At 68.2% G+C, this 42,894-nt stretch carries 38 protein-coding genes; 22 read left to right on the plus strand and 16 right to left on the minus strand.

The features are described 5' to 3' along the window. Positions 1 to 38 precede the first annotated feature (38 nt). The 4 genes from VI480_RS11535 to VI480_RS11550 all read right to left on the minus strand — a co-directional run bounded on the left by VI480_RS11535 (position 39) and on the right by VI480_RS11550 (position 5,722). Positions 39 to 1,403 carry an HNH endonuclease signature motif containing protein gene (locus VI480_RS11535; RefSeq protein WP_323672995.1) on the minus strand — a complete coding sequence of 455 codons (1,365 nt, stop codon included), beginning with the start codon at positions 1,401 to 1,403 and terminating at the stop codon, positions 39 to 41. A gap of 326 nt (positions 1,404 to 1,729) precedes the next feature. Then, positions 1,730 to 2,851, minus strand: a complete 1,122-nt coding sequence (locus VI480_RS11540; protein WP_323672996.1) for an acyl-CoA dehydrogenase family protein — start codon at positions 2,849 to 2,851, stop codon at positions 1,730 to 1,732. A 61-nt stretch (positions 2,852 to 2,912) separates the two neighbouring features. Next, positions 2,913 to 4,064 carry an acyl-CoA dehydrogenase family protein gene (locus VI480_RS11545; RefSeq protein ID WP_323672997.1) on the minus strand — a complete coding sequence of 384 codons (1,152 nt, stop codon included), beginning with the start codon at positions 4,062 to 4,064 and terminating at the stop codon, positions 2,913 to 2,915. Positions 4,065 to 4,099: 35 nt separating this feature from the next. Then, on the minus strand, positions 4,100 to 5,722 hold the full coding sequence (locus tag VI480_RS11550) for an NAD(P)/FAD-dependent oxidoreductase (RefSeq protein WP_323672998.1): 1,623 nt from the start codon (positions 5,720 to 5,722) through the stop codon (positions 4,100 to 4,102). 86 nt (positions 5,723 to 5,808) lie between these two features. Between VI480_RS11550 and VI480_RS11555 the strand changes: the two genes are divergently transcribed. Continuing rightward, the gene (locus tag VI480_RS11555; protein ID WP_323672999.1) at positions 5,809 to 7,365 is read left to right on the plus strand and encodes an amidase; all 1,557 of its coding nucleotides are present in this window, start codon (positions 5,809 to 5,811) and stop codon (positions 7,363 to 7,365) included. On the opposite strand, the gene VI480_RS11560 is transcribed toward VI480_RS11555, so the two are convergent. After that, positions 7,354 to 9,741, minus strand: coding sequence for a hydantoinase/oxoprolinase family protein (locus tag VI480_RS11560; RefSeq protein ID WP_323673000.1), 2,388 nt, complete (start codon positions 9,739 to 9,741; stop codon positions 7,354 to 7,356). The two genes, VI480_RS11555 and VI480_RS11560, sit on opposite strands and share 12 nt — an antisense overlap. 177 nt (positions 9,742 to 9,918) lie before the next feature. Here VI480_RS11560 and VI480_RS11565 point away from each other — a divergent pair, with 177 nt between their 5' ends. Continuing rightward, positions 9,919 to 10,326: a rhodanese-like domain-containing protein gene (locus VI480_RS11565; protein WP_323673001.1), complete on the plus strand. Its 408-nt coding sequence runs from the start codon at positions 9,919 to 9,921 to the stop codon at positions 10,324 to 10,326. A gap of 53 nt (positions 10,327 to 10,379) precedes the next feature. Next, entirely contained in the window at positions 10,380 to 12,656 is a 2,277-nt protein-coding gene (locus VI480_RS11570) for a N,N-dimethylformamidase beta subunit family domain-containing protein (RefSeq protein WP_323673002.1), read from the plus strand. A 21-nt stretch (positions 12,657 to 12,677) separates the two neighbouring features. On the opposite strand, the gene VI480_RS11575 is transcribed toward VI480_RS11570, so the two are convergent. Beyond that, the gene (locus VI480_RS11575) at positions 12,678 to 13,376 is read right to left on the minus strand and encodes a hypothetical protein (RefSeq protein WP_323673003.1); all 699 of its coding nucleotides are present in this window, start codon (positions 13,374 to 13,376) and stop codon (positions 12,678 to 12,680) included. Between the two features lie 93 nt (positions 13,377 to 13,469). Here VI480_RS11575 and VI480_RS11580 point away from each other — a divergent pair, with 93 nt between their 5' ends. Beyond that, a complete protein-coding gene (locus VI480_RS11580; protein ID WP_323673004.1) occupies positions 13,470 to 14,624 on the plus strand; it encodes a hypothetical protein in 1,155 nt (384 codons plus the stop codon). 30 nt (positions 14,625 to 14,654) lie between these two features. Here the strand turns inward: VI480_RS11580 and VI480_RS11585 are convergent, their stop codons facing one another. Genes VI480_RS11585 through modA form a run of 3 tightly spaced genes read right to left on the minus strand, consistent with a single transcriptional unit; the run spans position 14,655 to position 17,519 of the window. Further along, on the minus strand, positions 14,655 to 15,818 hold the full coding sequence (locus VI480_RS11585) for an ABC transporter ATP-binding protein (protein WP_323673005.1): 1,164 nt from the start codon (positions 15,816 to 15,818) through the stop codon (positions 14,655 to 14,657). 25 nt (positions 15,819 to 15,843) lie between these two features. Continuing rightward, positions 15,844 to 16,683, minus strand: coding sequence for an ABC transporter permease (locus VI480_RS11590; RefSeq protein WP_323673006.1), 840 nt, complete (start codon positions 16,681 to 16,683; stop codon positions 15,844 to 15,846). Next, complete coding sequence (gene modA, locus VI480_RS11595) at positions 16,680 to 17,519, minus strand: molybdate ABC transporter substrate-binding protein (RefSeq protein ID WP_323673007.1); 840 nt, start codon at positions 17,517 to 17,519, stop codon at positions 16,680 to 16,682. The genes VI480_RS11590 and modA overlap by 4 nt, the downstream gene beginning before the upstream one ends. A 58-nt stretch (positions 17,520 to 17,577) precedes the next feature. On the opposite strand from modA, the gene VI480_RS11600 reads away from it, so the two are divergent. After that, positions 17,578 to 18,489 carry an MBL fold metallo-hydrolase gene (locus VI480_RS11600; RefSeq protein WP_323673008.1) on the plus strand — a complete coding sequence of 304 codons (912 nt, stop codon included), beginning with the start codon at positions 17,578 to 17,580 and terminating at the stop codon, positions 18,487 to 18,489. A gap of 44 nt (positions 18,490 to 18,533) precedes the next feature. Here VI480_RS11600 and VI480_RS11605 read toward each other — a convergent pair whose 3' ends face one another. Beyond that, the gene (locus tag VI480_RS11605) at positions 18,534 to 19,658 is read right to left on the minus strand and encodes a DUF418 domain-containing protein (RefSeq protein WP_323673009.1); all 1,125 of its coding nucleotides are present in this window, start codon (positions 19,656 to 19,658) and stop codon (positions 18,534 to 18,536) included. A gap of 43 nt (positions 19,659 to 19,701) precedes the next feature. Then, a complete protein-coding gene (locus VI480_RS11610) occupies positions 19,702 to 20,790 on the minus strand; it encodes a Zn-dependent alcohol dehydrogenase (protein ID WP_416246682.1) in 1,089 nt (362 codons plus the stop codon). Positions 20,791 to 20,816: 26 nt separating this feature from the next. Between VI480_RS11610 and VI480_RS11615 the strand changes: the two genes are divergently transcribed. Genes VI480_RS11615 through VI480_RS11640 form a run of 6 tightly spaced genes read left to right on the plus strand, consistent with a single transcriptional unit; the run spans position 20,817 to position 24,610 of the window. Continuing rightward, the gene (locus VI480_RS11615; protein WP_323673011.1) at positions 20,817 to 21,083 is read left to right on the plus strand and encodes a hypothetical protein; all 267 of its coding nucleotides are present in this window, start codon (positions 20,817 to 20,819) and stop codon (positions 21,081 to 21,083) included. Positions 21,084 to 21,107: 24 nt separating this feature from the next. After that, positions 21,108 to 21,413: a hypothetical protein gene (locus VI480_RS11620; RefSeq protein ID WP_323673012.1), complete on the plus strand. Its 306-nt coding sequence runs from the start codon at positions 21,108 to 21,110 to the stop codon at positions 21,411 to 21,413. 30 nt (positions 21,414 to 21,443) lie between these two features. Continuing rightward, positions 21,444 to 22,295: an acyl-CoA thioesterase domain-containing protein gene (locus tag VI480_RS11625; protein WP_323673013.1), complete on the plus strand. Its 852-nt coding sequence runs from the start codon at positions 21,444 to 21,446 to the stop codon at positions 22,293 to 22,295. Between the two features lie 21 nt (positions 22,296 to 22,316). Beyond that, complete coding sequence (locus VI480_RS11630; protein WP_323673014.1) at positions 22,317 to 23,168, plus strand: thioesterase family protein; 852 nt, start codon at positions 22,317 to 22,319, stop codon at positions 23,166 to 23,168. Then, complete coding sequence (locus tag VI480_RS11635) at positions 23,165 to 24,043, plus strand: 1,4-dihydroxy-2-naphthoate polyprenyltransferase (RefSeq protein ID WP_323673015.1); 879 nt, start codon at positions 23,165 to 23,167, stop codon at positions 24,041 to 24,043. The genes VI480_RS11630 and VI480_RS11635 overlap by 4 nt, the downstream gene beginning before the upstream one ends. 60 nt (positions 24,044 to 24,103) lie before the next feature. Beyond that, complete coding sequence (locus tag VI480_RS11640; RefSeq protein WP_323673016.1) at positions 24,104 to 24,610, plus strand: YbaK/EbsC family protein; 507 nt, start codon at positions 24,104 to 24,106, stop codon at positions 24,608 to 24,610. Here the strand turns inward: VI480_RS11640 and VI480_RS11645 are convergent. Together VI480_RS11645 and VI480_RS11650 are read right to left on the minus strand one after the other, a co-directional pair. Then, complete coding sequence (locus tag VI480_RS11645) at positions 24,607 to 25,302, minus strand: ubiquinone/menaquinone biosynthesis methyltransferase (RefSeq protein WP_323673017.1); 696 nt, start codon at positions 25,300 to 25,302, stop codon at positions 24,607 to 24,609. The genes VI480_RS11640 and VI480_RS11645 overlap by 4 nt on opposite strands. Further along, on the minus strand, positions 25,299 to 25,745 hold the full coding sequence (locus VI480_RS11650) for a hypothetical protein (RefSeq protein ID WP_323673018.1): 447 nt from the start codon (positions 25,743 to 25,745) through the stop codon (positions 25,299 to 25,301). Before VI480_RS11650 ends, VI480_RS11645 begins: the two co-directional genes overlap by 4 nt. A 71-nt stretch (positions 25,746 to 25,816) precedes the next feature. Between VI480_RS11650 and mshD the strand changes: the two genes are divergently transcribed. The 4 genes from mshD to VI480_RS11670 are packed head-to-tail and all read left to right on the plus strand — an operon-like array spanning position 25,817 to position 29,304. Beyond that, positions 25,817 to 26,575, plus strand: a complete 759-nt coding sequence (gene mshD / locus VI480_RS11655; protein ID WP_323673019.1) for a mycothiol synthase — start codon at positions 25,817 to 25,819, stop codon at positions 26,573 to 26,575. A gap of 14 nt (positions 26,576 to 26,589) precedes the next feature. Further along, positions 26,590 to 27,681 (plus strand): 23S rRNA (adenine(2503)-C(2))-methyltransferase RlmN, encoded by a 1,092-nt coding sequence (gene rlmN, locus VI480_RS11660; RefSeq protein WP_323673020.1) that lies wholly within the window; start codon positions 26,590 to 26,592, stop codon positions 27,679 to 27,681. A gap of 9 nt (positions 27,682 to 27,690) precedes the next feature. Further along, positions 27,691 to 28,332, plus strand: coding sequence for an endonuclease III (gene nth / locus VI480_RS11665; RefSeq protein ID WP_323673021.1), 642 nt, complete (start codon positions 27,691 to 27,693; stop codon positions 28,330 to 28,332). 54 nt (positions 28,333 to 28,386) lie between these two features. Then, positions 28,387 to 29,304: a CoA ester lyase gene (locus VI480_RS11670; protein WP_323673022.1), complete on the plus strand. Its 918-nt coding sequence runs from the start codon at positions 28,387 to 28,389 to the stop codon at positions 29,302 to 29,304. 68 nt (positions 29,305 to 29,372) lie between these two features. On the opposite strand, the gene VI480_RS11675 is transcribed toward VI480_RS11670, so the two are convergent. Further along, positions 29,373 to 29,561 carry a hypothetical protein gene (locus VI480_RS11675; RefSeq protein WP_323673023.1) on the minus strand — a complete coding sequence of 63 codons (189 nt, stop codon included), beginning with the start codon at positions 29,559 to 29,561 and terminating at the stop codon, positions 29,373 to 29,375. 77 nt (positions 29,562 to 29,638) lie between these two features. On the opposite strand from VI480_RS11675, the gene hisD reads away from it, so the two are divergent. From hisD to VI480_RS11710, 7 genes are all read left to right on the plus strand, one after another. Next, positions 29,639 to 30,955 (plus strand): histidinol dehydrogenase, encoded by a 1,317-nt coding sequence (hisD, locus tag VI480_RS11680; protein ID WP_323673024.1) that lies wholly within the window; start codon positions 29,639 to 29,641, stop codon positions 30,953 to 30,955. Further along, positions 30,952 to 32,025 (plus strand): histidinol-phosphate transaminase, encoded by a 1,074-nt coding sequence (gene hisC, locus VI480_RS11685; RefSeq protein WP_323673025.1) that lies wholly within the window; start codon positions 30,952 to 30,954, stop codon positions 32,023 to 32,025. The genes hisD and hisC overlap by 4 nt, the downstream gene beginning before the upstream one ends. A gap of 81 nt (positions 32,026 to 32,106) precedes the next feature. Next, on the plus strand, positions 32,107 to 32,700 hold the full coding sequence (gene hisB, locus VI480_RS11690; RefSeq protein WP_323673026.1) for an imidazoleglycerol-phosphate dehydratase HisB: 594 nt from the start codon (positions 32,107 to 32,109) through the stop codon (positions 32,698 to 32,700). Between the two features lie 10 nt (positions 32,701 to 32,710). Then, the gene (hisH, locus tag VI480_RS11695) at positions 32,711 to 33,352 is read left to right on the plus strand and encodes an imidazole glycerol phosphate synthase subunit HisH (protein ID WP_323673027.1); all 642 of its coding nucleotides are present in this window, start codon (positions 32,711 to 32,713) and stop codon (positions 33,350 to 33,352) included. Continuing rightward, positions 33,349 to 34,152, plus strand: coding sequence for a 1-(5-phosphoribosyl)-5-[(5-phosphoribosylamino)methylideneamino] imidazole-4-carboxamide isomerase (locus VI480_RS11700; protein WP_323673028.1), 804 nt, complete (start codon positions 33,349 to 33,351; stop codon positions 34,150 to 34,152). Before hisH ends, VI480_RS11700 begins: the two co-directional genes overlap by 4 nt. 31 nt (positions 34,153 to 34,183) lie before the next feature. Further along, positions 34,184 to 34,966 carry an imidazole glycerol phosphate synthase subunit HisF gene (gene hisF, locus VI480_RS11705; protein WP_323673029.1) on the plus strand — a complete coding sequence of 261 codons (783 nt, stop codon included), beginning with the start codon at positions 34,184 to 34,186 and terminating at the stop codon, positions 34,964 to 34,966. A gap of 70 nt (positions 34,967 to 35,036) precedes the next feature. Beyond that, entirely contained in the window at positions 35,037 to 36,593 is a 1,557-nt protein-coding gene (locus VI480_RS11710) for an acyl-CoA synthetase (RefSeq protein WP_323673030.1), read from the plus strand. Between the two features lie 14 nt (positions 36,594 to 36,607). On the opposite strand, the gene VI480_RS11715 is transcribed toward VI480_RS11710, so the two are convergent. Both VI480_RS11715 and VI480_RS11720 read right to left on the minus strand, forming a co-directional pair. Next, positions 36,608 to 39,403: a DNA methyltransferase gene (locus tag VI480_RS11715; RefSeq protein WP_323673031.1), complete on the minus strand. Its 2,796-nt coding sequence runs from the start codon at positions 39,401 to 39,403 to the stop codon at positions 36,608 to 36,610. A 67-nt stretch (positions 39,404 to 39,470) separates the two neighbouring features. After that, entirely contained in the window at positions 39,471 to 42,611 is a 3,141-nt protein-coding gene (locus tag VI480_RS11720; protein WP_323673032.1) for a DEAD/DEAH box helicase family protein, read from the minus strand. Between the last annotated feature and the right edge of the window lie 283 nt (positions 42,612 to 42,894).

Here is a 42,894-nt window from a genome sequence, read left to right on the forward strand (position 1 = left end):
GCTCCCTGCGTGGGTCCGCAGCCCTATGTCCGGCGCTCTCAGGCTGCGGGGTCTTCCCACAGCGGTTTGGCGGTGGGCGAGGGTCTGGTGGTGGTGGGAGTCCGCGGCGTGCGACGCGTGGGCTTGCGCTGCGGGGCGGGTTGAGCGGGATGTGCCGGGTCGGGGGGCGCTAACCGGTAGCGGCCGTCCCGGACGGTTACTTGCCAGTTGTGGTCGTGGATGAGGTCATGGCAGCGCCAGCACACGAGCACGAGATTGTCGAGGCGGGTCTTGCCGCCGCGTTGGCAGGGCGTGATGTGGTGGGCTTCGCACTCGCCGGGTGGTTCCCCGCAGCCGACGCACGCCCCGTCGCGGGCGATGAGCGCGCGTCGCTGTGCTGCGGTGGGTGCTCGGCTGGCGACGGTTTCATACAGCGGCGTGAGCTCGTCGCCGAAGATCTCGACCCAGAGATCGGAGTTGCAGGCCAGCCGCCCCAGGGTGCTAGGCGGGATCGGGCCGACACCGCAGATCTCGGCGATGCCACCAGGTGAGTCGCTGAGTGCTGCGAGGTCGGCGCGCACGATGATCTCCGCAGTCTTGCTGCCAGCCGGGGGAGTCGGCCTGGGGTCGAATGCCGGCTCGGCTTCGGCGTTGGACTCGGCGCCGGTGGCGAGGAGAGCGTCGAGGGCGTCAGCCATGCGCTGGTCGCGAGTGCGGACCGCTTTGTCAGGCACAGTGCCGCTGTCGCGGCCGTCGGGGGCCGCCTCAGAGGTTTGCGATTGGGCCTGTCGGCGGCGGTCTGCTTGGCGGAGCTGTTCGGCTTGTTGGCGGAGGCGTTGCTGGATGCGGGTGCCCATCTCTGCGTCGAACGAACCGCGCATCTGCACCGAGCCGTCCTCGCCGTTCCAGAACCGCACATTGCGGTTGCGCCGGTTACGACGATGCTGCGCAGCGAGATCGTCGGCGCTCTGGTGCTGGATTGTCCAGCGTTGCGCGGCCTGGGCGAACTCGTCTTCAGGGAGCGTCTTGGCCATCTGCACCAGGTCGGCATCGCCCTGCACGGCGTCGGGGCTCGTCTTGCGAGCGGCCTGGGCCAGCTTGGCGGCATTCGCGAGGCTGATCTCGCCCTCCGCAACCGCAGTGCGAGCCTCGGGCAACTCGGCCAGCTCCGCCTCAGCACGCACATTGCGGGCCGCCTCAGAACGGGACCGCCCGCCGACCTGGTTCAGCAGCCCTGCGCCGCCGTCGCCGTGGCGCTCACGCCGTGCGACAGCCGAAGCAGCCTTGGTCTCGAGCAACTCGACACGCGAGCGCAGCGACTTCGCCAACCCAAGCGTGCGACGTAGCTCACCGGTAGGCGCCTCTTCGACGCCGCCGAGCGCTGCGGTGAGACATTCAAGCGCCTGCTGCACCTGTGAGAACATACGTTCACTCTACCGGGTCGGTGTGATACGAAAGCACTCACATGCTTATTGAATCATTGCAAATATATGACACATACTTTTAGATAGTTTCAACTACAAGCAAATGGATGCTGAACGACCTCGATGGCAGCCTCGTCCGCCGACGAGAACTCCACCTCAGTTCGATCATGTGGGATGGGTTGGCCTGACGGCAGCGTCGTCTGCTGGCACGGAATTGTGCTCGCCCCGCACAATGTGCTGTGGCGCGAGATTCCCGGAACTACACGAGGATCGAGGTAAGCGCCTGCCGTTAGACAGCCGTTGGCTGCTGGGCGGCAAGTAGCGGCTCAGCGCAGGGCGGCGGTGCCGGAGGTGATGAGGGGGTAGAGGCCGTCGGCGCCGACAGCGGTGGCCATGGTGCCGAGCACGGCCGACCAGTGGGCGTCGGAGCCGTATTCCTTGCGCCAGCTCCACAGCCGGCGGCTGAAGTGGTGCAGTGGGTACTCCTGGGTCATGCCCATGGCGCCGTGGGCCTGGTGGCAGGCCTTGGTGGCTCGGGCGGCTGCCTGGTTGGCGATGAGCTTGGCTGCCGCGATCTCGAAGGGAGCCTCGCCACGGGTGGCTTCGCGTGCCGCCACCTCGGCGGCCATGCGCACGAGCGCTGCATCCTGCGCAGCCCAGACCAGGTGTTGCTGTACTGCCTGGAATCGGGCCACCGGACGGCCGAATTGCACTCGCTCGTTGGTGTAGCTGACCGTGAGCTGGCACATCTTCTCGATGGCGCCTGCCATCAGCGCTACCCGCGACAACGCACCGCGCTGCGCCAGCGCCTCCGCGTCGACGCCGTCAGGAGCGGGCGCCGCAACGCCGGCGGCGCCAACGAAGCGCACGGTGTCGCGGGGCTCGCCGGCCATATTGGGGAGCGGTGTGATCTCGCACTCCGATGCCGGCACCGCAACGACGGATGTTTGCCCGTCGCAGTCACAGACACACACGATCAACTCGGCGCTGCGAGCCCACGGCACCCGGTGGGCTTCGCCGTTCAGCACTGCGGTGCCGTCGCCGGCGATCTCCATCGAGCAGGCCCCGCCGCCGGACCAACCGACTTCGGCCGCCCGAGGCGGGACGACCGTGACGAGACCGTCAGGTCGTTCGATGCCGGCTTGAGCCAGCAGCCAGCCGCCGAGGATGCCGTTCTCGGCCGCTGCGATCGGTGCTGAGTGATAGCCGACCAAGCGGAGCACCTCGATGGCCTCGGCGAGCGTGCCGCCCGATCCGCCGGCCTCCTCTGGTACAGCGATGAGGTCGAATCCGGTCTCGCAGAAGGCATCCCAGATGTCGGGCGCGACACCGGCTTCTTCGGCGGCTTGCACTGCCTCATGGGTGCACAGCTCGCCGAACAGCCGGTCGGCCGTCTCAGTGATCAGCTCGTCGACCACGACTGGCTCGGGCGCCGTCGTCACGGTCATGCCGGCACCTGACTCGATGGGGCTGCCGTCATGCCGGCAGGCTGGATCGATGGGGTTGCCGTCATGCCGGCAGCCCCTGCAAGCCCTTCGAGGCCACCGAGCGCAGGATCTCGATGGTGCCGCCGCGGATCGTGTTGCCGGGGAAGGTCACCACGCACTGCGCCAGCAGCCGCTCGAACAGCGACTCAGACTCTGGCGAGTATTCCTCGTCGATGAGCTGCACCAGCTTCTCGACCACTTCCTGCTCGTAGCGAGTCCCCATTTCCTTCACCAGCGCCGACTCCACCGACGGCGCTTCGCCCTCGTCGATCAGCCGTGCGACTGACAGCGACAGGTTCCGGATGCCCCACCAGCGAGCAGCGAGCTCGCCGAACAGGTCCGACACAGCCGCTTGCATCGGTGTGCCAGCGGCCTCGCGCAGCAGCTGCTCCACCGTCGAGAACGGCGACAGCCAGCGGTCGGGCCCGCCCCGCTCGTACGCCATCTCGGTGGTGTTCTGGTGCCAGCCCATGCCCGGCTGGCCCACCACGTTGATGTCGGGCACGAACACGTCGTGGAACGTCACCTCGTTGAAGTGATGGCTGCCGTCCAGAAACGGGATCGGGCTGATCTCGAGACCCGGCGAACGCAGATCGATCAGAAACTGTGACAGGCCGGCGTGCTTGTTGCCGTCCTCCATGGGCGCCGTGCGCAGCAGGCAGATGAACCAGTCGTTCATGTGCGCGTTCGATGTCCAGATCTTCGTGCCATTCACGACCCACCCGTCGTCGGAGCGCTCGGCCCGGGTCGACACCGAAGCCAGGTCCGAGCCGCTGTCGGGCTCGCTCATGCCGATCGAGAAGCCCAGCTCGCCCCGGCAGATCGGCGGCAGGAACCGTTCCCGCTGCTCATCGCTGCCGAACTTCAGGATCACGTTGCCGGTCTGGCGGTCGGCCACCCAGTGATGACCCACCGGTGCGCCCCAGCGCAGCATCTCCTCGACCACGATGAAGCGCTGCACGGCGGTGCGGTCCGAGCCGCCCCAACGTGACGGCAGTGCCATGCCCACCCAGCCGCGGGCAGCCATCTTGGCCGAGAACTCCCGGTCGTGATCGGCGGCCATGCCCAGGCACGGCTCGTGGGCGCCCGGCGGAAGCTCGGCAGCCAGAAACTCACGCACTTCAGCCTGGAGGTCGAGTTCCGGGCCGGTCAGTTCGGTCGGCGTGAATCTCATCTGCAACCTCGAGGATGATTCAGGTTCTGGGGCGATCAGGCCAAGGCGAAGCCGCGGTAATTGTCCGACGCCACGTCCTCGCAGATCTCGACATAGGGCGGGAAGCCCGGCAGCGGCATGAAGACCCGGGTCTTGCCCGGAATGTTCGCCCCCAGGTACCACGAGTTGCAGGTGGGAAACAGCGTCAGATTGGCCACAGCGTTGACGTAGTCGACCCAGTAGGCCTCGGCATCGGCTTCGGGCTCGATCGTGGCGGCACCCCGCTCGCGCAGATCCACCAAGCATCGAGCGATCCAGTCGACGTGCTGCTCGATGGACGGGATCATGTTGGTCAGCACCGAGGGGCTGCCGGGACCCGACACGGTGAACATGTTCGGGAATCCAGCAACACCCAGTCCGAGGTAGGTGCGTGGTCCGGCGTCCCAGTGGTCCGCCAGTCGAGCGCCTTCACGCCCAGTGACGTTCATCCGCAGCAGGGTTCCGGTCATGGCGTCAAAGCCGGTGGCGTACACCAGCGCGTCGACGGGGTACTCCTGGCCGTCGACCACCACGCCGGCTGCGGAGATTCGGTCGATCGGCGTCTCGGACACGTCCACCAGGTGAACGTGCGACAGGTTGAACGTCTCGTAGTAGTTCGTGTCGAGGCACGGGCGCTTGCACGCAATGGTGTTGTGCGGGGTGAGCTTGGCTGCGGTCTCGGGATCGTCGACGATCCCGGCGATCTTGCCGCGGACGAACTCCGCCACGCGGCCGTTGGATTCGGCGTCGAGACCGATGTCGCTGTACGCCCGGTAGAAGGTGAAGCCGCCCACATCCCACCGCTCCTGCATGCGCTCGTCGAACTCGGTGGCACTCGCTTCCTTCGCGAGGTCCTCGCCATCGGGCAGCCGCTGCACCATCGCCGCTTGCTGGGTGAGCATCCTGGCCCGCCGCTCGCGGTAGTTGGCTTTCCAGTCGGCCTGATCGGACGCATCCAGCGGCTCGTTGCGGGCGGGCACCGAGTAGTTCGGCGTGCGCTGGAACACCGTCAGCTCACGGCACTCGTCGGCGATCACGGGAATCGCCTGGATGGCGGACGATCCCGTGCCGATCACACCCACCGACAGCCCTGAGAAATCGACGCCTTCGTGCGGCCAGCGACCCGTGTGGTACGTCGGCCCCTCGAACGTCTCGGCGCCGTCGAAGTGGGGGACATTGGCCGTCGACAGGCACCCCGTTGCCATGACCACGAAGCGCGCTTGGTAGGTGCCCCGGTCGGTCTGCAGGTGCCACTGGTTGTCGGCGTCGTCCCAGTCGACCTGGGTGACCGTCGTCTCGAAGCGGATGTCGCGGCGCAGGTCGTACCGATCGGCGACGTGGTTGGCGTAGCGGAGGATCTCAGGCTGGCCGGAGTAGCGCTCGGACCACTCCCATTCCTGCTCGAGCTCGGGGTCGAACGAGTACGAGTACTGCATCGATTCGACATCGCAGCGGGCGCCCGGGTAGCGGTTCCAGTACCACGTGCCGCCCACGCCGCTGGCTCGCTCGACCACCGCCACGTCGAATCCGAGCCCGCGCAACTTGTGCAGCATGTACATGCCGGCGAAACCGGCGCCGACCACGACGACGTCGTGGACGCTCGGCTCGGCGCCGTTCGAGTCCACCCCGTCGCTGCTCATCGCCGCAGAGACTACCGATGCGCTCGTGGCCGAGCCGAGAGTCCACGACGCAGCCGGAAGCGCGGCGATGTGGCACGCTCCGGGCCATGCCCCGACCGACCCAACCGTGCGACCTCGACGCGACCAGCGCGAAGGCGTTGCTGGAGGCTCGCGAATTGTCGGCGGTCGAGCTGCTCGAGTCGTGCCTGGCGCGGGCCGACGACACCGACATTGCGGTGAATGCACTCGTGGTTCGCGACGACGTCGCAGCGAGATCGAGGGCGCAGGCGATCGACGATGCCCGCGCCCGCGGGGAACCGCTGGGATCGCTGGCAGGTCTGCCGGTGGCCGTCAAGGACATCCAGGCCACTGCCGGGTTGACCACCACCTACGGCGCGGTGCCGTTTGCCGACAACGTGCCCGATGCTGACGACGGCATCGTGGCGCGTGTCCGGGCCGCCGGGGCGGTCATCATCGGCAAGACCAACACGCCCGAGCTGAGCATCGGCGCCAACACCGTCAACCGGCTGTTCGGCGCCACCGGCAACCCATTCGACCCGTCGCTGACATGCGGTGGCAGCTCCGGCGGCTCTGCGGTGGCGCTGTCCTGCGGGATGGCGCCGCTGGCAACCGGATCCGACCACGGCGGCAGCCTGCGCATCCCGGCTTCGTACTGCGGGGTCGTCGCCCACCGCTCTACGCCCGGCACGGTGGCTCACGACGAGCGCACGATCGGCCGCACCAACTACAGCGTGCAGGGACCGATGGCCCGCACCGTCGCTGACGCGGCGTTGCTGCTGTCGGTGATCGCCGGGCGCGATCGCGATGCCCGGCGCGATCCCATGGCGTTCCCACTCGATGCCGCCGCGTTCGCCGATCTGCCGAACGTCGACGTGACGTCGTTGCGCGTGGGGGTCAGCGCCGACCTGGGGGGGTTGCTGGTATCTGATGCTGTCCGGACAGTCTTCGCCGACCGCGTCGCGCGGCTCGCGGGCATCGTCGCCGCGGTCACTGAGGCCGACGTCGATCTCAGCGATGCACTCGATGTGGATTGGCAGCTTCGCTCGGACATCTTCGCCACCAACTACCACCGCAGCATTCACAAGTTCGACCCGGATGCGGCTGGGTCCGACGGCGGCTTCAACCCCAATATCCGCGCCACCTACGACGAGGCGCTGAACACCACGGTGCTCGACATCGCCAAGGCGCGGCGGCGCCAGGTCGAGCTGTACCGCGCCACCGATGCGCTGTTCGACACGTTCGATGTGCTGGTCTGCCCTGGAGTCAGCGTGCCGCCGTTCGACTGGCACCAGCTCTTCCCGGCCGAGATCGACGGTCAACCAGTGCGCAACTACATGGCATGGCTCGGACTGTCCGCGGCGCTCACGGTCGTCGGCCACCCCACCACGGCATTGCCCTGCGGCCTGGACGGGCAGGGCACGCCGTTCGGCCTGCAGATCGTCGGCCCCAGCTACAGCGACCGGCGGTTGCTGGGGACCGCCGCAGCGCTGGAGGCAGCGTTCGCCGCCGACCGGGTGATGGCACGCCCGATGCCTGACGTGGGCTGGCTCAGCACGCTCGAGACTGCCTGCCGCGCCGAGGGCAAGCTCGTTCACGCATCCGCACCGCCTCAGCAGGGCACCGCCGGCGACTCACGCCACTAGGGGCCGGCCAGCAGCGGTTACCCGCAGGGTCGCTTCCACAAAGAGCTCACGGCCGTTGCTCGGTGCCGTGCGAGTCCGAAAATCCACGGTGACCTCCGCATCGTGAGCGCCCGCGACCGCTGCCTCGGCCTTGGCGGCTTCGACTGCTTGTGCCGTCGCCCATTCCCGAGCCTCGTCGAGGCTGTGCCAAATCGGAGGATCGTCTCCCCAGTGGGCCCGGTAGCTGCCGCGACGTGGCGCGGTCACCGTGATCTGCTTGGTGATGCGGACCGGTGCCACGGCTGCACCGACCGCGTTGGCCACCTGGGCATGGGCCGGGACGGCTGCCGTCGTGCCGAGCAGGGCCGCGATGAGCGGGGCGTAGGTGGGGGCCGGGGCCCCGATCGCAACAATCGGGTTCCTCGCGCCGGCATCGAGGTGTGCCAGTAGAACGCGATTGGGCGGAATCGGTGTGGCATCCGGCGCGATCGGGACGCCAGATGACTCGCTGGAATCGAGCAAGCCCCACAGCGGATTGACATCGCCGGGTGCTGCATCTTCGGGAGTTGCATCGTTGGGTGCTGCATCGTTGGATTCAGGGGCAGCGGGACGGTCGAGGGCGCGTTGGCGCCGGTCCAGAGCTGCCTGCGCAAGTGGCCGCCCGATCTCGCTTGGGGCAATGCCGTCCGCGCCCAATGCCACGCCGAGCAGTGCTTCGGCGGTGCCGCGCAGCGCGACGCGCATGACCCGCCGGCTCAGATCGACGGCACCGGTGCCGACATCAACGCCGTAGCGATCGCGCTGGCGGCTGAACAACTCAGCGCCGGCGCTGGCTGCTGAGGCGTCGCCCACGGTGTCGGCGTCGATTAATCCGAGCACGACACAGGCGTCGGTCGGCGTCAGCGCGGCGCGTCGCACTAAACCGCTGCGTTCGAGGCGCTCGAGGGCTCCGCGCCAGCGAGCTGACCGCTTGAGTTCGGTGAGGGGCAGTGCCCCGCCCGCGCCGTCGACCAGCCGCAGGATCTGGTCGTCGAGCCGCATCTGAGGGGAGTCGGGCGGGCCCGTGCCCGTGAGGAACCCAGCCGCCGCCCCGCTCGCTGCGCGCAGCAGCAGCTGCCCGAACTCGGCCAGGGGCCGTTCTGCCTCCAGCTGGCGCCGCAGCATCGGCACGACCACATCGGGATGCCGCTGGGCGGCAACGCACAGCGGCACCACCCTGCGAGGTCCGACGGAAAGTTCGCCGCGGCCGCCGTCGGGTGGGATCCGGATCTCGCTGTCGCCGCCCAGGCCTACGGTCACGGTCGGCAGGGCGCTCACCATCGTGGCGTGACCGCCGACGGTAGCCGTGTCGGCATCGTCGCTGCCGTCCGCGGCAACGACGGCGCCGCTGCGGATCGCTGCGATGTCGGTGGTGGTGCCACCGATGTCGACGATCAGCCCCCCGGCGTCGAACATCTCCTGGCCCACCGCCGAAGATCCCGCCAAGTGGCGAGCACCGATGACACTGGCCGCAGGTCCCGACAGCACCGTCTCGATCGGGCGCTCAGTCACGAATCTCGACGAGACGAGCGAGCCGTCCCCCCGGACCACCATGAGCCGGGCGTCGAGATGCAGCGACTCCATTGCTGCCCGGATGGCCTCCGTGAAGCGGGCAGTGACCGAGATGAGCTGAGCGTTGAGCAGCGTTGTGACCGCCCGGCGAGGACCGCCGAGTCGCGGGGACAGCTCATGGCTGCACGTCACGGGCTTGCCCGTGCGCTGCGCAATGGCGTCGCGAGCCTGCAACTCGTGGGCGGCATTGCGCACGCTGAACTGCGCCGCGACGGCGTATGCCTCGACCCCCCCATCGATGCTGTCGAGTGCCCTTCCGAGCTCATCGAGATCGAGCGGGTCGCGTTCATCGCCATGAGCGCTGTGCCCACCGCCCACCACGACGACTGGCGCCGAAGCGAGGCTGCCGGTCAGCCGATTGTGCCCATCGACCGAGTCGGGGGCCTCAGGGGCGTCGGCTCGAACGATCCGCGGACCGAGCGTGCGCGCATGCAGTCCGACGCGCGCCAGCACCTCGGGCTCGAAGCCGATGGCCACCAATCCGGCAGGTCTCGCAGCGCCCTCGACGAGCGCGTTGGTTGCCAGCGTCGTGGAAACCGCCACCAACCCGATGTCTGCGGCGCTGACGGTGCCGGTTCGCGCGTTCTGCGAACCGCTGCTGCCCTCCAGCACGCTGCTCATCGCTTCGACGACGCAGCCGTAGAGATCTTCGTGCCGTGTCGGTGTCTTGGCCGTCGCCACCACCCGATCGGAGTCGTGGTCGTACACGACGGCGTCGGTGAACGTGCCGCCGGTGTCTATTCCCAGACAGAAACGGCCTGGCGGCGTCCGGAGCGGCGCTGTCACCGCCGCCAGTGTGCCAGCGCACGGCGGCCGAGAGTGGCGACGAGCGTGCCGAGCGGTTCAACGAGTGGACTCGGCCGCCCGTATCGGTGAGACTGCACGGTGGTGCGCCGCTGCGTCCGCTGCGAGCCGGCGGCGGCTGTCCGAAGAACACAGTTGCAGCTCCACGAGGAGGAACCGATGGGCGTCAAGTCAGTCAACGAGATGGTTGCCGAGGCCAAGACCCGTATCGACAACATCTCGCCGGCAGAGGCACACCGTCGTGTCACCGAAGAGGGTGCGCTGATCGTGGACATACGCGATGTCCGTGAGCTCCAGCGAGACGGTGCCATCGTGGGCTCCACTCATGCGCCGCGCGGCATGCTCGAGTTCTGGGTGTCGCCTGATTCCCCGTACACCAAGGCAGAGTTCCAAGAAGGGCGCGAGCTCATCCTGAGCTGCGCAGCCGGGGGAAGGTCTGCTCTGTCTGCGGACACGCTGCAGGACATGGGGGTGGCCAAGGTCAGCCATATCGAGACCGGCTTCGCCGGCTGGAGAGCTGACGGGTTCGCGGTCACCGACTACGACACGTTCCGGTCGCAGCGCTGACCGCGCCGGTCGACCGGACCGCCGACCCCGCCAAGCCGAGCGAGCAACGCACTGTGAGTCAGACTGACGCGCCCCAAGCAGGAGACGCCGATACCCCCAAGCAGCTCACCGGCTATTGCGAGCCGTGGTCGCTGCGCGCCGGCGAAACCGTGCGCCTGTTGGCATCGAGCCACCAGCCCGGCCGAGCAGACATCGACATCACTCGAATCGTGTGCGGCGACCCAACCCGCTACGGACCCGGCTTCGACGAGCGCCCAGCGCCGTCAGCCGGCAACTGGTCGGTGACGCTCGACGAGCAGCCGCTCGTGCCTGGCTCGTACGGGGTCGCGGCAGTTGGCGGCGTGCCCAGCGTCAGCCGTCTCGGTCTGCGGGTGTGGATGATGCCAACCCTGCTGGATGGGCCGCAGCGCGTTGCGACGCTGTGTGCGCAGACCGCAGGCGCGTCGGCGAGTTCTGCAGCAGAGGCACTGCGTCTTGACCTCTCCGAGGGACGCGCCGTTGTGTCGACCTCAGCACACGGCCAACAAGTCCAGTTGGTTGTTGACGATCGGCCGCTGACTCGCAACCGCTGGTACTTGCTTGATGCCGAACTGGACCTCGATGCCGGAACCCTGAGCGCCGCGGTGACCACGGCGCGGTCGGACTCACCTGGGCGCGATGCGCTTGAAGGAAGCCGGTTGAGCGACCTGCCGATGCCGATGCTGGAGGCTGAGCTCATCGAGTCTGCACATGACGGTGCGCCCCGGCACGGCACTGGCGGCACAGCGAGCCTCGGGATGCCGGCGGTCACCGACGCCCTCGCGCCGGTCACGCTGTGGCTCGCAGCGGGGCCTGGAGGCGAGCGATTCGACGGACGTCTCGCGCAGCCGACGCTTCGGACCGGCGATGGCACCGTTTCATGGGATCTCTCCGCCGACATGGCGGGACGCACGGTGCCCGCTGATGATCCTTCCTGCGGGCCGATCGTCCTGCATCAGTTGCCGGCGCGAGCGATCACGGGGCCTGCGTGGGACGGCACGGCACATCGGTGGGCGGACAACCCGTCCCACTTCGACGCGGTCCACTTCCATCGAGACGATCTGTACGACGCGGGCTGGCAAGCCACCGTTGAGGCGACGCTGCCGGACGACTTGCCGAGCGGCATCTACGCCTTCCGTGTGTGCAGCGACGCCGGTGAGGATCGCGTGCCGTTCTTCGTCCGCCCTGCGTCGGGGGAGCGCACTGCCGACGTGGCCCTGCTGATGCCGACGGCCACGTATATGGCCTACGCCAACCACCGGATGCTCTTCGAGGGCGCCGACTTCATCCCGACCAAGACGCGCCTGCGGCCCGAGCACGCGTATATCCGGGATCATCCCGAACTCGGCCTCAGCCACTACGAGAAGCACCCGGACAGCAGCGGCGTCATGTTCAGCTCGCGGCGCCGACCGGTCCTGAACCTGCGCCCCGGCGCGGACGGCTGGAACTTCACGCCCGACACCGACATCAACGCATTCCTGGAGCATCTCGAAATCGGCCACGACATCGTCACCGATGAGGACCTGCATTTCGAGGGCGTCGACGCCATCGCGCCATACCGCGTGCTGGTGACCGGCAGCCACCCGGAGTACTGGTCGACAGCCATGCTGGACGCACTGGCCGAGTGGCAGCGCAATGGCGGTCGGCTCATGTACCTGGGCGGCAACGGCTTCTACTGGAGGGTGGCATTCAGCGATGACTGGCCGGGCGCCATGGAGCTGCGCCGGGCCGAGGACGGTGTGCGCAATTGGCAGACCGGGCCGGGGGAGAGCTATCACGCTTGGAGCGGCGAGTACGGCGGGATGTGGCGGCGCCAAGGGCGAGCGCCCAACGAGATCTGCGGCATCGGCTTCGCCGCGCAGGGATTCGACAAGGCCACCTACTTCGTGCGCGATCCGGCAGTAGACAGCTCGCGCGCAGCGTGGATCCTCGACGGGGTTCCCGACGAGCGCATTGGCACATCCGGGCTGGGCGGCGGCGCCGCCGGCCAGGAGCTGGATCGCTACGACGTGCGGCTGGGATCGCCCGAACACGCCGTGATGCTGGCCTCGGCCACCACGTTCGGGCCCGACATGCTGCGCACAAAGGAAGAGTTCGAAGGCTCGGTGGACTTCCCGACGCCCGATCCCATGGTGCGCGCTGACATGGTGTTCTACGAGACGCCGAACGGCGGAGCGGTGTTCTCGGTGGGCTCGATCTCCTGGTTCGGCGCGCTAGCCCGCGACGGCTACGACAACGACATCGCGCGCATCACGGCCAACGTGGTGCGGCGCTTCGCCGACCCTGAGCCCTTCCCGCCGCCAATTGCATGAGCGGCTGCGCGGGGCGGTCGGTCAGCCGTCCTTGCGTACCTCGGAGATGAGCTCGCTCACCCGATTCGCCGCCGGGGCGTAGTCGGGATCGACCTCTGGGCCCGGAACGAACTCCGGCACTTCGACGCGTTCGGGACCGGACGGCGGTGCTGGCCGCGCCGGCGCGGCTGCCGGTGCAGCTGCAGCGGGTTCGGCCGCAGGGGCCGGGGCCGGCTCGGCATCACCGCGCCCAGCGGCTGGAGCCGGACTCTCCGCGGCCGGGGCGGGACTGCTCTCCGGGGCCGGGACGCCGGTTGCCTCGCGTGCGGATTTGGAACGGGCGAGTATTGCGGCGAGTCGGGGATCAGCTCCTCCGTCCTCGGCGGCCGGCTCCTCGGGCGTGGTCGCCTCCGCGGGGGGTTCTGCTGCCGGCTCGTCGGTGCTCGCTGCCGGCAGCCCTCGCGATTCAGCAGCCGCGGCACGGGCTTCGGCTATACGCGCTCGCTCCTGGGCGGCTTCGATTTCCTCTCGCGCTCTGCGGGCCAGGAACTGCGGCCATTCATCCTCGGGCACCAGCTTGCTGTGGGCCACCGAGATGACTTCGACGTCGTTGTCGAAGCGCACGCGGTAGCGCTTGATGGCGAAGCCGAGGCCGCGACCGCACTTGCCTGGCGTGCCTTCTGGGACGCCGGGAAGGTCTTCGTTGACTACTACCCGGGTGCCGCGCCTGTATTCGCTCATGACCCGGTTCCGCTGACGCTCGCGCTCATCGTTGCGGGAGCGTACCGGCGAATGAGGCCAGCTTCACCGGCACCCGTCGTAGATTCAGGGGGCGTGAGCGAGCGGACAGCGTTGGTGGTGGGCGGCACCGGTCCAACCGGACCCCACGTGGTCAAGGGCCTGCTGGAGCGCGGCTACCGCGTGACGATCCTGCACACGGGACGCCATGAGGCCGATGAGATCACCGATCTCGTCGAGCACATCCACACCGATCCGTTCGATGCCGATCGGTTCGCTGCTGCCATCGGGTCGGCCACGTACGACCTGTCGGTGATCATGTACGGGCGGCTGCGCGAGATCGCCCGGGTGATGGCCGGCCGCGTGTCCAAGTTCGTGAGCATCGGCGGCTTCCCCGTTTACAGCGGCTGGGGCGACGCCGATGCGCTGTGGCCGGCCGGCATGCGAGTGCCGACGCGCGAGCACGACCGTCTGGTCTCCGACGAGCCGCCCGAGTTTCGCGTCAACAACAAGGTGCGCCAGATCGCCAACACGGAGCTCGTCGTATTCAGCGAGCACCCCACGGCGTCGCATCTCCGGTACCCGTGGATCTACGGCCCCGGTCAGATCAGCCCGCGCGAGTGGAAGATCGTGCGCCGCGTGCTCGATGGCCGCACGCGCATCGTGCTGCCCGATGGCGGGGTGACGTTGCAGGCCTCCGCCGACGCCCGCAATGCCGCGGCGATGGTGCTGGCAACGGTCGATGCCGGCGCACGGTCGTCCGGCGAGGCGTACAACGTGTCCGACGAATGGACGCCCACGCTGCTGCAGTGGGTGGAGATCATCGCTGCGGCGCTCGGCCACAGCTTCGAGATCGTGTCGATCCCGTGGGAACACGCAGCCGTATCGCACCATCTCACGCAGCGCAGCACGCCACATCACCGCGTCATCAACTGCGACAAGGCGATCTACCAGCTCGGCTATCGCGATGTCGTGGATCCGGTGGACGGGCTCAGCGACACGGCTCGCTGGCTCGCCCGTCCCGAGAATCACCCCGAGCCCGGCGGGGCTATGGAGCGCTCGATCGTCGACCGCTTCGACTATGAGGCCGAAGATCGGCTGATGGACGCATGGCAGGCCGCCATCGCCCGCGACGACATCGCCTCTGCCGCAGCTGCGGCAGATCCCGGATTCTTCGATCGCTATGCCGCCGAATTCGACGACCGCCCCGGCGCCGGCAAAGGGTGGACCTCCGTCAGCCGCTCCGGCTGAGCGTCAGGCACCACCAGCCGTTCAGGCTGATCAGTCGCGGCTGTCGGGGGCGAGTTCGACCTCGGTGGCTTTGACTGAGACCCACAGGGTGGTGCCGGGTCGGATCAGAAGCTCGTGAGCGGCTCCTGGCGTGATGTCGGCCGTGAGCGGCAACGGAGAGCCGAGCAGCACACGGGTGATGTCACCCAGTGGCTCGACAGCTTCGGCGGTTGTGCGCCAGACGTTGCGGGGGCTGCCGCTGGGCCGCTCCCGATGCAGGGCAATCGCCCGCGGGTGGATCGTGGCCAAGACCGCCCCGAACATCGATGTGTCCGCAGCGTGCAGCACCACAGCCGGGCGGCGGCCGGCTGGCGACGGTGTCGGGTCGTCGGTCGTCACGGTGATCTCGCCGTCGCGGGCGGTGCCGCGCACCAAATTGATGCCCGACAGGTCGGCGGCATATGCGGTCGCCGGCGCGCGTCGCAGCTCTTCGGGCGTTCCCGATTGGGTGAGGCGACCGTTCTCAAGGATGTGCACACGATCAGCCAGCACGAACGCGTCGGTGGGATCGTGGGTGATCAGCAGACGGGGCACATCGCCAGCGCCGTTGGGCGGGGCCGCAGGCGACGCGCTGCCGCCGTTGCGACCGCTGCTCAGGTGCGATGCCAGGTTGCGCCGCAGCCGGTTGCGGGCGGTGACGTCCAACGAGCCCAGCGGTTCATCGGCAACTAGCAGGTCCGGCTCGCAGGCGAGAGCCCGGGCGAGCGCCACCCGTTGGCGCTGGCCGCCTGACAGCGCACGCGGCCGTCGATGGCCAAGATCGCCGAGGTCCATGGCATTCAGCCAGTCCTGCGCCCGCTCGCGAGCAGGGGCTCGACGCATGCCGCGAGATGTCAGCCCGAACGCCACGTTGTCGAGCGCGTTGAGATGCCGGAATAGCACTTGGTCTTGGAACACCACGCCGATGCGGCGACCTTCGGGCGGAACGAAGACACTGGCGGCGGGATCGTCCAGAACCCGTCCGGCGAGGCGCACCACGCCGCCGTCCAACGGCAGCAACCCGGCGATCGCGGCCACGATCGTGGACTTGCCGGCGCCGTTGGGTCCGAGCAGGGCAGCGGTTTCGCCTGCTTCGACGCTCAGCGACACGTCCAGATCGAAATCGCCGCGCCGCAGCCGGATGTCGGCCTCCAAGCCGCTGGCCGTCGTGCTCATGGCGCCAGTGTTCATCGGCTCGGGTTCATCGGCTCGGCCACCAACGGTCCCGCAGGGCGATCAGCAAGCCCAGCGACAGTGCGACGAGCACCAGGCTGATAGCCACCGCCGCATCCCGGTTCGACTCCAGCGCCACGAACACTGCCAGCGGCAGCGTTTGCGTCCTTCCGCCGAGACTGCCTGCGAACGTGACAGTTGCGCCGAACTCGCCCAGGGCCCGCGCCCAGGCCACCACCACAGCGACGCCCAGCGCCGGCCCGATCATGGGAAGCGTCACCCGCCACAGCACGCGCAGCCGCGACGCGCCCAGTGAGGCTGCTGCGTTCTCGTAGCGACGGTCGAGATTCCGTAGCGCGCCCTCGACGGTCAGGATCACGAGCGGGGTGGCCACAAAGGCGTTCGCCAGGATGACCCCCCAGATCGAGTAGGGCAGCAGCAGACCGGTGGCGTCGTGGAGCGGCCCGCCGACAACACCGCGCCGCCCGAGTGCGAACAGCAACGCGGCGCCGCCCACCACCGGCGGCAGCACCATCGGCAGCGTCACGAGCGCCCGCACCACCGAGCGGCCCGGGAATGACACTCGCGCGAGCACCCATGCGAGCGGCACGCCCACTAGCACGGCGACCGCCGCAGCAGCGATCGAGGACACCACCGAGAGCACAGCCGCGTCCACCACGAACCGGCTCGACAGGTGCGTCCACAACCCTGTCCAAGGCGTTCGAGCAGCGAGTCCGACAACCGGCAGGGCGAACAGCACCACACCCACTGCGGCGAGCACCGCGACCGGCCATGGCGGCAAGTCACTCGGCGTCCGCCGCGCTGCGCTGTCGCCGCTCTCGCTTGTTGCAGTCGATGCGTCGGTCATGGCACGACGAATCCAAAATCAGCGAGCACGCGGCGTGCCGCGTCCGTCCTCATGAATGCGACAAAGGCCGTGGCTGCTGCAGGATTGGGCGCATCTGACAGCACGGCGGCAGCGTATGACGCCTGAGGTGCCGTCCCGGCTGTCCAGCCCAAGCTCACGATTGCACCGCCGTGCGAGCCGCTTTGCCTATTCGAGGCCGTATCGGTTGCGTACACCACGGCGGCGTCAAGCTCGCCGGCAGCAAGCTTGGTCGTCAGGACGCGCACGTTCGGCTCGTCAGAGTCGGGCACGGGTTCGATCTCCGCCCGCGCCAGACCTTTTCGAGCCAGCGCGCCGCAGGGAACCTCGGGCGCGCACAGCCCGATCAGCAGCTCGGGCCGGGCCAGGTCGGCGAGCGATGTCACCCCGGCCTCGTTGCCGGCCGGCACGGCCAGCACTAGCGAGTTGCGAGCCACCACGACCGGCGCGTGTGCCAGCCCGACCTCGTCGCGAACGGCGTCGAGATGGACAGGGTCCGCGGGGACGAACACATCGGCGGGAGCGCCGGCAAGCACTTGCTCTCGCAATGCTGAGCTCCCGGCCCCTGCGATCTGCAGGTCCAGACCGGGATGGAGCAGTTCGAACTCACCGGCGAGCACCTCGGCAACCGGCAGCAGCGAGGCCGCTACGAGGACGTGCAGGTCGCCGCCGAGTTCGTCGTCGCTGGACCGAGCCGTGTCGCCGTCGCGTCCCGAGGTACATCCGGTTGCCAACTGCATCACCGCCAAGGGCAGCAGCACGAGCGCCGCAGCGAGACGCACCGCAGCCCCGCGATTCCCCCTACGGCGATCACCCATAGTTGCGCCAGTGTGCCCGGCATACAGGGTCGCTGAGCTCGGGCCTATGGTTCCGGGCATGGCTACGACGCTCGATTGGTACGGGTGCGCCACCTTCCGGTTGCGCACGGCCGGCCTCACGATCTTTCTCGACGCTTACATCGACCGCGCAGACAACGCCGCGGGCCCGGGCCTGTCGGCCGACGACGTCACCGAGGCCGACTGGGTGCTCGTGGGTCATTCCCACTTCGATCACCTCTACGGGGCGGAGCGCATCGTGGCCAACACCGATGCCACCTTGATCGCGTCCTATGAGTCGGTCCGGGTGATGGCGGAGGCGGGCGTTCCCGAAGAGCGGATGATCTGCGTGGCCGGCGGCGAGACCGTGGATCTCGCTCGGGAAGATCGGGGAGCGGGAGTGCGGGTGTCGGTGTATCCGAGCCAGCACTCCTGCGTCTGGTCGCACACCCAGATGGACCAGCCCGACCATGTCTGCCTGGGCGACCTCGGCGTGACCTGGCAGGAGCAGCAGGAACGCTTCGCCGAGCTGATGAAGTATCTGGCGACGGAGGTCGAGGCCGACACCAGCGCCCACATCGCCGCGTCCGCTGCCGGCCACAGCGACCGGGGCGACGGGGGAGCGCTGCTGTTCCTGATCGAGGCGCCGGATGGCTCGGTGCTGTTCCAGGACACCTCGGGACACTGGTCCGGCGTGATGCGCGACCTCCGCCCCGACGTGGCGATCCTTGCGGCGGCCGGACGTGGCAACATCGACGGCGAGCCCATCCAGGGCTCGCTGGCCCAGTTCATCGGCCGCCAAGCCGACCTGCTGCGGCCCCGCAAGGTCATCCTGGGGCACCACGACAACTGGCTGCCGGGATTCTCGGTGCCGACCGACACGTCGTCCATTGCGGCCGAGCTGACCCGCGTCACGCCAGGCGCCGAATTCCTCGAACCCGGATACATGGAAGCTACGCCGATCCTGCCGTAATCGAGATCCGCTGCCGACCTCGCAACGTCCATACGGATCATTCGCTAGCGAGCGCGTATTGGCTGCCAGCGGCGGTAGGTGGCGCAGCGCCACAGCCATTCGACGGGGCCGAAGGCGAAGCGATCCAGCCAGGCCTTCGACCACCACAGTTGCACCGCCCATACGGCCACCACGAACACGGCGATGCCGCCGCGGCCCAGCTCCAGATCGTCCAGCAGAGCGCCCAGCACGAGCAAGCCAAGTGCGGTCTGGGTGAGGTAGTTGGTGAGTGCCATGCGTCCTGCAGCACAAATGCGCTGTCGCAAGCCCCTGTCCCTCGCCGCATTCCACAGCGCGATCAGGCTGAGGTAGCCCAGGCACAGCGGCATGGTGGCCAGCGTGTTGGGGATGGTGCCTGCGACGGCCCAGTCGATATCGAAGCCCGTGGCGGCCATCAGGGCGAATCCGGCAGCGGACAGCGGCAGCCCGACGCCGAGGCCCCATGCCGCCATGCGGCGGTAGAACGACGGTGCCCGGTTGCCGCTGATGACACCCGTCCGGTAGAGCGCCACGCCGATGAGCATGGCGCCTAAGGCTCTGCCGAAGTAGTCCGCCAGGAACCAGGTCCCGATGACGCCGTAGTAGTCGCCGTAGTGCCAGAAGTCGATGAGCACGCTGGAGAAGCTGCGCAGCGACGACTGCACGAACCACGAGATGACTGCCACTGCGACATAGCACCCGCCGCCGAGTGCGAGCAGCACCTTGGGGGGCAGGCGCCGCAGTGCGAGCACGACCGGCGCGCACAAGGCATAGGCGAACAGCACGTCGCCGTCCCAGAACGACAGGTGCACGATGCCGATGCCCAGTAGCAGCGCGTTGCGCCACAGGCTCAGCAGCACGCTGCGCCGGCCCTTCGCTGTGGCACGCTCGGCGAACAGCACGACGCCGGCGCCGAACAGCATCGAGAACAGGCCCATGAACTTCTGGTCGGCGAAGATCTCTCCGGCGCCGCCGACGAGCCAGTCGAGCCATGTCCGTGAGCCGGCCGCGTCGAGGTTGGCGTAGGCGGCCGCGGGCAGACCGAATGCCACGGCATTCATCGTCAATATCCCGAGCACGGCCATGCCGCGCACCGCGTCGAGTGTCGTGATGCGTTCAGCGGCCCGCGTTGCCAGGGGACCCGACGTCATGGCAGTCGGGCGAGGACTGCGGGCTCGCGGGCCGGCAGCGACCTCAGTCGAAGGTGATGACGGTTCGGTTGGATTCGCCGGCCTTCATCCAGCCGTAGCCCTCGTTGATCTGTTCGAGATCGATGCGTGCCGAGATCATTTCATCGAGCATGAGGCGGCCATCGAGGTAGAGGTCGATCATCATCGGGATGTCGCTGCGGAACTGGTTCGAGCCCATCATCGAGCCCTGCAGCTTCTTCTCCGCCAGGAAGTCGATGCCGCGCAGCTCGACCTTGGTCTTCGACGGCACCATGCCGATCACGGTGGCGGTGCCGCCGATGTCGAGCATGTTGAACGCTTGCTGCACGGTCTCGGCCAAGCCGATGGCTTCGAAGCTGTACTCCACGCCGCCCTTGGTCATGTCCTTCACGGCGGTCACCACGTCGTCTACCTCGGCGGCATTGACGGTGTCGGTGGCGCCCATCTGGCGGGCGGTCTCGAGCTTCGTCTCGGTCATGTCCACCGCAATGATCCGACCGGCGCCTGCCACACGGGCGCCTTGCACGGCCGACAGGCCGATGCCCCCGCAGCCGATCACGCACACCACGCTGCCCACGCCGACGCCTGCGGTGTTCACTGCCGCGCCGAAGCCCGTCGTGACGCCGCAGCCGATCAGGCACGCCCGGTCGAGCGGCATGTCGGGCCGCACCTTCACCACGGCGTTCTGGTGCACCAGCATCTGCTCGGCGAAACCGCCGAGCCGAGCCATCTGGCCAACCTCGGTGCTGTCGTCACGCTCGAGCCGGGCCGCGGCGCCCTTGGCCCGCGAGGTGGCCCGAATATTGGTGCAGCGGTGCGGGTTGCCCGACAGGCAGCGGTGGCATTGGCCGCAGAAAATCGATAGGCACGCCACCACGTGGTCGCCGGGCTTCACGTAGCTCACGTCGCTGCCCACAGCCTCCACCACACCGGCCGACTCGTGGCCCATCACCAGCGGGAGCGGCGTGCGGAACAGGCCCTCCATGAAGTGCAGGTCGCTGTGGCACAGCCCCGCGCCCTTGGTCTGGATGAGCACCTCCTGCGGCCCCGGCGCATCGATGCGCAAGTCCTCGATCTCCAGGTCGCCCGGCTGGTGCGGTAGCGTCGATTCCAGCGGGACACGGCCGTCGAGGGGGAGTCATGGCGAATGAGCACGGCTACTTGCCGAAGGTGACCGAGCTAGACGACAAGCAGCAACGCCGCTTGGACACGTGGTACGCGAAGGCCTACACCGACGACAACCTGTTCCGCACGCTGGCTGCGGACGAGACCACCATCGACCTGTTCCTCGGCTGGGTCGGAGCCGTGTACGGCGGCCATCCCGACGAGGACCCCGGTGCGCTCGACCGGCACATGATCGAGCTGTGCCGCATCCGGATGGCCAACCGGAACGAGTGCTTCCACTGAAGCCTCGTCAAGAGCGCATCGTTGGTGCGCACCGGACTGACCGACGAGGTCATCGCCCAGCTCGTCGACTACGAGGCATCGGAGCTGCCCGAGTCGTGGAAGGCCGCGCTTGCACTGTGTGATCGGCTCTCAGGCTTCGAACACCGCGGGATCATCCCGCCGGAGCTGTATGAGCGGCTGAGCGATCACTTCAACCCCCAGCAGATACTGCGCCTCGGTGCGCTGCTTGCCTCCGCGAGCGGGTGGCACCGGATGATCGAAGCGTTCGGCATCCGGCCCGACCACTACCGGGCCGACCGGGACGCTCCCTGGGCCGCGGCTGCAGATTGACCTCGCGAGCCGTCGCCTAGCTTCGATCTGGTGAGCGAACAGGCAACGGACGCCGAACCGCTGTCGCCGGGCGACCGGCTCGCCGATGTCGTCGACTTCTTCGGCGTGCAGGCCACCGGTGACGAGCTGCGCTGGCTGCTGCCGATCTCGCCGAACGTTGCCAACTATCTCGGCGTGATGCACGGCGGCTGCGCTCTTGCCGCGGTCACCGCTGCCGCCGAGACATGGAGCGAGCGGCCGCTCGCAGCGGCTTCGGCACAGTTCATGGCCCGTGTCCCGCTCGGCGGCAGCGCTGAGGTCACCTTCGACATCGGCTCGGCCGGCAAGCGAATGACGCAGGTGCTCGCCCAGGTCACCGATGCGGCCGACGGCCGTGTGCTGATGCGAGCGCTGCTGGCACTGGGCGGTCGCCGGCTCGGCATCGATCAGGACTGGGGGCAGCCGCCCGACGTTCCGGGGCCAGATGAGTGGCGACGTCGAACTGTGCCGGACAACGCCGTTGCATCGTTCAGCACTGACGCCGACATCCGGTTCGGTCCGCACAGCGCCGGCGATCGGCGGATCCTCTGCTGGGCGCGGCTCGCCGGCACGCTGGCCTCCACGCGCCAGGGCCTGATAGCGCTGGCAGACACGCTCGCGACGGGGATGCACCGCAGCCTTGGCCTGCGGTGGCGTGGCGGCAGCATCGACAACACCGTGCGCATCGCCGGGAATGCCGACTGCGAGTGGGTGCTGCTGGATATCGAGACCGACGGATTCCACAACGCTGTCGGCCACGGCGTCGTGCGGATGTACACGCCCGACGGCAGGTTGCTGGCCACCGGGAACCAGTCGTTCGCTGTGGCGCGGGTGTCCGGGCCCGCAGAAGGCCTTCGGACGTAGTCAGCACTAGCTTTCGGCTGCGTGAGCGCCGAAGCTGCCACGAGCGACGCCGCGCCGCAGGACCCGCACGTCGGCGAGGTGATCGAGTTCTTCGGCCTCCAGTCGACTGCCGAAGAGCTGCGCTGGCTGCTGCCGGTCACCTACGACGTAGCCGGTGCCACTGGCACGCTGCATGGCGGGTGCGCGCTCGCGGCCGCCGTAGCGGCCCTCGAAAGCGTCACCGGCCGGCCGATGGCCGCTGCATCGGCCCAGTACCTGGCGCGGCTGCCGGTGGGCGGCTGTGCGGCCGTCGCACTCGACATCGGCGCCAGCGGCAACCGGATGACCCAGGCCTCCGCGGAGATCACCGATGCTGTCGATGGACGGGTCATTCTGCGTGCGCTCGTGTCCCTCGGCGGTCGGCAGCTGGGAATCGACCAGACATGGACGACGGCCCCGGACGTGCCGCCTCCGGACTCATGCGAGCCTCGCGGCCCGACCTCGATTGAGGGCCGGTCGTTCACCGATCACGCCGACATCCGGCTCGCCGGGCAGCAGCCGGGCGAGCGCCACGTCCGGTACTGGGCGCGTCTCAACAGCACGCTGGCATCGACAGGGCCGGGCCTGACGGCGCTGGCCGACCTGCTGCCGAGCGGCATGCGCGTCAGCCTCGATGCCGGCTTCAGGGGATCCAGTCTCGACAACACGGTGCGGATCTCCGGCGAGGCCGAGAGCGAATGGGTGCTCTTGGACATCGAATCGGACGCCGTGCACAACGCCATCGGCAACGGCATCGTTCGCATCTATTCCTCCGACGGGGGACTGCTGGCGACGGGCACCCAATCGTTCGCAATCACAAGGATCACGGGCCCGCTGGGCTCGCCGCAGCAATGACGGGTCTACGCACGTGGCTGACCGGGGCACGGCCTCGCACCTGGCCGGCGTCGCTGGTGCCGCCGTTCGTAGGCACTGCAGCGTCCGATGCCGCGGCTAACGGCGGCATCGTGTGGTGGCGAGCCGCTTTCGCGCTGATCGTGTCGCTGTGCATCCAGATTGCTGTCAACTACGCCAACGACTACAGCGACGGAGTGCGGGGCACCGACGTGGCCCGGGTAGGTCCGCAGCGCCTGGTGGCTTCGGGAGCGGCGTCGCCGACCGCAGTGCGGAACGCGGCGTTCGCAGCCTTCGGCGTGGCTGCCGTGTTCGGCATCGTGGTGGCAGCGGCGGTGTCGTGGTGGCTCGTCGTGGCCGGCGGGGCGTCGATGCTCGCGGCGTGGTACTACACCGGCGGCCGGCGCCCGTACGGCTACCGGGGCCTCGGCGAGCTGTTCGTGTTCATCTTCTTCGGGCTGGTGGCGACGGCAGGATCGGCGTTCGTCCAGGACGCCCGCCTCACGATGCTGGGCATTGCTGCCTCGGTCCCGGTGGGCTTGGGCTCCGTGGCCCTGCTCATATCGAACAATCTGCGCGACCTGCCGACCGACGCACAGGCCGGCAAGCGCACGCTGGCGGTGCGGATGGGCGACGGGCCGACCCGCGCCATGTACGCGGTGGTCGTAGTGCTGATGGTGTTCTCGCCGATGTATCTGTCGCTGCTGCGACCGTGGACGATGCTGGGACTCGCCGCCATCGCGTTCGCTGTTGCACCCGTTCGCACGGTGGTCCGCGGGGCCACCGGTGCTGCGTTGGTGGTAGTGCTTGCGGCAACCGGCCGTCTGCAGATCGTCGTGGGCGCCCTGCTGACCGTCGGCCTGGCCCTCGGACCATGACATCGGCGACACCCTGCTTCCACCCGTGGCTGTGCCCATGCGATCCGCAATGATGTCCCGATGAGCACAGACGCAGGTTCGGGGGCAGTGCTGGAACATCTCGCCGCGCTGGGCGTGGCCTACGAGGTGGTGGAGTGCGACCCCGACTTCGCCGACACGGCGCAATTCTGCGAGCGCTACGGCTATTCGATGAATGCGTCGGCGAACACCATCTGCGTGGTGGGCAAGTCAGCCGAGCGGCCGATGGCGTGCTGTGTTGTGCTGGCATCGACGCGGCTCGACGTGAACGGTGTGGTGCGGCGGCGGCTGGGCACGCGCAAGGCATCTTTCGCCGACGCCGACGAAACCATCGCACGCACCGGGATGATGATCGGCGGCGTGACACCGTTCGGGCTTCCCGCAGATATCCCGGTCTGGATCGACAGCCGGGTGATGGACTGCACCGAGGTCATCGTGGGCGGCGGCTCTCGGGACTGCAAGATCCTCTGCCCGCCGGCCTCGCTGGCCGCGCTGCCCACAGCCGAGGTCGTCACGGATCTGGCCAAGGCGAATCCGCCGGCCAGCTAAGGGGCGGAACCCTCTCGCGTCGCCGTGATGAGTTGGGCGATGCCGCCGCTCAGCAAGATCCTGTCGAGGGAGCCGAATCCGGCATTGGCGAGTTGGGCCAGCAGCACCGGCGCCTCCGGCAGGTACGCCACGGACTCAGGCAGGTACCGGTAGGCGGACCTGCTGGAGAGCAGGCTGCCCACCGCCGGCACCACCTTGCCGAAATACACCCGGTGACCAGCCCGCAGCAGCGGGTTGGCCGGTTCGGCGACCTCGAGCAGCGCGATCCGGGCGCCAGGCCGGAGCACCCGGGCCAGCTCCGTGAAGAACGGTTCGAGGCTCGTGAAGTTCCGCAGTGCGAAGCCGCACGTCGCGCCGTCCAGCGACGCGCTGCGCACTCCGAGCCTGAGCGCGTCGGAGCGCACCAGGGGTGCAGCCGTGGTAGCCGCCGCGAGCATGCCTGCAGAGAAGTCGACGCCCACGGGCCGCAGACCGGCCGATTCAAGCTCGTTGCACAGGTCGCCGGTTCCGCATGCCACGTCGAGCACGGTTTCTCCGGGTGTCAGGCCGAGGGCCGCCACGGTGCGGCGCCTCCAGCGAGTATCGAGGCGGAACGTCAGCAGCCGGTTCAGCAGGTCATAGCGAGGTGCGATCTCGTCGAACATCTCCTCGACGGCTTGGGCTTTGTCCTCGGGGCTGGGCAGCCGAGTCACGTGAACCAGACACGGCGATGACTGCGGCTCATCGGGTGAAACAGCAGCACCAGCAGCAGCGCGTCGAACATGAGACGCATGATCATGCCCAGCTCGAAGCTCACGCGGACACCCCACCACAGCGTCGCTACTGCCGCGTAGATTGCCGCAGCGGAGCACAGCCAATGGCCCCAACGACGCTCGTTGGCAGTGCCCGCGCCGCCTGCGATGTACCCGCCGGCGAGCAGAACGGTGACGGCCGGCGGAACAATACTGTCGCTCAGATCGGCTGCTGTGCGGTCGCTGGCGAACAGCGAGACGATGCCCTCGAAGATGTCGCGCGCCAGTTGCGAGTCGATGCGTGTGCCGAACAGGAACAGCAGCCCGGCCGAGAAGTAGCACAGCACCACGGCGCTCAGCAGCGTTTGTGGCTGGCTGCGGTTGAGCCACCGCATCTGGTTCACCGGGCAAGTGTGGCACCTGTGCCAGCACGATCCCATCCACGGGGCTGAGCCGCAGCATTAGCCTGCGCCCGGTGAGTGTCGCAGCGAGTGCCGATCCCGTCATCTCGATCGGGGCCGATCAGCATGGCGCGGTCCTAGAGGCCAATGCCGCACACTGGTCGCCCGGCGCATTGGCTGCAGCATTGCGGCTGCAGCTCCGCGACATCTCGGGGCCCCTGTCGGTCTGGATTGATCATCCGGACCACGACGAAGCAGACGGAGCCGACCTCACGCCGGCCGAGACTCGACTCGGGCGCGGGCTCGCAGAGCTTGGCCTGACGTTCGAGCGCGACCTCTACCGCATGGAGCGATCGCTGCCGATGGATCAGCCCAGCGGCATCGAGACGCGTTCGTTCGTGGTCGGCCAGGACGAGCAGGCGTGGGTGGAGGTCAACAACCGGGCGTTCTCCTGGCACCGCGAGCAGGGCGGCTGGACGCTGGCCCAGGTTGCCGAGCGCCAAGCCGAGCCGTGGTTCGACGCCGACGGCTTCCGGGTGTACGACATCGACGGCTACATCGCCGCCTACTGCTGGACCAAGGTGCACACCGATGAGGTCCCGCCGGTCGGCGAGGTGTACGTCATCGCGGTTGACCCGCAGTATCACGGCCGCGGGCTCGGCCGGGCTCTGACGCTGGCCGGCTACGAGCATCTCGCCGATGCAGGCCTGACACGGGCGATGCTCTACGTCGACGCCGACAACACGCCCGCCGTCACGCTCTACCTCGACCTCGGCTTGGAGGTGGCCGTGGTGCGTCGGCTGTTCACCGGCACCGGCCCGCTGAACTCGTAGCAGGCTGAGCAGCCGTGACAGCCCCCGGCGCCGATCCCTCGCTCGGCGATCTGAGCCGCGCGGAACTCGGGGAACTGCTCGACGGCGAGCCGGCCTACCGGCTGGACCAGGTGTGGGACGGCCTGTACCGCCAGCGTCGCCCGCTGTCTGAGCTCACCAATGTGCCCAAGAGCCTGCGACAGGCCATCGGCGAACTGCTGCCGCCCGCGCTGACACTCGTCCGCACCCAGTCGGCAGACCGAGGCACCACCACCAAGCACCTGTGGTCGCTGCGTGACGGCCACCTAGTGGAGTCGGTGCTGATGCGCTACCGGAACCGGACGACGCTGTGCATCAGCAGCCAAGCCGGCTGCGCGATGGCGTGCAGCTTCTGTGCAACAGGCCAGGTGGGATTCGACCGCAACCTGAGCGTGGGCGAGATCGTCGAGCAAGTGCTGGGCACGTTGCAGGAGACAGGCTCAAACGATCGGTCCGCCTCCGGCGGAGCCATCAATATCGTCTTCATGGGCATGGGCGAGCCGCTCGCCAACTACGAGGCGGTGTGGGCAGCGGTGGAGCGGTTCCACGGCGACATGGGCATCGGCGCCAGGCACATCACGGTGTCGACCGTCGGGGTCATTCCCGGCATCGAGCGCCTTGCAGCAGCAGCGCAGCCGGTCAACCTGGCGGTCTCGCTGCATGCCGCCAACGACCGCCTGCGCAACCGCATCGCGCCCATCAATCGCACGTACCCGCTGCGTGATCTGGCGCGCTCGCTGGCCGACTATCGCCGCGCCAAGCGACGGCGCATCAGCTTCGAATGGGCGATGATCGGCGGCGTCAACGACACTGACCGCGACGCGGCCGAGCTAGCTGCGTATGCACGTCCGCTGGCGGCCCACGTCAACCTCATTCCGCTGAATCCCACACCGGGGTACGGCCACGAGCCCTCGCCAGCCGGGCGAATCGAGCACTTCGCCGCCGAGCTGTCGTCCCATGGTGTGAATGCCACCGTGCGCCAGAACCGCGGCACGTCGATCGACGCCGCCTGCGGTCAGTTGCGCGCCGACAAGCTCGTCTCGATTGGCAGACACGGTCGCGGCGCACGCGCTCGGGCGGAGCGCTAGACACTCGCCATGGCCAAGCCGCGATCGCCGAAGGGGCGCGCCCAGCGAACCCACGAGCGGCTCAAGGACGAGTACGAGGCTGTCTGCGAGCTGGAGCATCGCAACCCGTTCGAGCTGCTGGTGGCGACGATCCTGTCTGCGCAGTGCACCGATGCTCGTGTCAATGCCACCGTTCCCGGGGTGTTCGCGAAGTATCCCGACGCCGAGGCGCTGGCTTCCGCCGATCTCGATGACCTCGAGGAGCTGGTGCATCCCACCGGCTTCTTCCGCAGCAAGGCGCGCAACCTGCAGGGAATGGCCCGCCGGCTGCTGGCCGACCACGGCGGCGAGGTGCCGACCAGCCTGAAGGACTTGGTGAAGCTGCCAGGTGTCGGTCGCAAGACCGCCAATGTCATCCGGTCGGTGGCGTTCGACCTGCCGGGGCTGCCGGTGGACACCCATGTCGGCCGCTTGGTGCGGCGCCTCGGCATCACCGCCGAAGAGGATCCGGTCAAGGTAGAGCTGGCCTTGAACCCGATGATCCCCCAGTACGAGCGGGGCGACTTCAGCCTGCGCTTGATCCTGCACGGCAGGCGCGTCTGCTCGTCCCGCAAGCCCGCATGCGACGACTGCGTGCTCAACGACTTCTGCCCGAGCGCCTTCGCGGCCTGAACCGTCACCGACGCCGGCTGTGGTGCGAATGCCAGACCCAAGAGGTGCGACCGAATGACTGAGCCAGCGAATCCCGGCAGCGGCACGGTGCGCAGGTCATCGCACTTCGTGCCTGGCGCGAACGAGCGGATGTTGGAGAAGTCGATCGCGACTGATGCCGACAGCCTCGTGCTGGATCTCGAAGATGCGGTCACACCTGACAACAAGGACAGCGCCCGCACCACGGTCGCAGGCTGGCTGGCCGATGTCGACTTCGGCGCCAAGGAGCGGGTGGTTCGGATCAACCCGCTCGACACCCCGTGGTGCGCTGCCGATGTCGCCGAGACGATGGTGTCGCCGCCAGACGCCTACCTGGTGCCGAAGGTCAACAACGCAGCCGAGGTCGTCGAGCTCGACAGCATGATCGCCCGCTGGGAGCTGGAGCACGGCCACCCGCCCGGCGGCGTGGTGCTGCTGGTGCTGGGAACCGAGACGCCTCAAGGGCTGCTGAACATCGGCGAGCTCGCTCGCCATGACCGGGTGGACGCGCTGAGCTGGGGCGCCGAGGACCTCTCGGCGGCCATGGGCTCGAAGGCCAACCGGGACGCGACGGGGGCGTACCTGCCGGTGTTCGAGTACGCCCGGGTCATGTGCCTGGTGGGCGCCACGGCGTGGGGCAAGCAGCCGCTCGACACGGTGTTCGTGGACTTCCGCGACGACGAGGGGCTGGCCGCCGAGTGCGCCACATCAGCAGCGATGGGATTCACCGGCAAGATCACCATCCACCCCGCCCAGATCGACATCGTCAACGCCGCGTTCACGCCCAGCGAGGCCGAGATGGCCGACGCTCGGGAGCTGCTCGAGGCATTCGCCGAGGCCGAAGCGGCGGGCTTGATGGCCTTCGCTCACAAGGGCCAGATGGTGGATGTGCCGCACCTGACCCGCGCCCGCAAGATCGTGGCGACCGCCGAGGCCATCGCGGCACGCTCCTGAACTCTTCGCAGGAGTGGAGGCAGGCACGGCAACCCTGCTCGTCGCGGTGCGTTGCCGTCGGCGCGCCGTCAGCGCAGCGCTTCGGTGGCCTGGGCCAAGCGACGGCGAGCCATCCGCAGCGAGCGTTCCACCTCGTAGAGCTCCACGCCGACATCCTCGTGCGGCGTGCCCATCAGCTCGTCGGCAGCCTGCGCCACGCGGTTGCCCAGCTCGCCCACAGCCGTCTCGATCGACGACAGCTCCGCAGCACTGATCACCCGCGGCACGCTAGCCATCGCTCGAGCTGCCCAAAATCGCAGCAGTGGCGATCAGGGGCGAAGGTACCCTCGGCGCCGTGCTGGAGCGGCTGGACCTGCGGGGCCTCGGCGATGAATCGGGCGATGCGCTTGCCGGTCTGTTGCCGCGCCCGCAGGCGGGCGACGCGGTGTCGCATGACGCAGTCCGTCGGCTGATTGACGAGGTTCGCAACGGCGGCGACGCTGCTGTGCGGGAGCTCACGGCCCGCTTTGACGGCGTCGATGTCGCTGACACGCTGGTGCCGGTTGCGGAGCTGTCTGCAGCTTGGGATCGGCTGTCGCCTGGCTTGCGCTCGGCGATGGAGACCGCCCACCGGCGCATCTTGGAATTTCACCAATCCGAGGCCGCCATCGGTCATGTCTATGAGCGTGACGGCGTCGCGGTTCGGTCGGTCAACCAGCCGGTGGATCGGGCCGGCATCTATGTGCCGGGTGGCCTGGCTGCCTACCCGTCCACCGTGTTGATGACCGTGCTGGTTGCCCGCGCTGCGGGCGTCGACGACATCGTGCTCTGCTCGCCGCCTGGTCCCGACGGCGACCTCGCCGCACCGGTGCTGGCCGCGGCGCACTTGTGCGGAGTTACTGAGGTACACCGGGTGGGGGGCGTGCAAGCTGTCGCGGCGCTCGCGTACGGCACCGAGACGATCCGGCCCGCCGATGTCGTGGCCGGGCCCGGAAATGCCTGGGTGGCCACCGCCAAACAGCTCGTGGCCAGTGACGTGGGCGTGGCCTCGGCGTTCGCCGGACCTTCGGAAATCGTGGTGATCGCCGACGCGACCTGCCCGCCGGCCGCGGCAGCGACCGACGTGGTGCTGCAAGCCGAGCACGGCCCCGGCGGGCGCGCCTGGCTGGTCACCTGGGACGACGAGTGCGCCGAGGCCGTCTGCAGTGCCATCGGTCAGATCGTCGACCTGTCGCCCCGCCGGGTGGAGACGCTGGCCACGCTGAAGGCTGACGGATTCGTGTGCCTCGTGGATGGGCCAGCGCAGGCTGCCGACGTCGCCAACTTCGTCGCACCCGAGCATCTCCAGCTCATGTGCGAGGGTGCCGAAGATCTCGTCAGCAGCATCCGTCATGCTGGCGCCGTATTCATCGGGCCCTGGGCACCCGCATCGGTCGGCGACTACGTGGCGGGGCCCTCGCATGTGCTGCCCACCGCCGGCACGGCCCGCTTCGCTGGAGCGCTCACCACCGACGACTTCACCAAGCGGATGCACGTTGTGGATGTGTCCGAAGCCGGCTTCGACCAGCTTGCGCCTGCGGTGGCTGAACTGGCCGAGGCCGAGGGCCTGTGGGCGCACGCTGCCTCAGTGTCGCGCCGCAAGGAGTGGACCACCACAGGAGTGCGGCCGTGAAGCCGCCGGTGCGCGACGACCTGCGCCTGCTCGACGGCTACCACTCGCCCCAGATCGACGTCGAGGTACGGCTCAACACCAATGAGGCGCCGGTGGGGCCGCCGCCGGAATTCGCCGACGCCCTCGCTGCGGAGCTGCGCAACGTCGAATGGCACCGCTACCCGGACCGCACGGCCGCTGCCCTGCGGGCCGACCTTGCCGAGCTGGCAAGCACCGAGCCGGAACGCATCTTCGTGGCCAACGGCTCCAACGAGGTGCTGCAAACACTGTGCCTCACCTACGGAGGGGCAGGTCGCAGCGTCGCCACATTCGAGCCCACCTACGCCATGTACGGCCAGATCGCGCGAAGCACCCAATGTGCGCTCGTCGAAGGCGAGCGCCACGCCGACGGCAGCGTGAGCGTGTACGAGCTGGAGCGGGTCATCGAGCGGCACCAGCCGTCGATCGTGTTCCTGTGCTCGCCCAACAACCCCACCGGCACACCGGAGCGCATCGAGGTGCTCAGGCGAGCGCTGGAGATCGCACCGGGCCTCGTAGTGGTCGACGAGGCCTACGGGCAATTCGCCGACTGGAGCGCCATCGACCTGTGCGACGGTGCCGGGGGCCCCGACAACTTGGTCGTGACGCGCACCTACTCGAAGACGTGGGCGATGGCCGGAGCGCGGTTGGGCTACGCCGTCATTCCGGCGGGCATGGCCGCAGAGTTCGAGAAGGTGGTGTTGCCGTACCACGTCGACACCTTCAAGCAGATCGCCGGACGTGTGGCGCTGCGCTTCACCGATGACATGGAGCAGCGCGTAGCTGCGATCGTGGCCGAGCGGGAGAGGATCGAGGCCGCGCTGAGCGGGATGGGCCTCGATGTGTGGCCCTCGCAGTCCAACTTCATCCTGTTCCGCACAACGGCCAGCGGGCACAGCGGCGACGACGTCTGGCAGGCGCTCGTGGACCGATCAGTGCTTGTGCGGAACTGCTCAGGGTGGCCCCGACTGGCCGATTGCCTGCGTGTGACAGTGGGAACCCCGCCCGAGAATGATCGCTTCCTTGAGGCGCTGGCTGAGATTGTCTCGTGAACATGCGATGGCGAGGGTGCGAAACCTGCGTCGGGGCCGCAGGCTGATGTGGCCGAATCTGAAACACCCAGAGAGTGCACCATGACTGCTCGAACTGCCACCGTGCAGCGGAACACCAAAGAAACCCGGATCGACCTCACGCTCGACCTCGACGGCTCCGGCCAGAACGACATCTCGACGGGCCTGCCGTTCTTCGACCACATGGTCGCCCAGCTCGCCAAGCACGCCCGCTTTGACCTGCAGCTGCGCACCGTGGGCGACCTCGAGATCGACGCCCATCACACGGTGGAAGACACCGGGATTGCCCTCGGTGAAGCGATGCGGCAAGCCTGGGGCGACAAGGCCGGCGTGCGCCGCTTCGCCTCCTATGTGGTGCCGCTCGATGAGGCGGCAGTCGAGGTGGTGCTCGACCTGTCGGGCCGGCCGTTCCTGCACTACGACATCGAGCCGCCCGGCGAGAAGATCCTGGGCGATCCGCCCTTCGACCCCCAGCTCTGCGAGGAGTTCTGGCGCGGCCTGGTGATGTCGGCCGGCATCACCCTGCACCTGGTGATGCTGCGCGGCCGCAACACCCACCACATCATCGAGGCCAGCTTCAAGGGTGCTGCGCGGGCCTTCTACGACGCCATCCGCGTCGCCGACGACGTGCTGCCCTCCACCAAGGGCGTCCTGTGAAGGACGTCAGGTGAATGGCGATCGTCCTCTCGTTGCGGTCCTCGACTACGGCATCGGCAACCTGCGCTCAGCCCAGAAGGCACTCGAACGGGCAGGTGCCGACGCTCGACTGACAGCCGACGCCGGACTGATCGCCGGCGCCGCCGGCGTCGTGCTGCCTGGCGTGGGGCATTTCGGCACCTGTATGGACCAACTGCGGGCGACGGGCCTGGAACAGCCCGCACTCGATGCCATCGAGAGCGGGCGGCCGTTCCTGGGCATCTGCGTGGGCATGCAGATGCTGTTCGAAGCGTCCGAGGAGGCACCAGGGGTCCCTGGCATGGGCGTGATGCCCGGCATAGTGCGACTGCTGCCCGACGGCATCGTGCGCCCACAGATGCAGTGGAACCGTCTCGATGTGCAGCGGCCAGACTGTCCGCTGCTGGCCGGACTGACCGACGGTGCTTGGATGTACTTCGTCCACAGTTACGCGCCCGATACCGACGACAGCTTCGTGGCGGCGACCTGCGATTACCCCACGCCGATCACCGCGGTCACTGAGCGGGGCCGGCTGTGGGCCACCCAGTTCCACCCGGAGAAGTCCGGCGATGCCGGCAAGCGGCTGGCACAGAACTTCCTTGCCGCAGTGAGAGCCGACCAATGCCGCCGGTGAGCTTCGATCTGTATCCCGCGATCGACTTGCGCAACGGGCGCTGCGTGCGCTTGGTGCAGGGCGACTACGAGCGCGAGGTGCGCTACGACGCCAACCCGGTCGAGGTGGCGCACGAGTTTGCGGAGGCGGGCACCCGCTGGATCCACATGGTCGATCTCGACGCTGCCCGCACCGGCGAGCCGCAGCCACAGAACCGGGCCGTGATCCGGTCGGTTGTGGCCGCCGTGGGAGACGCCGGCGTGCACGTGCAGGTCGGCGGCGGCGTGCGCAGCCGCGAGCGCGCCGAAGCGCTGTACGACGCGGGAGTCGCCCGATGCGTGGTGGGCACCGCCGCGATCGAGAACCCCGATCTCGTCGGGGAATTGACTTCCGCCGGTCACCGCATCGCGGTGGGTCTCGACGTGCGGGGCACCGAGGTGGCCACCCGCGGCTGGGAGCACCAGAGCGGGGTCAGCCTGGGCGATGCCCTCGCCCGGCTGGCCGGCAGCGGCGCTGAAGCGGTGATCGTGACGCAGATCGCCCACGACGGCATGGGCGGTGGGAGCGACCTGGCCGGGCTGCGGGAGGTGCTGGATGCGCCCCAGCGGCCCCCGGCGATGTCGGTGATCGCCAGCGGCGGGGTGGGCTGCCTCGCCGATATCGCTGACCTGCGCGACCTGCGCTCGCCGCATGGGCACACGCTCGCGGGGGCCATCGTGGGCAAGGCACTCCATGACGGTGTGATCTCGCCTGTCGCTGCTGTGGTGGTGGCGCGCGGCAGTGCCGCAGTGGACGAACCCGACGCGGAGCCGGGCCAGTGACCGAGTCAGCCAGACGAGAGGCTGGGCCGAGATGAAGACCGTGCGGGTCATCCCCTGCCTCGACGTGGACGACGGGCGGGTCGTCAAGGGCGTCAACTTCGTCGGGCTGCGCGACGCCGGCGATCCTGTCGAACTGGCAGCTGCCTACGACCGTCAAGGCGCCGACGAGATCGTCTTCCTCGACATCACGGCCTCCGCGCACGACCGCGACACGATCATCGAGCTTGCCCGTCACACTGCCGAAGAGGTGTTCATCCCGTTCACGATCGGCGGAGGAATCCGCTCGGTCGATGACGCCCGGGCGCTGCTGCGGGCCGGAGCCGACAAGGTGTCGGTGAACTCGGCTGCGGTTGCCCGCCCGGGTCTGGTGCGCGAGATCGCCGACGAGTTCGGCACGCAATGCGTCGTGGTGGCGGTGGACGCGAAATCGAACGGCACCGGGGCTGTTGGCAGCACAAGCTGGAACGTCTATGTCAAGGGCGGCCGGGAAGACACGGGCATCGACGCTCTCGGCTGGGTGCGCCAGGTGGCTGAGTTGGGTGCCGGTGAGATCCTGCTGACATCCATGGATGCCGACGGCACGAAGGCGGGCTTCGACCTCGAGCTCACGCGGGCGGTCGTCGACGCAGTGGAGATTCCCGTGGTCGCCAGCGGGGGAGTGGGCACGTTGCAGCACCTGGTGGACGGCGCCCTCATCGCCAACGCCGACGCCGTGCTCGCGGCTTCGATCTTCCACTTCGGCGAGCACACGATTGCCGACGCCAAGCGAGCGCTGTTGGACGCCGGCATAGCCGTCCGGCCGCCCACAGCCTGACTGACTGCCGGGTTCGGGCGCCGCTAGACGGTTTCAGTCCTGCTCGAAGGCGCCCGCTAGCTTCCCCGCCATGAGCTACCCCGGCACCCACTCGGCGACCGACCCAGACCGTCCAGCAGTGATCATGGCCCGCGACGGCCAGGCCCGGACGTTCGGCGAGCTCGAAGAGCGCAGCTGCCAGTTCGCGCAGCTCATGTGGGCCGCCGGCTTGCGCCCGGGCGACCACGTGGCGATCTTCGCCGACAACAACATCGGCTACTTCGATGCCTACTGGGCCGCGATGCGCAGCGGCCTCTACTTCACGACCGTCAACCGCTACCTGACCGCCGACGAGGCCGCGTACATCGTGAACGATTGCGGTGCCCGGGTGCTCGTGGCCTCGCCCGCTGTCATCGATGCGGCAACCGAGATGCTGCCGCTCATCGGCGACTGCGACATCCGGCTCATGCTCGACGAAGCCGCTGATGGGTTCGACCCGTTCGAAGACGCCATTGCGGTTCATCCCGCCGAGCCGCTGGCTGAACAGCCCCGGGGATCGGCCATGCTGTACAGCTCCGGCACTACGGGCCGCCCCAAGGGCATCAAGCGGCCGCTGGATGGAACGTCGATCACCGATCCGGATCTTCTCGGCGTCGGGCTGCTGGGCGGCGTTTTCGGATTCGGCGAAGGCACCCGCTATCTCTCCCCGGCGCCGCTCTACCACTCTGCGCCCCTGTCGTTCACGACCGGCACGCAATCGGTCGGCGGCACGGCGGTGGTCATGGACCGCTTCGATGCCGCTGAGGCCCTGTCGTACATCGAGCGCTACCGCATCACGCACAGCCAGTGGGTGCCCACGATGTTCAGCCGGATGCTGAAGCTGCCCGAAACCGAGCGCACCCGCCACGACCTGACCAGCCATCAAGTCGCCGTGCACGCAGCGGCGCCGTGCCCCGTCAAGGTAAAGCATCAGATGATCGACTGGTGGGGCCCGATCCTGCACGAGTACTACGCCGGCACCGAGCTCAACGGCTTCTGCTATGTGAACTCAGACGAATGGCTCGAACGGCCCGGCACGGTGGGCAAGCCGCTCATCGGGGTGATCCACATCTGCGACGACGAGGGCAACGAGCTGCCCGTCGGCGAGGCGGGCACCATCTACTTCGAGCGTGAGATCCCGGCCTTCGAGTACCACAACGACCCTGCGAAGACCGCCGAGTCGCGGCACGACGATCACGAGCTCTGGTCGACCCTCGGCGATGTCGGGCGTGTCGACGACGACGGCTACCTCTACCTGACCGATCGCAAGGCGTTCATGATCATCTCGGGCGGGGTGAACATCTATCCCCAAGAGATCGAGGACTGCCTGGTGCTGCACCCCAAGGTGGCAGACGCCGCAGTGTTCGGCGTGCCCAATGACGATTTCGGCGAAGAAGTGAAGGCCGTCGTGCAGCCGCTAGCCGGAGTGGAACCCGGTGACGCATTGGCGACCGAGTTGCTCGGGTACTGCCGCGAGCACCTCGCGAACTACAAGGTGCCCCGGTCGGTCGACTTCCGTGACGAGCTGCCCCGCCATCCCACCGGCAAGCTCTACAAGCGCATCCTGCGCGACGAGTACTGGGGCGACCGGTCCTCGCGCATCGTGTAGGCCCGGCGCTGCGCTCAGCCGGGCGTCCAAGCGTCGGGACCGACGACGGTGTTCATCTCGGCGCCGGTGTCGGTGATGACCTTGACCGCGACGGTGCGGCCGTCGGCGGGAATGGGGAACGGCGCTGACTGGTCGGTGACAATGTCGGCTTCGGCGTCGCCGGCCCACTTGCGCCGCAGGCTCTTGGCCGCTGCCTTGAGGCCTGCGTCGCGGTTGAGACCGTTGGGGAAGTAAGTGAGCCGGGCGACGAAGCTGAGCTGGTCGTGGTCGGTGTCGACCATCCAGCAGTCGATCTGGTCGTGGTTGGCTTCGCGCACCATGCCGGTGGCTGGGTCGTAGGTGTCGCAGCCGAGCAGCTTGACGGTGAGCGACGTGCCGTCGGTGGTGCGCCGCACTTCGCAGTCGGGTTCGCCGAGCAGCGTGAAGCTGCCGCCGTCGGCGTCGGGGGCGAGTTCGGGTATCTGGAGGTCTTGGGAGGCCACCACCCGATGCACCTCGCAGGCGCCGACCTTGGCAGGCACATCGGGGTCGAACGCGAATCCCACGACGATCAGATGCGTGCAGTCCGCAGCGTTGCGGCGAGCCTCTGCGGTGGCTTGGCGCACCTGCTCGGCAGTGACCGAGGCGTCGGGCGCGGCGATCATCAGGCCGGCCGCGAGTTCGGTGTCGCGGCCGGGCCTGGTGCAGGTGACGCCGAACGCCACGAGCTGGGTGCCCGGCCAGCGTTCGCGGTCGATGACGTGCAGCAGTTCGCGGCCTTCGGCATCGCAGATGGGTGAGCGTCCGAGCGCGTCCAGGATCGCGTCCTCCGTGTCGGCGCCCGCGAGGCCGAACAGCGCGTTGTCCTGACCGGATCCGGTCGAACCCACGCTGCGCGTGCCGACGCCCGCCGTGGCGGTCTCGTTGTCGAGTTCGCCGGGCGGTGTGCTGAAGGGGAGGTGGCTGTAGGGCGAGTGAGACTCCACAGTGAACGGGCTGCACAGGCGCAGGCGTTTGCGGTCGATCTCGGTCTGGTCGACGAGCTTGATGATGTTGTCGGGGTGAGCCCAGTCTGTGTCGGGGTCGGCGAGGCGCCCTGCGGACACCTTGCGCATCGACTTGCAGACGAAGTCGTCGGCCGGGTCGTTGCCGCCGTCGGTGATCCGGTGCCAGGTGTAGGCCGAGGTGGCCAGGTGCTGGCGTGCCACCGCAATGGCGACACGGCTCACGTCGATGGTGACCCAGCGCCGCCCCCACTCCTCAGCCACATCGGCCGTAACCCCCGACCCGCACGTCGGGTCCAGCACCAGATCCCCCGGATCAGTCGTCATCAGCATGCAGCTCGTGATGGTCGTATCGTGCGTTTGCACGACGTATCTCCGTTTGGTCGCTCGCTGCATCTGTGACCACACGTTGTCGATGCGGCGGCCAGGAAACTCGCGTGCGTACATCTTCCAATAGAGGCCCGACTTGGTCGCATCCAAGCGGCCGTTCCAACCGAGCCAGCACAGGCCGCACGGCTCGGGATCGGGGCACGGAGGCGAAGCCTCCGTGCGCGCGCCATTGTCGTCCGGCGGGGTGCACACTGGTGCGTCTCCGTCGTGGACGGAGACGCGCCATTGTCGTCCGTTCCCGCAGTGGTATCGCTCGCCTCGGTAGATGATCTCACGCGTGCGGCCCGTTGTTGAGGAACCCATAGAGGTGAGGTTCTGTCGGCAGAAGAGAACTGCGCCTTGATTCAATTCGCTCTCCGGTGCATTCTGTTCATCCGCTGTCAGGTTCCTCGACTTGCCGCCGGGTAGCTCCAAGCGGGCTGGGGCGAAGCTCTTGCCCCACTGAGCAATGATCTCGGCATCCGACATGGATTCGTAGATCTGACGGAACTTGCACTTGGACTTGTCCCTTGCGTACCAAAGGACGTACGACGCGCTCTCAGGCAGTGTCCGTGCCGATGAACCGGTCGCCGGTCGATAAGTGATGGTGGCGACTCGGTTCTCGGGGCCGAAGACTTCGTCGAGCACGAGAGCCAGGCGGTGGACGTTCTCGTCGCCGATCTGGACGAACAGCGAGCCGGTGTCGGTGAGCAGCTCACGGGCGAGCACGGTTCGCTCGTGGATGCCGTCGAGGTAGGAGTGGATGCCGTCGCGGTAGCTGTCGCGGAATGCCCGAAGCGGCAGCGTGTCGCCGACGGGCACGCCGTCGAGCTTCTCCGGGGTCTCCAGCTTCTTGGTAGCAGTCTGGAAGTTGGACTTGAAGCCCATGCCGTACGGCGGGTCGAAGTAGATCATCTGCACTTGGCCGGCCATGCGGTCTTTGGCGATGAGCGACTGCATCACGGCTGCCGAGTCGCCGTGGATGAGACGGTTCTGCCAGCGCCCCGAGTGCCGGTACCAGTCGTACTCGTCGGCACCCTCGTCGAGGCCGTCGAAGTCGAGCTGCAGTTCCGCGCCGCCGCCCGGTCGCCGAAGCTGTTCGAGCAGCAGTGCGGGGGTGACCTTCTCACGTGTGAACAAGGGGCTGCCGGCGAAGCCGTGAACCTCGTCGATCGAGGCGTCACCGGTGAGCAGCGAGGTGGTGCCGCTGCGGTCCCACGCCAGCAGCGGATGCCCCGACAGGTCCTTGTTCAGATGCGGCGTCTGTTGCTTGACGGCGTCGGCGTAGACGTCGGCGAACCCGGCAGGGAATCGCCGCCCAGCGTGGAACGCTTCGGGCGCCCGCTGGTGGTCGTCCATCAGCGGCGCGGTCTCCGAGGTCGGCTGATTGGGCCGGCTGGCCGATGCGTGCTGGTAGGCGCTGTCGTCGGGGTTTGACAGGTTGGACGGGCTGCTCATCTGGATGCTCCTGTGGGGAATGGCCGGCTTCGACTCACTGGGACGGCGTGGCGACGCATCACGACGATCACGCTTCGGCGTCGAGCGCGGCTGCGAGCACGGTGTCGGATTGGCCGACGAGGGCATTCAGGCGGGCGGGCAGATGGGCATCGTCGGTGATGACCTCATAGGCCCAGCGGCGCAGTTCGGGTGGCAAGGCGGTGGTGTCGGCGACGGCCGGTATCCAGTGTTCGCGCACCCAGCGCTCGGCGGCCTGGGCTTTGTCGTCGACGATGCCTTTGCATTCGATGACGAGGTTGAGGCCGTCGGAGAGCCGGACGATGAAGTCGGGCTCGTAGCTGCGCCACGCACCGTCGAAGTGGTAGGGGAGCGTCCAGCCGAGGCCGAAGTTGCGCGCCCAGGTCTCGACGACGGGATGCGCGTCGAGCCGCTGGGCGGTTCTCAGCTCAAGCTTGGAATGGCACGCTGCGTGCGACAGCTCGCTCCGCTTCGCCTCGGTGATGTCGCTGAGCGTGGTAGCGAACTCGACCGCCGATGTGTCGGCAAGCGGCGGGCTTGCGAGCACAGCAATTTGCCGCGGGGGGGGGGTCGGCGCGATTGCCCCGTCGCGCGCGTCGTCGGTGAAGTCGCAGGCGGCGATGATCTGCTGGTACAGGTCGCGCTTGTCGCGGTGGCGCAGCAGCACAGGAGGCCGTGCTCCGCTCACGTCAGGATGAGCCATCCAGTCTCGCAGCGCTGCATAGGCGGAGGTGAACAGCGAGCAGCGCCCAGCGCCGCGCACAGAATCGGTGCCGACGGCATCCGACTCATCGCCGCTGCGGGCCGTCTCGTCGCCCTTCGTGTGGCTGCTGCCGTCGATGTCAGGCTGAAGCCGGCTGTCTGTGGTGAGCAGATTGGCCATCTCGGCCGCACAGCGCACCAGGGCGGATTTCTCGCGCCGCCAATCGTCCACCGAGAGCACGAATTCCTCGCCTGACACGCCTGCCATGAGCGCCATCTCGGCTGCCGCGCCCTCCGACAGTGCGACCGGCTGCACCCGGTCGGGGTTCATGCGGAACCTGACCTGTTGGGCGAGGGTGCGGTACTCGACCACTTGCGGCCATTCGATGCGCAGTGCTTCGCGCCCTTCGACGGTGCGCACCCATGTGGGGTCGCGCGGCGGGGGACCTGCACGGGTGCCGCGCACGGGCATGAACTCGAAGGGGATGCCCAGAACCTCGGCATACTCCGGTGTCAGCAGATGCTCCTTGCCCGGCTCGGCTTCGGGGTCGCGGAACGAGTCGTACGAGGTGCGCCGCAGCGCTCGCCCGGTGACCTGCTCGCACAAGAGCTGTGTGGAGAACGCTCGATAGCCGACGATCTGGCGGACGTTGCGGGCGTCCCAGCCTTCGGTGAGCATCGAGACCGACACCACGCAGCGCACGTGCTCGCCCAGCCGCCCGCGCTTGCCGACCGTGTTCAGCGCTTCTCGGATCGCGTCGGGCGGCACGTCGGCGCCCATATGGCGGGCCTGCTCGCTGAGCAGCTTCTTCCACCCGGTGCTCATCTCGTCTTCGTCGTCGAGACGGGAATGGACCAGCAGCGTCACCGGCTTCGTGCTCCACGCCGCAGGCCGGCCGTCGGCGCCGTCGATCACGTTGGAGAACTGCGGGTAGACGCCCGGCACCAGCAACCCGTCGGCGGTCTCGCACCCGGCAATGTGCTCGTACAGTGCCACCGCGCTGGAGACCTTGTTGGCGACCACGATGAGCGCCGGCGGCGGGGAGCGGCGCTCTTGGGCGTCGAAGGCGCGCTGCCATTCCGCAGCGGCGGCGTTCAATGCGCCCGCAAGCGGCTCGGGCAACGTGGCGGTGGGGTCCTCGCTGCGCTTCGGCAGGGTCTTGCGCCGGGTCTTGGCGTAGATGCGTCGCCACGCTGTCTCGCCCTCGGCGGTGTCATCCTCTACCGGAACACGGGGCACCTTCACCAGCCCCGATTCGATGGCGTCCATCAGCCCGAAGTCGGACGCCACCCACTCGAACATGGCGGCTTGGCCCCGGTTCGCCCGGCCGATCCACATCGGCGTGGCGGAGAAGTCGAACACCGGCGATGCCTGGCCGCCGCTCGGGTCTAGCGTGCCGAGCGCCCCGATGTCGCGCAGCCCCCGGATGGCGTTGAACCACACCGAGGCGATCTTGTTGGCGTCCTTCTCGTCTTGTGTGGGTTTGGGTGCCTTCTTGCCGTCGCTGTCGCCGTCGGCCCCGGCGGTTTCCGGCTGGGCGGGCAGGTAGCAATGATGTGCCTCGTCGTTGATGATCACGATGTCGCCGTGAGCGCCGCGGCGAGCCAGCAATCCGCCCAACACCCGGCGCAGCATCGCCGCACGCGACTCGGTCTGATCCACTCGAGCAGTGCCGAGCAGACTCTTTTGCGCGCCGGTCGCTCCCGAGGGGTCTTGAGGCCGGAATGCCTGATAGTTGACGATCTCGATGCGCGCAGCCGACAAGTCGCTTGCGAACTCGGAAGGCACCAGCCCCAATTCGGCGTAGACGTTGCCCGGTTCGCTGGGACGCAGCGCCGCGAGCCGGTCTCGCACCGTCAGCCCCGGCGTGAGCACCAGAAACCGAGACGAGTGCTGAAGGTTGCGGCGGCGGCCCGAGCGCACTGCATTCAGTGTCTGCCAGGCGATCAGCATCCCCATCACGGCCGTCTTGCCGGTGCCGGTGGCCATCTTGGCGCAATAGCGCACGATGCCGTCGTTGAACTGCCGAGAGGCGGCTTCGAGGTCGCGTCGCTCGGGCGTGTCGCGGCGGGCCACCTCCCGCAGCCAGATCACTGTCTCGATGGCCTCCCGCTGCGCGAAGAATGGACGCAACTGCCGCTGCGGGGCTTCCTCGGCCCAATGCCAGAGCAGCTTGCGGGTGACCGTCGTGGCACCCGCATAGCCGTCGGCACGCCAAGCACGCACCCGGTCGCGGATGTCGTTGATGAGCCGATTCGATTCCACCGTGTCGAAGTCCAGCGACAGCGCGCCCGCGGCGTCGTCGTCAGGCACCGGGCGCAGCAGCATCGAGAGCCGCCGCCCCGGAAGCGGCGCCACCCCCGCACGGGCACGCCCCGCACGGTCCAGATCCCAATGCAGGCTCGGCTCGGAATACGGCGAGCACAGAATCGGGTCGACTGCGGGATCGAACTCGGCGCCCTCGTCGTCGGCATATGCCTCAGCCACGGCTCCGCAACCTAACGCGCCCCTGTGACACGTACGACGTGTGCAGATCGGTGCGTCTGCCCGCGTCGTCCAGCAATGCGAGAGCTCCGCCTGGCTGGCTTGCTTCGTCACGTGACTGCAACATTTGTTCGGTTGCGAGCGGTTGGAATGGTGAACCATGTCGATAGAATGAACGTATGTCCGTACCAGTGCGCCAGGCTCTTGACCTGCTCACTGCCGCCCTCGATGAAGTCGAGAACGCGCCGACTCGGGAACTGCGAGAAGCGCTCGGGCTGGCGAAGCG

Source organism: Candidatus Poriferisodalis multihospitum (assembly GCF_028283155.1).
Lineage (GTDB): Bacteria > Actinomycetota > Acidimicrobiia > Acidimicrobiales > Poriferisodalaceae > Poriferisodalis > Poriferisodalis multihospitum.

Coding starts and splice junctions, on each gene's coding strand:
- VI480_RS11535 (WP_323672995.1), bottom strand. CDS start 1,403: ATGTTCTCACAGGTGCAGCAGGCGCTTGAATGTCTCACCGCAGCGCTC.
- VI480_RS11540 (WP_323672996.1), bottom strand. CDS start 2,851: ATGACCGTGACGACGGCGCCCGAGCCAGTCGTGGTCGACGAGCTGATC.
- VI480_RS11545 (WP_323672997.1), bottom strand. CDS start 4,064: ATGAGATTCACGCCGACCGAACTGACCGGCCCGGAACTCGACCTCCAG.
- VI480_RS11550 (WP_323672998.1), bottom strand. CDS start 5,722: ATGAGCAGCGACGGGGTGGACTCGAACGGCGCCGAGCCGAGCGTCCAC.
- VI480_RS11555 (WP_323672999.1), top strand. CDS start 5,809: ATGCCCCGACCGACCCAACCGTGCGACCTCGACGCGACCAGCGCGAAG.
- VI480_RS11565 (WP_323673001.1), top strand. CDS start 9,919: ATGGGCGTCAAGTCAGTCAACGAGATGGTTGCCGAGGCCAAGACCCGT.
- VI480_RS11575 (WP_323673003.1), bottom strand. CDS start 13,376: ATGAGCGAATACAGGCGCGGCACCCGGGTAGTAGTCAACGAAGACCTT.
- VI480_RS11585 (WP_323673005.1), bottom strand. CDS start 15,818: ATGAGCACGACGGCCAGCGGCTTGGAGGCCGACATCCGGCTGCGGCGC.
- VI480_RS11590 (WP_323673006.1), bottom strand. CDS start 16,683: ATGACCGACGCATCGACTGCAACAAGCGAGAGCGGCGACAGCGCAGCG.
- modA (WP_323673007.1), bottom strand. CDS start 17,519: ATGGGTGATCGCCGTAGGGGGAATCGCGGGGCTGCGGTGCGTCTCGCT.
- VI480_RS11600 (WP_323673008.1), top strand. CDS start 17,578: ATGGCTACGACGCTCGATTGGTACGGGTGCGCCACCTTCCGGTTGCGC.
- VI480_RS11605 (WP_323673009.1), bottom strand. CDS start 19,658: ATGACGTCGGGTCCCCTGGCAACGCGGGCCGCTGAACGCATCACGACA.
- VI480_RS11615 (WP_323673011.1), top strand. CDS start 20,817: ATGGCGAATGAGCACGGCTACTTGCCGAAGGTGACCGAGCTAGACGAC.
- VI480_RS11635 (WP_323673015.1), top strand. CDS start 23,165: ATGACGGGTCTACGCACGTGGCTGACCGGGGCACGGCCTCGCACCTGG.
- VI480_RS11640 (WP_323673016.1), top strand. CDS start 24,104: ATGAGCACAGACGCAGGTTCGGGGGCAGTGCTGGAACATCTCGCCGCG.
- nth (WP_323673021.1), top strand. CDS start 27,691: ATGGCCAAGCCGCGATCGCCGAAGGGGCGCGCCCAGCGAACCCACGAG.
- VI480_RS11670 (WP_323673022.1), top strand. CDS start 28,387: ATGACTGAGCCAGCGAATCCCGGCAGCGGCACGGTGCGCAGGTCATCG.
- hisB (WP_323673026.1), top strand. CDS start 32,107: ATGACTGCTCGAACTGCCACCGTGCAGCGGAACACCAAAGAAACCCGG.
- hisF (WP_323673029.1), top strand. CDS start 34,184: ATGAAGACCGTGCGGGTCATCCCCTGCCTCGACGTGGACGACGGGCGG.
- VI480_RS11710 (WP_323673030.1), top strand. CDS start 35,037: ATGAGCTACCCCGGCACCCACTCGGCGACCGACCCAGACCGTCCAGCA.
- VI480_RS11715 (WP_323673031.1), bottom strand. CDS start 39,403: ATGAGCAGCCCGTCCAACCTGTCAAACCCCGACGACAGCGCCTACCAG.